Annotated in this window: 44 protein-coding genes and 1 tRNA gene; 18 read left to right on the forward strand and 27 right to left on the reverse strand. The window is 60.6% G+C overall.

Translation table 11 applies throughout. The features are described 5' to 3' along the window. Window positions 1–171: 171 nt before the first annotated feature. Window positions 172–711, forward strand: coding sequence for a gamma carbonic anhydrase family protein (locus AB5Z02_RS03515; RefSeq protein WP_236269677.1), 540 nt, complete (start codon window positions 172–174; stop codon window positions 709–711). Window positions 712–799: 88 nt separating this feature from the next. On the opposite strand, the gene polA is transcribed toward AB5Z02_RS03515, so the two are convergent. Continuing rightward, window positions 800–3,565 (reverse strand): DNA polymerase I, encoded by a 2,766-nt coding sequence (polA, locus tag AB5Z02_RS03520; RefSeq protein ID WP_368215286.1) that lies wholly within the window; start codon window positions 3,563–3,565, stop codon window positions 800–802. 400 nt (window positions 3,566–3,965) lie between these two features. Between polA and elbB the strand changes: the two genes are divergently transcribed. Further along, window positions 3,966–4,616 carry an isoprenoid biosynthesis glyoxalase ElbB gene (gene elbB / locus AB5Z02_RS03525; RefSeq protein WP_005339556.1) on the forward strand — a complete coding sequence of 217 codons (651 nt, stop codon included), beginning with the start codon at window positions 3,966–3,968 and terminating at the stop codon, window positions 4,614–4,616. A 72-nt stretch (window positions 4,617–4,688) separates the two neighbouring features. On the opposite strand, the gene AB5Z02_RS03530 is transcribed toward elbB, so the two are convergent. The 4 genes from AB5Z02_RS03530 to AB5Z02_RS03545 form a co-directional block, all read right to left on the reverse strand. Continuing rightward, window positions 4,689–4,898 carry a cell division protein ZapB gene (locus AB5Z02_RS03530; protein WP_005339554.1) on the reverse strand — a complete coding sequence of 70 codons (210 nt, stop codon included), beginning with the start codon at window positions 4,896–4,898 and terminating at the stop codon, window positions 4,689–4,691. Window positions 4,899–5,144: 246 nt separating this feature from the next. After that, a complete protein-coding gene (locus tag AB5Z02_RS03535; RefSeq protein WP_368215288.1) occupies window positions 5,145–6,425 on the reverse strand; it encodes a hypothetical protein in 1,281 nt (426 codons plus the stop codon). A gap of 20 nt (window positions 6,426–6,445) precedes the next feature. Then, window positions 6,446–7,225 (reverse strand): serine O-acetyltransferase, encoded by a 780-nt coding sequence (gene cysE / locus AB5Z02_RS03540; protein ID WP_005339552.1) that lies wholly within the window; start codon window positions 7,223–7,225, stop codon window positions 6,446–6,448. Between the two features lie 8 nt (window positions 7,226–7,233). Next, entirely contained in the window at window positions 7,234–8,145 is a 912-nt protein-coding gene (locus AB5Z02_RS03545) for a cation diffusion facilitator family transporter (RefSeq protein WP_042081837.1), read from the reverse strand. 85 nt (window positions 8,146–8,230) lie between these two features. Here AB5Z02_RS03545 and AB5Z02_RS03550 point away from each other — a divergent pair, with 85 nt between their 5' ends. The 3 genes from AB5Z02_RS03550 (at window position 8,231) to trmL (ending at window position 10,817) form a co-directional block, all read left to right on the forward strand. After that, on the forward strand, window positions 8,231–8,926 hold the full coding sequence (locus AB5Z02_RS03550; RefSeq protein ID WP_231721588.1) for a response regulator: 696 nt from the start codon (window positions 8,231–8,233) through the stop codon (window positions 8,924–8,926). Then, the gene (locus tag AB5Z02_RS03555; protein ID WP_005356054.1) at window positions 8,908–10,278 is read left to right on the forward strand and encodes an ATP-binding protein; all 1,371 of its coding nucleotides are present in this window, start codon (window positions 8,908–8,910) and stop codon (window positions 10,276–10,278) included. The genes AB5Z02_RS03550 and AB5Z02_RS03555 overlap by 19 nt, the downstream gene beginning before the upstream one ends. 74 nt (window positions 10,279–10,352) lie before the next feature. Then, window positions 10,353–10,817, forward strand: a complete 465-nt coding sequence (gene trmL, locus AB5Z02_RS03560) for a tRNA (uridine(34)/cytosine(34)/5-carboxymethylaminomethyluridine(34)-2'-O)-methyltransferase TrmL (RefSeq protein WP_005339545.1) — start codon at window positions 10,353–10,355, stop codon at window positions 10,815–10,817. Window positions 10,818–10,830: 13 nt separating this feature from the next. On the opposite strand, the gene dinF is transcribed toward trmL, so the two are convergent. The 4 genes from dinF to lexA all read right to left on the reverse strand — a co-directional run bounded on the left by dinF (window position 10,831) and on the right by lexA (window position 14,354). Continuing rightward, window positions 10,831–12,192: an MATE family efflux transporter DinF gene (dinF, locus tag AB5Z02_RS03565; protein WP_368215291.1), complete on the reverse strand. Its 1,362-nt coding sequence runs from the start codon at window positions 12,190–12,192 to the stop codon at window positions 10,831–10,833. Between the two features lie 2 nt (window positions 12,193–12,194). After that, entirely contained in the window at window positions 12,195–12,821 is a 627-nt protein-coding gene (locus AB5Z02_RS03570; RefSeq protein ID WP_005339543.1) for an SCO family protein, read from the reverse strand. A gap of 210 nt (window positions 12,822–13,031) precedes the next feature. Continuing rightward, on the reverse strand, window positions 13,032–13,247 hold the full coding sequence (locus AB5Z02_RS03575; protein ID WP_019446524.1) for a hypothetical protein: 216 nt from the start codon (window positions 13,245–13,247) through the stop codon (window positions 13,032–13,034). A gap of 483 nt (window positions 13,248–13,730) precedes the next feature. Next, window positions 13,731–14,354 (reverse strand): transcriptional repressor LexA, encoded by a 624-nt coding sequence (gene lexA, locus AB5Z02_RS03580; protein ID WP_005339540.1) that lies wholly within the window; start codon window positions 14,352–14,354, stop codon window positions 13,731–13,733. Between the two features lie 204 nt (window positions 14,355–14,558). Between lexA and plsB the strand changes: the two genes are divergently transcribed. Beyond that, complete coding sequence (gene plsB / locus AB5Z02_RS03585) at window positions 14,559–16,982, forward strand: glycerol-3-phosphate 1-O-acyltransferase PlsB (RefSeq protein ID WP_107683348.1); 2,424 nt, start codon at window positions 14,559–14,561, stop codon at window positions 16,980–16,982. A 69-nt stretch (window positions 16,983–17,051) separates the two neighbouring features. On the opposite strand, the gene ubiA is transcribed toward plsB, so the two are convergent. Together ubiA and AB5Z02_RS03595 are read right to left on the reverse strand one after the other, a co-directional pair. After that, complete coding sequence (ubiA, locus tag AB5Z02_RS03590; protein WP_005356031.1) at window positions 17,052–17,921, reverse strand: 4-hydroxybenzoate octaprenyltransferase; 870 nt, start codon at window positions 17,919–17,921, stop codon at window positions 17,052–17,054. Continuing rightward, entirely contained in the window at window positions 17,918–18,454 is a 537-nt protein-coding gene (locus AB5Z02_RS03595; protein ID WP_005339534.1) for a chorismate lyase, read from the reverse strand. Before AB5Z02_RS03595 ends, ubiA begins: the two co-directional genes overlap by 4 nt. Before the next feature lie 145 nt (window positions 18,455–18,599). Here AB5Z02_RS03595 and AB5Z02_RS03600 point away from each other — a divergent pair, with 145 nt between their 5' ends. After that, a complete protein-coding gene (locus tag AB5Z02_RS03600; RefSeq protein WP_005339527.1) occupies window positions 18,600–19,034 on the forward strand; it encodes a flagellar basal body-associated protein FliL in 435 nt (144 codons plus the stop codon). A 112-nt stretch (window positions 19,035–19,146) separates the two neighbouring features. Then, the gene (locus AB5Z02_RS03605; protein ID WP_005339525.1) at window positions 19,147–19,311 is read left to right on the forward strand and encodes a hypothetical protein; all 165 of its coding nucleotides are present in this window, start codon (window positions 19,147–19,149) and stop codon (window positions 19,309–19,311) included. A 35-nt stretch (window positions 19,312–19,346) separates the two neighbouring features. On the opposite strand, the gene AB5Z02_RS03610 is transcribed toward AB5Z02_RS03605, so the two are convergent. The 6 genes from AB5Z02_RS03610 to waaF form a co-directional block, all read right to left on the reverse strand. Next, window positions 19,347–19,685, reverse strand: a complete 339-nt coding sequence (locus AB5Z02_RS03610) for a hypothetical protein (RefSeq protein ID WP_231721585.1) — start codon at window positions 19,683–19,685, stop codon at window positions 19,347–19,349. Continuing rightward, complete coding sequence (locus AB5Z02_RS03615) at window positions 19,682–20,014, reverse strand: DUF2799 domain-containing protein (protein ID WP_064335097.1); 333 nt, start codon at window positions 20,012–20,014, stop codon at window positions 19,682–19,684. The genes AB5Z02_RS03610 and AB5Z02_RS03615 overlap by 4 nt, the downstream gene beginning before the upstream one ends. A 137-nt stretch (window positions 20,015–20,151) precedes the next feature. Next, complete coding sequence (locus tag AB5Z02_RS03620) at window positions 20,152–20,277, reverse strand: hypothetical protein (RefSeq protein WP_005339521.1); 126 nt, start codon at window positions 20,275–20,277, stop codon at window positions 20,152–20,154. A 74-nt stretch (window positions 20,278–20,351) separates the two neighbouring features. After that, window positions 20,352–21,332 (reverse strand): MDR family oxidoreductase, encoded by a 981-nt coding sequence (locus AB5Z02_RS03625; RefSeq protein WP_064335096.1) that lies wholly within the window; start codon window positions 21,330–21,332, stop codon window positions 20,352–20,354. A gap of 93 nt (window positions 21,333–21,425) precedes the next feature. Next, complete coding sequence (gene waaA / locus AB5Z02_RS03630; protein ID WP_368215294.1) at window positions 21,426–22,691, reverse strand: lipid IV(A) 3-deoxy-D-manno-octulosonic acid transferase; 1,266 nt, start codon at window positions 22,689–22,691, stop codon at window positions 21,426–21,428. Between the two features lies 1 nt (window position 22,692). Then, window positions 22,693–23,727 (reverse strand): lipopolysaccharide heptosyltransferase II, encoded by a 1,035-nt coding sequence (gene waaF, locus AB5Z02_RS03635; RefSeq protein WP_368215296.1) that lies wholly within the window; start codon window positions 23,725–23,727, stop codon window positions 22,693–22,695. Window positions 23,728–24,003: 276 nt separating this feature from the next. Here waaF and AB5Z02_RS03640 point away from each other — a divergent pair, with 276 nt between their 5' ends. After that, a complete protein-coding gene (locus AB5Z02_RS03640) occupies window positions 24,004–24,780 on the forward strand; it encodes a glycosyltransferase family 2 protein (protein ID WP_202006028.1) in 777 nt (258 codons plus the stop codon). A gap of 51 nt (window positions 24,781–24,831) precedes the next feature. Here AB5Z02_RS03640 and AB5Z02_RS03645 read toward each other — a convergent pair whose 3' ends face one another. Continuing rightward, window positions 24,832–25,869 carry a glycosyltransferase family 9 protein gene (locus AB5Z02_RS03645; protein ID WP_110304584.1) on the reverse strand — a complete coding sequence of 346 codons (1,038 nt, stop codon included), beginning with the start codon at window positions 25,867–25,869 and terminating at the stop codon, window positions 24,832–24,834. Between the two features lie 134 nt (window positions 25,870–26,003). On the opposite strand from AB5Z02_RS03645, the gene coaD reads away from it, so the two are divergent. After that, a complete protein-coding gene (gene coaD / locus AB5Z02_RS03650) occupies window positions 26,004–26,486 on the forward strand; it encodes a pantetheine-phosphate adenylyltransferase (protein ID WP_338455919.1) in 483 nt (160 codons plus the stop codon). A gap of 105 nt (window positions 26,487–26,591) precedes the next feature. Here coaD and AB5Z02_RS03655 read toward each other — a convergent pair whose 3' ends face one another. The 6 genes from AB5Z02_RS03655 to radC form a co-directional block, all read right to left on the reverse strand. Further along, window positions 26,592–27,527 (reverse strand): VirK/YbjX family protein, encoded by a 936-nt coding sequence (locus tag AB5Z02_RS03655; protein ID WP_080771402.1) that lies wholly within the window; start codon window positions 27,525–27,527, stop codon window positions 26,592–26,594. Between the two features lie 114 nt (window positions 27,528–27,641). After that, window positions 27,642–28,454, reverse strand: a complete 813-nt coding sequence (gene mutM / locus AB5Z02_RS03660; protein ID WP_181270106.1) for a bifunctional DNA-formamidopyrimidine glycosylase/DNA-(apurinic or apyrimidinic site) lyase — start codon at window positions 28,452–28,454, stop codon at window positions 27,642–27,644. Window positions 28,455–28,478: 24 nt separating this feature from the next. After that, window positions 28,479–28,934, reverse strand: a complete 456-nt coding sequence (locus AB5Z02_RS03665; protein WP_181270107.1) for a hypothetical protein — start codon at window positions 28,932–28,934, stop codon at window positions 28,479–28,481. 93 nt (window positions 28,935–29,027) lie between these two features. Next, on the reverse strand, window positions 29,028–29,195 hold the full coding sequence (rpmG, locus tag AB5Z02_RS03670; RefSeq protein WP_005307500.1) for a 50S ribosomal protein L33: 168 nt from the start codon (window positions 29,193–29,195) through the stop codon (window positions 29,028–29,030). 11 nt (window positions 29,196–29,206) lie between these two features. After that, window positions 29,207–29,443 carry a 50S ribosomal protein L28 gene (gene rpmB / locus AB5Z02_RS03675; RefSeq protein ID WP_005307492.1) on the reverse strand — a complete coding sequence of 79 codons (237 nt, stop codon included), beginning with the start codon at window positions 29,441–29,443 and terminating at the stop codon, window positions 29,207–29,209. A 136-nt stretch (window positions 29,444–29,579) separates the two neighbouring features. Beyond that, window positions 29,580–30,254, reverse strand: coding sequence for a DNA repair protein RadC (gene radC, locus AB5Z02_RS03680; protein WP_005339502.1), 675 nt, complete (start codon window positions 30,252–30,254; stop codon window positions 29,580–29,582). Between the two features lie 147 nt (window positions 30,255–30,401). Here radC and coaBC point away from each other — a divergent pair, with 147 nt between their 5' ends. From coaBC to pgi, 5 genes are all read left to right on the forward strand, one after another. Then, window positions 30,402–31,604: a bifunctional phosphopantothenoylcysteine decarboxylase/phosphopantothenate--cysteine ligase CoaBC gene (gene coaBC / locus AB5Z02_RS03685; protein ID WP_368215300.1), complete on the forward strand. Its 1,203-nt coding sequence runs from the start codon at window positions 30,402–30,404 to the stop codon at window positions 31,602–31,604. Window positions 31,605–31,684: 80 nt separating this feature from the next. Further along, on the forward strand, window positions 31,685–32,143 hold the full coding sequence (dut, locus tag AB5Z02_RS03690) for a dUTP diphosphatase (RefSeq protein WP_005339498.1): 459 nt from the start codon (window positions 31,685–31,687) through the stop codon (window positions 32,141–32,143). A 68-nt stretch (window positions 32,144–32,211) separates the two neighbouring features. Further along, on the forward strand, window positions 32,212–32,808 hold the full coding sequence (gene slmA / locus AB5Z02_RS03695) for a nucleoid occlusion factor SlmA (protein WP_005339495.1): 597 nt from the start codon (window positions 32,212–32,214) through the stop codon (window positions 32,806–32,808). Window positions 32,809–32,973: 165 nt separating this feature from the next. Continuing rightward, entirely contained in the window at window positions 32,974–33,810 is an 837-nt protein-coding gene (locus AB5Z02_RS03700; protein ID WP_005339493.1) for a mechanosensitive ion channel domain-containing protein, read from the forward strand. A gap of 347 nt (window positions 33,811–34,157) precedes the next feature. After that, on the forward strand, window positions 34,158–35,807 hold the full coding sequence (gene pgi / locus AB5Z02_RS03705; RefSeq protein WP_368215302.1) for a glucose-6-phosphate isomerase: 1,650 nt from the start codon (window positions 34,158–34,160) through the stop codon (window positions 35,805–35,807). Between the two features lie 156 nt (window positions 35,808–35,963). Here the strand turns inward: pgi and ilvC are convergent, their stop codons facing one another. Continuing rightward, on the reverse strand, window positions 35,964–37,445 hold the full coding sequence (gene ilvC, locus AB5Z02_RS03710; RefSeq protein WP_368215303.1) for a ketol-acid reductoisomerase: 1,482 nt from the start codon (window positions 37,443–37,445) through the stop codon (window positions 35,964–35,966). A gap of 221 nt (window positions 37,446–37,666) precedes the next feature. Between ilvC and ilvY the strand changes: the two genes are divergently transcribed. Further along, entirely contained in the window at window positions 37,667–38,560 is an 894-nt protein-coding gene (gene ilvY, locus AB5Z02_RS03715) for an HTH-type transcriptional activator IlvY (RefSeq protein ID WP_058057070.1), read from the forward strand. On the opposite strand, the gene AB5Z02_RS03720 is transcribed toward ilvY, so the two are convergent. After that, on the reverse strand, window positions 38,549–39,409 hold the full coding sequence (locus AB5Z02_RS03720) for a hypothetical protein (protein ID WP_368215305.1): 861 nt from the start codon (window positions 39,407–39,409) through the stop codon (window positions 38,549–38,551). The two genes, ilvY and AB5Z02_RS03720, sit on opposite strands and share 12 nt — an antisense overlap. Before the next feature lie 192 nt (window positions 39,410–39,601). Between AB5Z02_RS03720 and AB5Z02_RS03725 the strand changes: the two genes are divergently transcribed. Next, window positions 39,602–39,793, forward strand: coding sequence for a hypothetical protein (locus tag AB5Z02_RS03725; protein ID WP_005339486.1), 192 nt, complete (start codon window positions 39,602–39,604; stop codon window positions 39,791–39,793). Between the two features lie 73 nt (window positions 39,794–39,866). Beyond that, on the forward strand, window positions 39,867–42,449 hold the full coding sequence (locus AB5Z02_RS03730) for a GNAT family N-acetyltransferase (RefSeq protein WP_368215306.1): 2,583 nt from the start codon (window positions 39,867–39,869) through the stop codon (window positions 42,447–42,449). A gap of 265 nt (window positions 42,450–42,714) precedes the next feature. On the opposite strand, the gene AB5Z02_RS03735 is transcribed toward AB5Z02_RS03730, so the two are convergent. Next, a tRNA-Asp gene (locus AB5Z02_RS03735) sits at window positions 42,715–42,791 on the reverse strand. Between the last annotated feature and the right edge of the window lie 166 nt (window positions 42,792–42,957).

Consider the following 42,957-nt stretch of genomic DNA (forward strand, 5'->3'; position numbering starts at 1 on the left):
GATGGAGGCGCATTATAGGGAACAGATTCTTTCTGGCAACCCCTTATCTGCAATAAAATTGCAAAAAACAGCACTTTTTTAGTTATTCATATCCAGACACAGCTTTTATACAAACTTATCCACAGAAACCAGTGCGAGATTGCTAGAATGGCCGAAAACAAGGAGGCCAAGATGGACTTGCGACTGAGACCCTACAAGGGAAAACGCCCGCAACTGGGCAAAGGAGTATATGTAGATCCCTGCGCGACACTGGTGGGCGATATCGAGCTGGCCGATGATGCCAGCATCTGGCCCATGGTGGTGGCACGGGGGGATGTGAACCATATCCGCATCGGCGCCCGCAGCAATATTCAGGACGGCACCGTATTGCACCTGACCCGCAAGAGCGCCAGCAACCCAACCGGCTATCCGCTGCTGATCGGTGAAGATGTCACCGTGGGTCACAAGGCGATGCTTCACGGCTGCACCATCGGCAACCGGGTGCTGGTCGGCATGGGTGCCATTCTGCTTGATGGCGTCGTGGTTGAAGATGATGTGATGATCGGCGCAGGTTCGCTCGTGCCACCGGGCAAGCGACTCGAGTCGGGCTTTCTATATATAGGGAATCCCGTCAAACAGGCTCGTCCACTCAAACCCGCCGAGATCGCCTTCCTCAAGACCTCGGCCGACAACTATGTCCTGCTCAAGGATGAGTATCTGCAAGAGACCTGATAGGGCTGGCAGAAACAGGAAGCCCGGCATGATGCCGGGCTTCGCTTCTTATATAGCTATATAGCCGTGCAGAACGGCTGACCGGAAATCAGTGGGCCTGATCCCAGTTGTCACCGGTACCCGCTTCAACCAGCAGCGGCACATGCAGTTCGGCAGCAGCCGACATCTTCTCCTTGATGATGGCGATGTACTCCTCCAGCTTCTCTTCGCGGATCTCGAACACCAGTTCATCGTGTACCTGCATCAGCATGCGGATCGACTCATCCTCGATACCGCGAATCCAGCTGTCCACGTTGATCATGGCGCGCTTGATGATATCGGCGGCCGTCCCCTGCATGGGGGCGTTGATGGCGGCCCGCTCGGCGGCCTTGCGCAGACCGGCGTTGCGGGACTTGATATCCGGCAGATAGAGGCGACGACCAAACAGGGTCTCGACATACCCCTGGGCTTCCGCCTGCTGACGGGTGCGCTCCATATACTCCAACACGCCCGGGTAGCGTTCGAAGTAGAGATCCATGTACTTCTGCGCTTCGGCACGACCGATCCCCAACTGCTTGGCCAGACCGAAGGCGCTCATGCCGTAGATAAGGCCGAAGTTGATCGCCTTGGCGCTGCGGCGCATGTCGGTGGTGACCGCATCAAGCGCCACGCCGAACACCTCGGCGGCAGTCGCCTTGTGGATGTCCTTGCCCTCGGCAAAGGCGGTCAGCAGCCCCTTGTCACCGGAAAGGTGCGCCATGATGCGCAGCTCGATCTGGGAGTAGTCCGCCGCCACCAGCTTGTAACCGGCGCTCGGAATAAAGGCCTGACGGATCCGGCGCCCCTGCTCGTTGCGCACCGGGATGTTCTGCAGGTTGGGATCAGACGATGACAAACGACCGGTGGCCGCGACCGCCTGATGATAGGAGGTGTGTACCCGACCGGTCCGGGGCTTGATCATCAACGGCAGCTTGTCGGTGTAGGTGGACTTGAGCTTGGCCAGCCCACGGTGCTCCATCAGCAGTTGCGGCAGCTCGTAGGTCTCCGCCAGCTCGGCCAGCACCTCTTCTGCGGTGGACGGTGCCCCCTTCGGGGTCTTTTTGATGATCGGCAGCCCCAGCTTGGTGAAGAGGATCTCCCCAAGTTGCTTGGGCGAGGAGAGGTTGAACTCCTGCCCGGCCAGCTCATGGGCCTGCTTCTCCAGCTCCGCCAAGCGCAGCTCGATCTCCTGGCTCTGCTGGTGCAACAGCTTGGGATCGATGGTGGTGCCGAGCAACTCCATCCGCGCCAATACCGGCAGCAGGGGCAGTTCGATCTCGCTGAATACCTTGGCAAGGCCCGGCACGGCCTCCAGCTGACCCCACAGGATCTGGTGCAAGCGCAAAGTGATATCAGCATCTTCCGCCGCATAGGGAGCGGCCTGCTCCAGCTCGATCTGGTTGAAGGTGAGCTGTTTCACCCCTTTGCCCGCGATATCTTCAAAGGAGGTAGTCTCGACCCCGAGGTAACGCTTGGCCAACGAATCCATGTCGTGGCGGCTGGCGGTGGAGTTGAGCACGTAGGACTCGAGCATGGTGTCGTAGGCGATACCTTGCAGGTCGATGTCATGGTTGAGCAGCACGTTGCGGTCGTACTTGAGGTTCTGCCCCACCTTAAGACGGGTCGGATCTTCCAACAGCGGCTTGAGCTTGCCCAACACCACGGCCTCGCTCAGCTGTACCGGTGCCCCCAGATAGTCGTGGCCAAACGGCACATAAGCAGCCTTGCCCGGCTCAACCGCGAAGGAGACGCCGACGATCCGCGCTTCCATATAGTCGAGACTGGTGGTTTCGGTATCGAAGGCAAACAACGGTGCCGCTTTCAGCTGTTCCAGCCAGCCGTCAAACTCGGCTTCGTCCAGAATGCAGCGGTAGTCGGTTTCGATGGCGGCAACCGGAGCGGCGCTCTCATCGCCAGCCTCGTCTTGTCCGGCGCTCTCGCTCCCCTCTTCACCACCGGATTCCAGCTCCTTGATCAGGTTGCGCAGCTCGTATTCGCGATAGACCGCCAGCAGGGACTCCTTGTCGACCGGCTTGAGCAACAGCTCTTCCAGACTCTGTTCCAGCTCGACATCGGTCTTGATGGTCGCCAGTCGATAGGAGAGACGAACCTGCTCCTCCTGCTCGCGGAACTTGTCGGCGAAGGCCTTGGAGCCTCGGAAGCCGAGCGCAGCTACCTTGTCGAGGTTGGCGGCAATCTCGTCGATACTGCCAATCCCCTGCAGCAGGGCCAGTGCGGTCTTCTCGCCGACACCGGTCATGCCGGGAATATTGTCGACCTTGTCCCCCATCAGAGCCAGATAGTCGATGATGAGCTCAGGCGGTACGCCAAACTTCTCGATCACCCCTTCCCGATCGGTCTTCACATCTTTCATGGTGTCGATCAGGGTGACATGGTCGGAGACCAGCTGTGCCATATCCTTGTCACCGGTGCTGATCAGCACCGGCAGCTGCTTCTCGGTCGCCTGACGGGCCAGGGTGCCGATCACGTCGTCGGCCTCCACCCCTTCCACCATCAGGAAGGGGAAGCCCATCGCCTTGATCATCTGGTGGATCGGGGCGACCTGGCTGCGCAGATCGTCCGGCATGCTGGCGCGGGTCGCCTTGTACTCGGGATAGATGTCGTCGCGGAAGGTCTTGCCCTTGGCATCAAACACCACGGCCACATGACAGTCAGGATATTGCTTGCGCAGGCTGCGCATCATGTTGGCCATGACACGGACGGCGCCGCTCGGCAAACCGGTCGATGTGCGCAGATCAGCCTGCTGGGAGGCGAAGAAGGCGCGGTAAAGATAAGAGGAGCCGTCGACCAGAATAAGGGGGTTGCTAGGGGCCATGAAATCGTCCTGCCAGAGATAAACAGCCGCTAGGATGCCACAGGGCCCCCCTCACACCAAGGGGCGCAGCAACAGCACACAGCGCCTGATAAAGGGACTCAATCTGTGGATAACTCTGTGTTCAAAAATGGGGCGCATCAGAGCACACAGTGATAAAACTGTGCATAAGAATATAAAAATCCATTAAAAACAATGCGTTGAGATCGTAAAAACCGATCGTGAGACAGTTAGAATGATCTCGATCAATGTGGAAAAAGATTTAAGGGAGTAGGTACGGCAGGATCCAAAACGAAACAATCCTAGCACAGCAAGATGACTTGACCAGCGGAGGGCGAGCGATAACCATACAAAAGTACAACAATCCATCCTGGCTCACATTTTCAACAACGAGGAGTTTGCCATGAAAAAAGTGGCCGTGATTTTGAGTGGCTGCGGTGTCTTTGACGGGGCAGAAATCCACGAGGCCGTCATCAGCCTGCTGGCGTTGGCCCGTCAGGGAGCCGCCGTCCAGTGCTTCGCCCCGAACGTGGCGCAGCTCCATGTCATCAACCACCTGACCGGTGAAGTGAGCGAGGGGGAGAGCCGTAATGTGCTGGTCGAAGCGGCCCGTATCTGCCGTGGCCAGATAAAGGATGTGGCCGAGCTGGATGCGGCCGATTACGACGCGCTGCTGGTGCCCGGCGGCTTTGGCGCGGCCAAGAACCTGTGCGACTTCGCTATCAAAGGGGCCGAGTGCCAGATCCAGCCCGATGTGCTGAAAGCGTGCCAGAGCTTTGCCAAAGCCAACAAACCGGCCGCCTATATCTGCATCGCGCCCGCCATGATCCCGCTGATCTATGGTGCCGGGACGCTGGCGACCATCGGCCATGACGAAGGCACCGCCAACGCCATCGAGGCGATGGGCGGCAGCCATCTCAACTGCCCGGTCAACGAGTTCGTGGTGGATCAGGAGCGCAAGGTGATCTCCACCCCCGCCTACATGCTGGCCAACAATATTGTCGAGGCGGCAGACGGCATCGAGAAGACAGTCAAGCAACTGCTGGCGCTGTAATCTTCACCCTGCCAAAAACAGACGGGCCGCTCATGGAGCGGCCCGTTTTCAATTCTGCCTGAAGGCAATGAATTAGATGGTTTCGCCCATCTGATCCATTTTACCCAGCAGGGCACGCAGACGCTCCTGCCATGCAGTGTGCTCGTTGCGCAGCTGATGGTTCTCGTCTTGCAGCTTGCTGTTCTGCTCTTTCAGCTCGTCCAGCTCCATCTTCAGCAGGGAGATGTTGTCGACGGCGGATTGTACTTTGGATTCGAGTTGCTCAAGGACTTCTAGTGACATATGCATACCTGTTTGTTCAATTGCGATGCCCCACAGAGGGCGATTCAAGCGCGTGAAGCCAGCATACCCCGAGCGCATCGGCACAAACAAGCCAGTGCGCTGTAAAATGCGCCTTCCATAGATGTATTGTCTAAATATGCGTCTATTTTTCTCGCATCCTGCGCCCGAGCCGCGACAACACACTGAACCGTGTGTAAAAAGCCCCGCCACCCGCGCATTATTGGCACCCTCCTGACGGCGCCGCCGTTATCCATGTAAGGCGATATAAGCCCCCAGCAACAGACAGGCGACGACATACATCAGCAGGCCGTAGAGCAGGTTCCAGCGCAGGATCAGCCCAGCACTGAGGTTGTAGCGGGAGGCCAGCGCCAGATTGGAGCCGGAGAGCGGACTGGTGCCGGTGGCAAGCCCCCATCCCAGCAGGAAACACATGCCGAGCAGGCTGGGATCCGGCGCCAGCGGCCAGAGCAGTGGCGCCAGCCCGGAGATACTGATGAGCGGATGCACCCCGACGATGGCCACCAGCAGGATCAATAGCAGGGTGACGGATGCCTCAAGCCAGCCAAAGTGGTTGAACAGCGGCAGGCCGTGACCGGCACCGAAATCGATGACCGACAGCGCACTGTTGATGCCTGCCGCCAGCAAACCGGCCCCCAGAAACAGCACCAGCTGACCGCCGATGGCGGGGAAACGCTCCACCACCTGCCGCTTGAGGGCCGCCTTGCGCCCAACCCTCGGCATAAAGAGCAGCGCCAGCAGCGGGGCCACCAGCGCGATCACCGCCAGAATGCCGAGCTGGGGCCAAATCTGCTTGATGAGCAGCACCAGCAGCGCCAGCGTGACCGGCAACCCCAGAGTCTGCAGCCGCAGCGGATAACCGGCAAAGTCGGCCACCCCGATCCGCTCCACCTGCCAGGCAGTCAGCCCCATCGCCAGCAAGGCGGCGAGGATCCCGAACGGCAGAATATGGGAAAGCTGCAAGCCCGGCGCATAGGTGAGCGCCACCGCCATGGCGACAAAGAAGGGTGACCAGAAGGCGGCGGCACAGAAGATCCGGCTCAGCACCATCACCTGACGCCGCTCCAGGGTGCTATTGCGCTCCAGCCGATCGCCGATGATAAAGAGCACCGAGAGGTTGATGACCGCCCCCAGCAGATTGAGGCTGGCCATAGTGCTCCACAGCCCCTTTCGCCCGGTCCAGGAGGTGGTGCCGGTCAGCAAGCCGGAGGTGGCAAGGTTGAGGGTGCTCACCGCGGCAAACATGGTGAGCATATTGATGTTGGGCAGCAGCCAGTCACCGGCGGTGAGGGTCGCTCCCTGCCACCAGGAGAAGAAGAGTAGCAACAGCGCCGCGCCATACAGGGCCAGCGCCTGCCGCTTGGCGGCCCCCACCAGCCAGGGCCAGGTGAGCAGTGATGCCCCCCAGGCCGCCATGGCCGCTGGCCAGGGGGAGAGTCCCAGATAGAGATGCAGCAGGTTGAGCAGCCACATCCCCAAAATCAGATAACCCGACCAGCGTTTGGCCATCGACTACTCCGGCCGGGAGATCAGAGACACTGATCCATATCCAGTGAAGGCTTGTCGCACTCCGGACGGCCGACGATCTTGGCGGGTACGCCAGCGACCGTGGTATGAGGCGGCACCGGGTTGATCACCACGCTGCCCGCGCCAATTTTGGCACCCACACCCACTTCAATATTGCCGAGCACCTTGGCGCCCGCCCCTATCATCACCCCTTCGCGGATCTTGGGATGGCGATCGCCGCTCTCCTTGCCGGTACCGCCGAGGGTCACGCTCTGCAGGATGGAGACATCATCTTCAATCACCGCCGTCTCGCCCACCACTATGCCAGTGGCGTGGTCGAACATGATCCCCTTGCCGATACGGGCGGCCGGGTGCACATCCACCCCGAACACCACCGAGATCTGGTTTTGCAGATAGAGGGCCAGCGAGCGGCGCCCCTGACGCCACAGCCAGTTGGCGACCCGATAACCCTGCAGGGCATGGAACCCCTTGAGATAGAGCAGCGGGGTGGAGAAGAGATCGACCGCAGGATCCCGCTCCTGTACCGCGCAGATGTCGGCCGCCACTACCGTCAGCAGCTCGGGCTCGCTGCGCAGGGCCAGCTCGATCACCTCGCGCAGAGCGATGGCGGGCATGGTGGCGCTGTCGAGTTTGTTGGCCAGCTGGAAGCTGAGGGCCGAACGCAGATTCTTGTGATTTAGAATGGTGGAGTGGAAGAAGCTGGCCAGCATCGGCTCCTGGGCCGCCATGCACTCCGCTTCTTGCTGAATTTTGTGCCAGGTTTTGGCAACCAGTTCATCCATGTTGCAGCCTACTGTTGTTCTGGGTGAGGGCTCTGTTGTTCTTTTGTCAGCACCGAGATGGGGTCCATGTGGATGATGACATCCATCCGCTCGAATGCCTGGCGTACCGCCAGCTCGGCTTCATCGGCGATCTGATGGGCCTTGACCAGGGGGATCTGATCATCCAGTTCAAGATGCAACTGTACGAATCGGGTCGGCCCGGATTGACGGGTGCGCAGGTCATGTACGCCGTGTACACCTTCTACGGCACAGCAGAGCGCCATTATTCTCGCTTGTTCTTCCGCTGGCAACTGACGATCGAGCAGGGCCTGCACCGACTCGTAGCCGATGTGTCCCGCCCCCCACAACAGGAACAGCCCGATCAGGATGGCAAACAGGCCGTCGGCCCAGTACCACCCCTGCCCCGCCAGCACCAGCGCCAGCAAGACACCGGCATTGAGCAGCAGATCGGAACGGTAGTGCAGCATGTCGGCCTTGATGGCCACACTGTTGGTCTTGCGAATGACAACGCTCTGGAAGCTGACCAGCAGCAGGGTCAGCACGATGGATCCGCCGCTGACCCAGAGACCCGCTTCCAGCCGCAGGATAGGCGCCTGATTGAGCAGGGATGAAATTCCGTGCATCACCAGCAGCAGGGCGGAGCCGGAGATAAAGGCCGACTGGATGAGGCCCGCCAGCGACTCCGCCTTGCCGTGGCCGAAACGGTGTTCGTCATCGGCGGGGGCAAGCGCATAGCGAATGGCCAGCAGGTTGATGATGGAGGCACTCACATCCATGAAGGAGTCGGTGAGCGACGCCAGCAGGGTCGACGAGTCGGTCATCAGCCAGGCGATCAGTTTGCCGATGATCAGCAAGGTAGCGGTGGTGACCGCCGCTATGCTGGCAAAGGTCACCCAACGGGAATATTGTTGATGGCTCAAAACCGGCTTTCCTCTGGCGATGAAAAACTTATTATACCCTGACCCCGGCGTCAGTTTGGCGCGAAAATCTGCGGAATAACACCAGATGAACAGAATACTCCTGGTCGACGACGATCTTGAATTGACCCAACTGCTCACCGAAATTCTGACCCTGGAGGGATTTCAGGTCACGGTCGCCGAGGATGGTGAAGAGGGGCTGCAACGGCTGGCGGAGCAGAGCTTCGATCTGGTGCTGCTGGACGTGATGATGCCCAAGCTCAACGGCTTTGCCATGCTGACCAAGCTGCGCAAGACCCACGACACCCCGGTGCTGATGCTGACCGCCCGCGGTGACAGCCAGGATCGGGTCAACGGTCTGGAAGCGGGCGCCGACGACTATCTGGCCAAGCCATTCGATGACAGGGAGCTGCTCGCCCGCGTGCGCGCCATCCTGCGCCGTACCCAGAGCGCCCCGCCCCAGCGCGGCAACTCCTCCGACGAAGTGCACTTCATGGATATCGTGCTGCAACCCGGCCTGCAGCAGGCCCGCTGCGGCGAACAGCTGCTGGAGCTGACCGCCACCGAATTCGGGCTGCTGGAGTGCCTGCTGCGTAATCCCGGCCAGATCGTCAGCAAGAGCTACCTCTCCGAGCAGGTGCTGGGCAAGAAGCTGGAACCCTTCGATCGGGCCATCGACATGCACCTGAGCAACCTGCGCAAGAAGCTGCCGGACCGCACCGATGGCCAGCCACGCTTCAAAACCGTACGGGGGCGCGGGTACCTGTGGCTAGAGCAAGAATAGAGCGCATCAACTCCCTCAACGGGATCTCGACCCACATCTTCCTCTGGTTCTGGTTCATGCTGCTGGTGATGCTGGCCGCCGTGATCAGCCTGCCGACCCTGGATCCCCGTAACCAGATCCCGCTGCCGACCCACGAAGTCGCGCGGATGCAGAACAACGTGCAGGCCCTGCTCAACGCCGCCGAGCCGGATCAGGATTTCGATCTGGCCAAGGCGATGGACAAGATCGCCATGCTGCCGGTGGACAACGTCTACCTGCGCGACGAGAAGGGGCAGATCCAGTCCACCACCCATCCGCGCAAGTTCGTGGTGCGCTTTATGGTGGATGCCGATGACCCGGCCAATCCCATGCTGGGAAACGAGGATCGCAAGGCGATCGCTGGCCCCTTCCTGATGGAGCACCACGGCCATCGCTATCACGTCTATTTCGGCCTCAATGCCGAGAATCCCTACCTGTTCCTGTTCATTCAGGTGCTGGATCACCCGATCCGCATTCTGGGCATCTCGATGCTGGTCAGCACCCCGCTCTGTCTGCTGCTCGCCTGGCGGCTGACCCGCCCCATCCTGCAGTTGCAGAAATCGGTCTCCCAACTGGCGGCTGGCAATCTGGAGGTACAGATCCCCAACCTGGGACGGGGCGACGAGATTGGCCAGCTGGCGGACAACGTCAGCCGCATGGTAGAGACGCTCAAGAGCATGATCCAGAAGCAGAAACAGCTGCTTTCCGATATCTCCCACGAGCTGCGCAGCCCCCTCACCCGGATGCAACTGGCGCAGGCGCTGATCCGCCGCAAGCAGGGTGACAGCGCCGAGTTGGCGCGGATCGAATCGGAGATTGGGCGGCTGGACAAGCTGATCGGCGATCTGCTGGATCTGTCGCGGGTACAGCAGCATGTGGAGGCGCCGGTGGTGCACCCGCTGGCCGACCTGCTGGAGCCCATCCTCGAAGATGCCATGTTCGAGGCAAACCAGAGCGGCAAACAGCTCAGACTGCCGCCGCTACCTGCCGAGTCGATCCAGATGTGGCCCGAGCTGCTGGCCCGGGCGGTGGAGAACCCCCTGCGCAACGCCCTCAAGTATGCCCGCGAGTTCATCAAGGTGGACTGGTATCGGGAGGGACTGGAGTGGGTGATGACCATTCGGGATGACGGCCCCGGCGTGCCTGACGAGCAACAGGCGCTGCTGTTCCAGCCCTTCTTCCGGGTCGATGATGCCCGCAACGCCAAGACCGGCGGCACCGGGCTGGGGCTGGCCATCGCCTCGGAGGCGATCCAGCGCCACGGCGGCACCATTGCGGCCAGCAACAATCACCCCACCGGGCTGACCATCACCATCCGCTTGCCCATCGCCTGATCCTTTTCATCCGGACGGGCGCTGGGTATGCTGGCGCCCCTTCTTGGCTTTACATCTCTTTGCAGGAGCTCGTCATGCTCGATATCGTCCTCTACCAGCCGGAAATTCCGCCCAACACCGGCAATATCATCCGGCTTTGCGCCAATACCGGTTACCGGCTCCATCTGATCGAGCCGCTGGGATTTGAGTGGGATGACAAGCGGGTAAAACGGGCGGGACTCGACTATCACGAGTTTGCCGAGGTGAAGCGCTGGCCGAGCTATGAGGCTTTTCTGGCTGCCGTGGCACCCAAGCGGGTGTTTGCCTGCACCACCAAGGGGCGCACCGCGCACTCGGCAGCACAATATGCCCTTGGCGATGCCCTGCTGTTTGGCCCGGAGAGTCGCGGCCTGCCCATCGAGATCATCGAGAGTCTGCCATTCGAGCAGCGGCTACGCATCCCTATGGTGCCCCAGAGCCGCAGCATGAACCTCTCCAACGCGGTGTCTGTCTTTGTCTACGAAAGCTGGCGCCAGCTCGGCTACGACGGTGCCATGTAAGCGCCACCGATGATCAGTGGCGGGCGTCGAGCAGATGCCCGCTGCGCTCCAGCCGCCAGCAAGTGACCCCCAGCGACAGACCGCGCCCAACCATCAGCGCTGCCATCGCCGCCCATAACGCGGCCACGCCCCACGACTGACAAAGCCACCAGATCGGGAAGAAGCCGCCAAACGCGGCCAGCAACATGCTGTTGCGCATCTCCCGCGCCCGGGTCGCCCCGATGAATACGCCATCCAGCAGGAAGCACCAGACCGCCAGCAAGGGCATGGCGATCAGCCAGGGAAGCTGACGATGTGCCTCCGCTACCACGGCCGGAATGTCGGTGATATAGCCGATAAGGTGGGCACCAAAGAGGGCAAACAGCAGGGTAAAACCACTGGCAATGAGGGCGGCCCAGCCCAGATTGAGCACGATGGCCTCCCGCAGTTTCTGCCGATCCCGCTGACCGATGGCTCGTCCTACCATGGCCTCCACCGCATAGGCAAAACCATCGAGTCCGTAGGAGATGAGCATCAGGAAGTTGAGCAGCACCGCATTGGCGGCCACCGCCACATCCCCCAGCCGCGCCCCTTGCAGAGTCATGAAGGCGAAGCAGAGCTGCAAACAGAGGGAGCGCAGGAAGATATCGCGGTTGAGGCCGAGCAGCCGCACCATGGGCGCGAGCTGCCGCCAGCGCTGCCAGCCATCCTGCCACACCGTCGGCGCCAGTTGCCGCAGCTGACGGCGTACCAGCCAGATACCGACTGCCAGCGCGCAGTAGTCCGCCATGACCGAGGCCGCCGCCACACCCCGCACCTGCCAGCCGAGCCCCAGCACAAACAGGGCATCGAGCGCCATATTGACCAGATTGGTGAGGATCAGCATCACCATGGGGCTGCGGGCATCCTGCATCCCCAACAGCCAGCCCATGATCACCAGATTGCAGAGCGCCGCCGGGGCGCTCCAGATCCGCACCGCCACATATTGGCCCGCATAAAGCTGCACCTCGGGCGAGCCGCCACTCAGGGCGATCAGTCGTGGCAACAGGGGGAAGAGCAACAACAGCAGCGCCAGACCAAGAGCAATGGCCAGCCCCAGCGCCCGCAGCAGGGTATCGAGCTGGGCACGACCGTCGGCGGCGCCGTGCGCCTGCGCCGTCAGCCCGGTGGTCGACATCCGCAAAAAGCCGAGCAGCCAGAAGATGAGGTTGATCAGGGTCGCACCGACCGAAACGCCCCCCAGAAACCAGGCCTGACCGAGATGACCGATCACCCAGGTGTCCACCAGCCCCAGCAAGGGGGTGGTGATATTGGAGAAAACCATGGGCAGGGCGAGCGCAAAGACGGCGCGGTGGCGAGAGGGATCTCGCCACCAGGGAGCAACAGATGAGGTCACGCTCAGTGGCCGGCCAGCTTCAGAATGCGGGCGAAGTCAGAGAGCATGGTGGCCATCTGCACCCGTGGCACCTGACCCGGCGCCACCTGCGGGCGGAACACCGCCTGCAGCTTGCCCTTGGGATTGATGAGCACGATGGAGGCGGAGTGATCGATCAGGTAATCCTTCTCCCCCTGATTGGCGATGGAGTAGATCAGCCCCAGATTGCGCACGAACGGGAACAGCTTGTCGTGGGGGGCAGTGGCCGCCTTGAACTCGGGATTGAAGAAGGCGGTATAGGTCTTGAGGCGTGGAATATCGTCACGCTGGGGATCCGCCGAGATAAACACCACCTGACTGTCGGGCGCCATTTTCTTCAGCTGGTCATAGACGGAGCGCATATCTGCCAGGGTGGTGGGGCAGATATCGGGGCAGAAGGTGTAGCCGACAAACAGGAAGGTCCAGTGCCCCTTCAGGTTGGCAGGAGTGAACGGCTGGTTGTCCGCATCGGTAAAGGCGAAATCATTGATGTCCCGCCCCGCCGGATAGTAGTCAGCCTGTTCCGGCTGCTCTGGCTGCGTGGCGTAGAACACCAGGATCAGGCAGGCTGTCAGCAGCAGAAAGAGCAGGGGATAGCGGAGCTTCATCATAACAAGAGACCCTTTCATTTCGAGGCAGATGGCCAGCAGTGACCGGACAAGAGGGGGGCATTGTACCCCAGCGAGCCGCCAAGGTGGTTCAACCTTGTGCAACGCCCTGTCAGGAGTCGACCATTTGGCATAATTAATCGCCAGTTGCGGCCATAAAAAAACCGGCCCCCTCGGGTGCCGGTTATGGGTAGATTTGTTTGTCTCTTCTGCTCAGGGGCGAGCGTTACGCCCCTGCTGCAACATCTTGCCGATGGCCCGCACGCCGATGGGAATCACGGGGGCCAGCCAGCCCTCTTCCCCCTGGCGATCACCGTGACCCCGTTTGAACAGCAGCACCAGACGCACCACCTTCTCTTTCGGGCATCCCAGCCAGAGCGTCCAGTGCGAACCACGATGGTGCAGCCAGAGACCGTAAAACCAGGTCATCCGGCTACCTTTGACAAAACGGGTGATTGACGATTCCGCTGGCGCAGCCCCAGCCTCTGAATCCCATGGCGATCTTGATGCCATACCAGTCCTCCTTGACCGACAGGTCATGTTGCTTCGTCGGCCTGAACTGGGAACAGGCCCGTCACGACTATCTGCAACCATTACGAGTGGTCCCCTTTGCCCGACAAGGCTCGGGATCTCCCCACTCCCCCTTCATATCCCGTGAAGGTGTACTGCCCGATTCTCGTTGTTACCGGCCCTCCCGTCCTGCGCATTGCGATGGTCAGAGGGAGGCGCCAAGCCCAGTCTCGGCGACAGGGCACTGATCTGAGCATATATCTGAAATGGATGATTGGTAGCCGGTCGCGCAGGACAAAAATGCCGCCGCTGATGATCTGTTTGATATGACAGGGAAAGTGCACCAGAAACAGCACGGCCTCCCGAAGGAGGCCGTGTGGCAAACGCAGTTGGCGGGGAGGATTACATCCAGTCGGCGTTGCGGATCACCCCGACCGCCAGCCCCTCGATGGTGAGCTGCTGGCAAGAGAGGTCCACCTCGATGGGGGAGAGCTCTTCATTTTCCGGCAGCAGCCATACCTGACTGCCCTTGCGCTGGAAGCGCTTGACGGTGACATCCTCATCGAGACGGGCAACCACCACCTGACCGTTGCGCACCTCCTGGGTCTTGTGCACAGCCAGCAGATCGCCATCCAGAATGCCGATGTTCTTCATGCTCATCCCCTGTACCCGCAGCAGAAAATCTGCGCGCGGATGGAACAGGGCGGGATCAACCTGATAGTGGCTCTCGATATGCTCCTGAGCCAGGATGGGTTCACCGGCAGCGACCTTGCCGATGAGCGGCAGGCCGCTCTCTTCCAGCACCTCTTCCTCTTCGAGCAACAGGCGAATGCCGCGGGATGTGCCCGGCATGATCTCGATGACCCCTTTTTTGGCCAGGGCCTTCAGATGTTCTTCGGCCGCATTGGCCGACTTGAAACCAAGCTTCTGGGCAATCTCGGCACGAGTCGGCGGCATACCGGTCTCGCTCATGTTCACCTTGATCAGCTCCAGCACTTCGGCCTGGCGGGGGGTAAGGGGTTTCATAGAATTGGCACCTGTCTTTTTATACAGCACACTGGCAGTATATACAGTGCAGTGGCCAAGGCAAGGCGCAGCTGACATTTGTCGCAACCAACCCCTCATTTACTGCTGTTTTGATCCTGCGCAGCCGACTCATCGTACCTCTCGGCGACAAGGGGCTGTCGATTTGCTATGCTCACGCCGCATTTTTTTGGAGAGCAGACGCACATGTCCCTAGGACAGAAGATTTCCAGAGCCATCTTGCAATGGCCGGTCAGCGGCTTGGTCAATCACAAGAGCCTGCCGGAAAATCCCATCACAGAACTCAATCTGGATCCGGCCAGACCCATCGTCTATGCCCTGAAAACCAGTTCGATCACCGACCTGATGACCCTGCAGCAGTGCTGCGAGGATCTCGGTCTGCCCGGCCCCTTCACGCCGCTGGAACTGAACGGCCAGCTGCTGCCGCGCTATGTCTGTCTGGATCGTCCGCCTCCCCTGTTTGGCAAACGCAGCAAACCGCTCCCCTTCCTGCAGGAGTTCCACCAGCTGCTGGATTTGCACAAGCAGGATCCCGAGCTGGATATCCAGGTGGTGCCCGTCACCCTGTTCTGGGGCCGCGCTCCGGGTCGGGAAGGGGAAGAAGCCTCCGGCCTCAACATCATCAGCAGCCTGGCGCCGAACCGGCTGAAGAAGGCGCTTATCGTGATCCTCAAGGGTCGCGAGAATCTGGTGCGCTTCTCGCCGCCGCTCTCCCTGCGCTACATGGCGGACAAACACGGCACCGACGAGGCCATCGCCCACAAGCTGGCACGAGTGGCCCGTACCCACTTCAGCCGTCAGCAGCTGGCTGCCACCGGCCCGAAACTGCCGAACCGCAACCTGCTGTTCAAGCAGCTGCTCGACTCCGCGGTGATCCAGCAGGCGATTGAAGAGGAGGCCCAGCGCGAGGGGATCAGCCTCGAGAAGGCGCAAAAGCGTGCCCATGGCTACATGGACGAGATCGCCTCCAACTTCTCCTACCGGCTGATCCGCCTGGGCGAGAGCTTCCTCGGATGGCTGTGGAACAAGCTCTACCGCGGTTTGTCGGTCAATGGCGCCGAGAAGGTACGCCAGCTGGCGCAGGAAGGGCACGAGATCGTCTACGTCCCCTGCCACCGCAGCCACATGGACTACCTGCTGCTCTCCTACGTCATCTACCACCAGGGGATGGTGCCGCCCCATATCGCGGCAGGCATCAACCTCAACTTCTGGCCGGCGGGCCCGATTTTCCGCCACGGCGGCGCCTTCTTCATTCGCCGCACCTTCAAGGGCAACCCGCTCTACAGCACGGTATTCCGGGAATACCTCAACCTGCTGTTTGCCAAGGGTTACTCGGTAGAGTTCTTCACCGAAGGTGGTCGCTCCCGTACCGGCCGTCTGCTGCCGCCCAAGACCGGCATGCTGGCAATGACCCTGCAGGCAATGATGCGCGGGCTGGACAGGCCGGTCACTCTGGTGCCGGTCTATCTGGGCTACGAGCACGTGATGGAGGTGAACACCTACCACAACGAGCTCAAGGGCAGCCGCAAGGAGAAAGAGAGCTTCCTGCAGGTGCTCGGCATCCTGCGCAAGCTGCGCAACTACGGCCGTGGTTTCGTCAACTTCGGCGAGCCGCTGACTCTCAACAGCTACCTGAGCGAACATATCCCCGACTGGAAAAAGCACATCGGGGAAGAGGAGCGTCCGGAGTGGATGGCGGGCACCGTCAACAATCTGGCCGAACTGCTGATGACCCGCATCAACGGCGCTGCCGCGGTCAACGGCCTGACCCTGAGTGCGCTGGCGCTGCTGGCCGCCGAGCGCCACGCCCTGACCCGCGACGAATTGCAGGCCCAGCTCAACACCTATCTGGATCTGCTCAAAGCGGTGCCTTACAGCCCGCAGAGCACCATTCCGGATGAGGATGCCAAGACCCTGCTGGATCAGGCGATGGAGCTCAACAAGTTCGAGGTGAGCGAGGACAAACTGGGGCAGATCATCAGTCTCGACCGCTATCAGGCGATCCTGCTGACCTACTACCGCAACAACATCCTCCACCTGTTTGCCATGCCCTCTCTGGTGGCGGCACTGATCGAACGGTGCGAAGGGATCTCCCGCAGCGAGATCATGGCCCGTTGCATCGACATCTATCCGCTGCTCAAGACCGAGCTGTTCCTGCGTTATGAAGAGGATGAGCTGCCGGCGCTGGTTGACAGCCTGCTCGACGCCCTGCAGACCCAGCAACTGATCGAGACCCGCGATGACGGCTACTGGGTCAATCCGGCCAACCAGATGCGCCTGCTGCTGCTGGCGGAGAGCATTCAGGAGACCCTGCAACGCTACGCCATCGTGCTGACCCGGGTACTGGCCCAACCCCATATCGAGGCGGAGCAGCTGGAGGCGGACGGCCTGATGATGGCAGAGCGCCTCGGCACCCTGCACGGCATCAACGCCCCCGAGTTCTTCGACCAGAAGCTGTTCAGCACCCTGATCCACACGCTGCGCAAAGAGGGCTACCTCTCCCCAGAGTGCAAACCGGATCTCGGCCGCTTCCAGGCGCTGGCCGACAACATAGTGCCGCTGCTGAGCAACAAGATCCGCCGCACCATTCAGGCGGGCAATCAGCTCTAATCAGCAACGTAAACAAAGAAGGCCGCATGATGCGGCCTTCTTTTTTATCGGAGTCTGCGCGGGAACATGTCACGCCAGCAGGTAATCGAGCACCAGACCGGCAAACACCAGCGCCCCCACATAGTTGTTGTTGAGAAACGCCTGGAAGCAGGCTTCCCGCTGCCGCTCGCGAATGAGCCGCTGCTGATAGACAAACAGCACCGCCGCCCCCAGCAATCCCCAGTAATACCAGCCCCCCAGCGTCATCAGCTGCCCGACCGCCAGCAACAGCAGCAGCGTCGAGAGTTGCAGTACGCCGATGATCCGTTTGTCGTAACGACCAAACAGGATGGCGCTGGATTTGAGGCCGATCTTGAGGTCGTCATCCCGATCCACCATGGCGTACTGGGTGTCGTAAGCCACGGTCCAGAGCAGGTTGGCGAAGAAGAGCAGCCAGGCCACCAGCGGCAGGGCATCCGCCTGGGCCGCATAGGCCATCGGGATAGACCAGGAGAAGGCCATCCCGAGCACCAGCTGGGGGTTGGAGATAAAGCGCTTCATGAAGGGGTAGCTCACCGCCAGCAGCAGGGCGACAAACGACAGGCCGATGGTGAGCGGATTCATGGTCAGCACCAGACCAAACGAGATAAGCGCCAGCACGAAGAAGAGCGCCAGCACCTCCCACGGCTTGACTCTACCCGTAGGCAAGGGGCGACCAGCGGTGCGTTTGACGTGGCCATCGAAGTTGCGATCCGCATAGTCGTTGATGACGCACCCTGCCGAGCGCATCAGAAAGACGCCGACCACAAACACGGTCAGCACCCAGAGATTGGGCAGGCCACCAGCGGCCAGCCAGAGCGCCCACAGGGTTGGCCACAGCAGCAGCAGAGTGCCTATGGGTTTGTCGACGCGGGCCAACTGCATGTAGGCAAGTCCCCGCTCCTTGGTTAACAGATTCACTCCAGCTCCTTGTCACAGACGAGAGAGGGCAGAAACAGCTCGTGCACCAGCAGTGGCCACTGCCCCAGAAACAGACGGGAACGACGCCCCCAGACAGTGGCGGCCGGGCAACGGGGATTAGCGGCAATATCGAAACGGGCCAGTTGCAGATGATCGCGGCGGGCAGGCTCATGGCCAAATACCCGCTCACCCAGCGGCTGCTCGCCAAGCTCGGCAATGCCGCTCCCTTGCAGTGCGTCATCGGCAAACAGGGTCCAGCCCAGCACGGCGGGCCCACGATCCCCATGCAGGATCACCTCGCGGCAGGTACCGGCCGGCGAGGCCGAATCCACCAGCCACTGCTCATCGGCAGTAAGGGCGACCGGGTGATTGCCCAGCCACTCCACCGAAAAGTGGCGATTGTGCTGACGCAGCCGCCGGGTCATGGAGCCGGGCTCCAGCAGCCAGGGGCGCAAGCTGGCGGGCAATTCGCAACATTCGGGGGCCAGCCACCCGCTTAACGGCGTGAGAGGAACAGTCAACTCGGACTTCACAGCTTCACCATCCAGAGATTTCCGTGTTCAGGTTAAAATCCGGTTTATTATCCGTAAATCAATAGCGAAATGTAAGAACATCCGTGCTTGACGGCCCCGATGGCAACATCAAAAATGGGTTATCTCTTGCTGATGAGCCATCTATATGAAGATCTTCAAAATTCTGCTGGTGTTGTTACTGAGCTGTGGCGCCCTGCAGCAGCAAGCTCTGGCTGAAGATGAGCCGCCCGCCGAGGGCGCAGAGGGGGCTGCCAAGCCCGGTTTCTCCTACCACGCGCTCGATCCCGACATCATCACCAACTACCTGAGTGATAGCAAAACCCTCGGTTATATCCGGGTCACGGTGGAGCTGATGGCGGAAAACGAAGCCGACCTCAAACTGCTGGAGCAGCATGACCCGCTGATCCGCGATGCCATCATCCGTCTGATTGGCAGCAAAAATGCCGATCAAGTGAAGTCCCTGACCAACCGAGAAGAGCTGCGCAAGGAGTGCGAGACAACCGTCAACGAACTGCTGGTGAAAGAGACCGGCAAGAAAGCGGTGCGCGAGCTCATCTTCACCAAGTTCCTCTACCAGTAATCCCTCCCGAAACAATCGCTTATTGGCATATCGGCCAATAAGCGAGCTTTGTCGGTTTATTCGAAATGAAAATCGATTACAATACGGCCGTCAAGTCGTAGAGGTAGTCGTTATGGGCAGCAAAACCCTGTGTGAATGGCGCCGTCACGAGATCCCCACCGATCTCAAGGCGTTGCGCAAGATAGTCCGCAAACCCAAGTTTGTCTGCAGCAAGTGCGCCCGCAGTGCCAATGACAAGGGTTACCTCTGCCAACCGCTGCGTTTGAAAGAGGAGTAATTTTCCACTCTAACCGCCGTTCAAAGAGGACCTTGCTAGATTTCATCCTTTACAAATCTGGCGTAGTACTGCTCAAGCTCTGTATTCACCTGACGTAGCTTTGAGTCTAAGTCTGCATGTCTTGCTCTGACCGCTTCCATCCCACTGGGACTTTGGCGGAGCACTTCGGCCATTTGTACTTGATTCTGCATCAGTTCGAGATAGTGAGCTCGAAAAGACAACAAAGCATTCAGGCGTCCCATATTATTGGCTCGCTCTGCCTCTTTAGCTGATTTCCGCGCATACCATACCGCCACAACAGCGATGAATCCCGCAACCAATGAGAGCACGTCACTGATAGAGATAGCGATAATCTCCCCAATCTCAAATATCATTGATCGGTCCACCCCTGACGCCCCTGTTCGAACAATCTGCGTGCCTGGGTATCATTCGGGCAAACGCCGCGATACTCCTCGCCTGAGCGGCCAGCCAGATAGAGATGCTCGGGGCGGCAATACCATGCCAATCCCTTCTGATGTCCCTGCTTCCACAGTTCGGCATCCACCTTCTTGCCACACTGGCCCTGATGGAACTCGATCCGCTCGGTGGTGAAGCCCAGCTTGCCATCCGCCTCCCCAACCTCACTCCATACCTTCTCGCAGGGATCATCGTTGGAGACACAGCCACCCAGCAGGGCAGCCAACAATATGATGAAGAGTCGCATAGTCATCCTTGAGCGTCATTTGGGCAGTTCATTCTACCCAGCGGCCCGCCCCTGACCAAGGACGAACGCTCAGCCATGTGAGCGCGGCAAAAAAATCAGGCGGGCCCAAAGCCCGCCTGTTCGTTCAATGCCGTGGTTCACTGGTCATCGAAAGTGTCATCATCCTGCCAGCTTTCATCTTCCCACTGATCCAGCTCTTCTTCCCAGGAATCCGGCTCCCAGTCATCATCAGAGGAGTCGTAATCCGGCTTGTGTCCACCCATCTTCACTCTCCTTGGATAGTTCACCCGCACTCCAATTTTATCCGGAATTGTCGGGCTCGCCAGTCAGAGGGAGTTCAAAGTTTGACCAGAGTGCGACCGGCGATCTGGCCTTGCGTGATGGCCTCGGCGGCCTCCACTACCTGCTCCAGCCCAATCTCGGTAACCGCCTGTTCAAAGAAGCTGGCGGGCAGATCCCGTGCCAGTCGCTGCCACGCCAGTTGACGACGTTCAAACGGGCACATCACCGAATCGACCCCCTGCAACCGCACATTGCGCAGGATAAAGGGCATCACACTGGTCGGCAGATCGAAACCGCCCGCCAACCCGCAGGCCGCCACAGCGCCGCCATAGTTCATCTGGGCCAGCAGCTTGGCCAGCACCTGACTGCCGACGGTATCGATGGCAGCGGCCCACAGCTGCTTCTCCAGCGGTTTGGCAGGCACCAGCAGCTCGCTGCGCGGCACGATGCGGCTGGCACCCAACGCAGTGAGCATGGCGCCCTGCTCTTCCGGACGACCGGTCAGCGCAGCCACCTGATAGCCAAGGGCTGCCAGCAGGGCAACCGAGGTGGCCCCCACGCCGCCTGCCGCACCGGTGACCAGCACCTCGCCGCTATCTGGAGTAATACCCGCCTCTTCCAGTGCCAGCACGCAGAGCATGGCGGTGAGACCGGCGGTACCGATGCACATGGCCTGGCGCTCATCCAGCCCGGCGGGCAACGGCACCAGCCAGTCCCCCTTGACCCGCGCCTGTTCGGCCATGCCGCCCCAGTGCCCTTCGCCGACGCCCCAACCGGTCAGCACCACCTTGTCGCCGGTCTGATAGCGGCTGTCGGCAGACTCAAGCACGGTACCGGCAAAGTCGATGCCGGGCACCAGCGGCCACTGGCGCACTATCTTGCCCTTGCCGGTGATGGCCAACCCGTCCTTGTAGTTGATGGAGCTGTAAGCGACCGCTACCCGCACTTCACCTTCCGGCAACTGGCTCTCGGCCAGCCGGGTCAGAGTCGGAACAGTCTTGCCGTCTTGGTTTTCCAGTAACAGAGCCTTGAACATGGTTGCCTCTTTGATGACATGTGAAACGGGGATCAGCTGCTTTGACGCTTTTGCAGTTGAAAATCGAGAGCCAGAGCAGTGCCCATCATGGGTTCAGTCGTTCTCCAGCGCAGTGAGGCAGTGCGAGAGAGTGCGTGCCAGCGCGCCCTGATTGCGCAGCACCACGGCGCGGGCCTGCTCCCCCATCTCGCGGCGGGCACTTGCATCAGCAAACAACTGGCTCACCTGCTCGCCCAGCTCGGCGGCATCGGCCACGATGGCGGCGCCCCCCTGAGCCACCAGCTGGCGGGTGATATCGCTGAAGTTGAAGTAGGCGGGGCCGGTCAGGCAAGGCTTGCCGAGGGCCGCCGGTTCCAGCAGGTTGTGACCGCCGATCTTCACCAGACTGCCGCCGACGAAGGCCACATCGGCCGCCGCCAACATCAGCGGCAGCTCACCCATGGTATCGCCGAAATAGACCTTATCCTGTGCTCCAACCGCAGCATGACTGGTGCGCCGCACGCAGCCGTAAGGGGCACACTGCTCGGCCACCCGGTCGAACCGCTCGGGGTGGCGCGGCACCAGAATGAGCAGCGCGTCGGGATGGCGTTTGAGCAGCAGATCGAAGGCGGCCAGCACCTGCTCGTCCTCACCCAGATGGGTACTGGCGGCGATCCAGACCGGCCGCTCGGCGCCCAGCTGCTGGCGCAGGGCACGCCCCTTGGCCTGCACCTCGTCACCAAACTGGATGTCGAACTTGATGGAGCCGGTCACCGACAGCCGCGAACGCTCGATACCGAGGCGGGCGAAGCGGTCGGCGTCATCCTGATGCTGACAGAGCAGATGGGTCAACGGCCGGCTCAGGGCATCGAAGGCGCCGTGGAAGCGGGCATAACGCTGGCAGGATCGCTCGGAGAGGCGGGCGTTGATGATGGTCACCGGCAGGTGGCGCGCCTCGCAGGCGGCCAGCCAGTTCGGCCACAGCTCGGTCTCCATCACCCAGAGCGCGCGCGGCTTGAAGGTGTCGAGAAAGGCGGCAATGGCCCAGGGGTAGTCGAGCGGCGCGTAGCGATGGATCACCAGGTCCCCCAGCCTGGCAGCCTGATCGGCGCCGGTACGGGTGGTGGTGGTGAGCAGGATCGGCAGATCGGGCCGCTCCGCCTTGAGGGCGCGAATGAGCGGCGTGATGGCCAGCGTCTCTCCCACGCTCACCGCATGGATCCAGAGCGGCGCCTCCTGTCCGGTGGCGGGCAGCCGCCCGAGATGCTCGGCCCAGCGCTTGCCAAAGCCTGGCTTGCCTTTCTTCGGCTTGTAGAGGGCCAGCAGCGCCAGCGGCAATCCCAGATGGATCAGCAGGTTGTAGAGCAGACGGTAGGGCATCTTACTGACTCTGCTCCAGCTTCTTGCAGGCATCGACCACCTGCTCCGGCGCCAGGTCGATCAGGCACTTGAGATGGCCGAACTTGCAGGTGCGCTTGAAGCAGGGGCGGCACTCGATGTCGGTGTGGACGATCTCGACCCGATCCGCCAGCGGCGGGGTGTAGAGCGGTGAGGTGGAGCCATAGACACCCACCAGCGGCCGGTTGAGGGCGGCGGCGATGTGCATCAGGCCGGAGTCGTTGGAGATGACCCGGCTGGCCAGCGCCATCAGATCGATCGCCTCGTGCAGGCTGGTCTTGCCCGCCAGCACGTGGCAGTTGGGGCGAGTCAGCAGGTTGACCCGATCCCGGATGGTGTTGGCGACCGGCACATCCTTGTTGGAGCCGAAGATCCACACCTGCCACCCCTCGTCCAGATGCTGTTGGGCCACCACGGCGTAGTGCCCCTCCGGCCAGCGCTTGGCCGGGCCAAACTCGGCACCGGGGCAGAGCACCAGCACCGGGCGGGCGCGATCCAGCCCCAGTCGCTCCAGCGCCTTGCTCTGGTTGACCAGATCGACGTGCAGAGAGGGGTGGGGAATGGTCGGAATATCGGCCCGGCTCTTCATCTGCGCCTTGGGATAAGCGAGCGCCAGATAGCCCTCCACCATCAGCGGGAAGGCGGACTTGTTGCTGCGCAGGTCGTTGAGCAGGCCATAGCGGCTCTCCCCCTTCCAGCCGGTACGCACCGGAATGCGGGCAAACCAGGGGATCAGCGCCGACTTCATGGAGTTGGGCTGGATGATGGCCTGATCGTACTTCTCGGCGGCCAGCTGCTTGCCGAGGCGGCGGCGCGCCACCAGTTTGAAGTCACCGTGGCCGAGGGGCATGGTGATCGCCTTGTCCACCTCCGGCATCCGCTCCAGCAGGGCGCAGCACCAGGCGGGTGCCATCACGTGCAGTTCGCATTCCGGATGGTTGGCCTTGATCGCCTTGTAGAGACTCTGGGACATCACCATATCGCCGACCCAGGAGGGGCCGATCACCAATATTTTCATTACGCGTCTTCTCTCGGGTCTGGCCCGGCGGTTAATCATCACTGGGCGAGATTATGCCCCAAGAATGACTGGATAAATAACAGAAGATCCTTGCCAAACGCTGCTGCCACCCCATTTTTCCAGCAGTGCCCCGCTTCCAACCGGACGAGACGAGACAGGCAGACAGCTGGCAGAAACGGGCAATGGCGGCTCTCTCTTTGACCCGTTTTTCCGTTAGAATGGCCCATCAATACGCATTCGACCCGCCAGCCGGGCAATAACCGTGAGCCCCATTTCGTGAAAAAACCGACTCTGGCTGCCGTTCTGATCGTCAAGAATGAAGCCGACAACCTGCGTAAGTGCCTCGCCTCCCTCGACGGACTGGTGGACGAGATCGTCATTCTGGACTCCGGCAGTCAGGACGAGACCCCGGCAATTGCCGCCGAGTTTGGCGCACGCTTCTTCGTCAACGCCAAGTGGCCGGGCTTTGGCAAACAGCGCCGACTGGCCCAGTCCCACGTGCAGTCCGACTGGGTGCTGTGGCTGGATGCCGACGAGCGGCTCACCCCCGAGCTGAAAACCGCCATCGCCAACGTGATGGCCAATCCGGCCAGCGATACCATCTACTCGATCCCGCGCCTCTCCTGGGTATTTGGCCGCTTTATCCGCCACAGTGGCTGGTATCCGGATCGGGTGCTGCGCCTCTATCCCAAGGCGCTCACCAGCTACAACGAGGCGCTGGTGCACGAAAAGGTGGAAGTGCGGGCCAACATGAAGATCGTCAATATTCATGGCGACCTGCTCCACTTCACCTATCGGGATCTGGAGCACTATCTGGTGAAATCCGCCGGTTATGCCCGCGCCTGGGCCGATCAGCGCACCGCTCGCGGCAAGAAGGGCTCCCTCAGTCAGGGGCTGATCCACGCGGTCGGCTGCTTCCTCAAGATGTACCTGCTCAAAGCGGGCTTCCTCGATGGCAAGCAGGGGCTGCTGCTGGCGATCCTCTCCGCCCACTCCACCTTCGTCAAATACGCCGACCTCTGGGTGCGCCAGCAGCCGCAGCAGCCGAAATAACCGTCATACGAAACAGGGCCCCGCGGGGCCCTGTTTGCATTGCTGCATATGTTACTTGCGCCAGAAAGGCGCCGCCCAGCGGGCCATCACCGGCACCATGGTCTTGGGATCGAGCTGGCTCATATCCTCAGGATGGTCGCTATCCTCCGGCGGGCTGAAGGCGAGGTGACGCCCTTCGCTGTTGAGGGGCTTCCAGCGCAGCGGAGTAGCGGAGCGGCGCATCGGGAAGAAGCCGATGGTCGGCACATCGAGCGCGCCGGCAATATGGAGCGGGCCGGTGCTGCCTGCAACGAACAGGGCGGCGTTGGCCAACACCTGACAGAACATCGGCAGACCATCGCTGGAGCGGTAGATCCAGCCGTTGCCGCCGTGGGCGAGCAGCTCGGCCGCCAGCTGTTCGGCCATCTTCTCCTCGCCAGGGCCTGCGGTCAGCACACACTGCAGCTCGGGGCAGGCCTGATTGAGCTTGATGATGATGCGGGCGTACTGCTCGATGGAGAGGTTGTTGGCCGAACCGCCGCTACCGGCATGCACCATCAACCAGGGGCGGCTAGCATCGAGCTTGAGCTTGAGTGCCAGCTGCTCGCGCACCTGTAGCAGGGTCTCGTCATCGAACTGCAGGAAGGGGGTCTTGGGCTCCACCACGGCCACCTGCTGATCGGCCAGGAAGCGGCGGATCAGCTCCAGGTTGTACTCGGACTCCGGCTTCTGGGAACGGGAGCGGCGCTGCACCAGTCGCTGGTTGTAGAGCACCTGCGCCAGCTTGGTCGCCGGCGCCAGCCGGTAAGGGATATGTGCCTTCCACACCAGCATGGCGTTGCGGGAGTTGGAGAAGAGGCAGATGGACGCGTCGAACGCCGCCGCCTTGATCCGCGCCAGCAGCGCTCGCTGTTGCTCCTTGTCGGCCCGCACGCCCGGATCGATGATCACCTCGTCAATCCAGGGGCAGAGCCGGGCCAGCGGCGCCGTGTAGGCCGGAACCAGGGCAGTCACATGACACTCCATGGAGCCTTTGAGCATGGCGAAGCTAGGCCACGCCAGCATGAAGTCACCAATCTTGTCATTGCGAACGACCAGAATACGTTTCATAAAAAATCCCTTTGCTCCCTGTCACCAATGCAAGGAGGCTTGATGCGCGATGGCGTATTCTTGCCTGATGCACTGCTATTCTCAAGCGACGACCTTATAATGCGACCAAATTTCCAGGTTGCAGGACCGCAAAGATGACTACCAGGGTAATTTATCCCGGGACTTTTGATCCCGTTACCAATGGCCACGCCGATCTCATCGGCCGCGCCGCCAAGCTGTTTGACGAGGTGGTGGTCGGGGTCGCCAACAGCCCGAGCAAGCGCCCGCTGTTCGATCTGGCAGAACGTGTCCAGCTTGTCCAGCAAGTGACCAGCAGGCTTCCCAACGTCAAGGTGGTGGGCTTCTCCGGCCTGCTGGTCGATTTCGCCAAAGAGCATCAGGCCAACGTGCTGATCCGCGGCCTGCGCGCCGTCTCCGACTTCGAGTACGAGTTCCAGCTGGCCAACATGAACCGCCGCCTGATGCCTGAGCTGGAAAGCGTCTTCCTCACCCCGGCCGAGGAGAACTCCTTTATCTCCTCCACTCTGGTGAAAGAGGTGGCGCTGCACGGTGGCGACATTCGTCAGTTTGTCGATCCCGTGGTGGCCCAGGCCATCGCAGCCAAACAGAAAGGGTGATCCCCTTCCACACTGGCCATTCCCGACGGCAACTACGAACAAGGGCTACCCGTGGGTAGCCCTTGTTGTATCTCTCTCGCATGGAGAGGTCAGCCTGCTTGCTGGTTACTGACGGGCAAACCGCTCATTCATCTCCTGCACCAGCTGATCGAGCCACTCGTAGCGGCGCCGATACATGGCCCGCTTCTTGGAGGCGATCTCCTCCAGCGGCTTGCGCGGCTGGGCTTGCAGAGCGACGAAGTTGGCATCCACATCCCGGGCGTCGAACTCCTGCCACAGCTCGTCATAATCGGCCTGCAAATTGGCTTTCTGCTTGCTGCTGTAGCGCTTGGCCTGAAACACGTGGGCCCGCTTGCGCACCGCCAGCACCTCCGCCGCCCCCATGGCCTGCGCCAGTTGCAGCACCAGCTGCACAAGCAGGGATTTGGGCCGCAGGCCGTGCCCCTCTTTGGTCAGCTCGCGCACCCGATCCTGAGCATTGTCGACCGCAGGCTCCGGCCCCTGCATGGAGCCGATCATCAGAATCAAACGATCCACGCTACCCGCCAGCGAAAAGGCGCAGCTATAGAGGCGCTGTCCCTCGCCATTGACGATGGAGAGCGCCAGCTCGGCCTCGCGGCGGAAGGTGCCATCGTGACGCAGCAGAATGCGGCAGCCGCTCTGTGGATAGTGCCCCAGCGCGATCCCCTCGCCCAGATAGAGCGGGTCGATCAGCTGCGGGTAGCACTCCAGCAGCAACTGATAGTGATTTTCCAGCATCTCGGCCCGCTCACGGGCGCTGGCACAGGCGAAGCGATAGGGTCGCATCGGCTTGTCGAGCAGCTCGGGATAGACCGCCGGCAGCGCCTTGAGCGAGTCGCACTGAAACAGGCTGAAAACCCGACTCAGCGACTTGCGATAGAGCAGGCTGCGCAGCACGAACTTGCCGCGATTGAAGGTTTTCCGGTCACATCCCTCGGGGTAGAGGAAGCGGGCCATGGATTTTGCGCAATAGCGCTCCTGCCGGGATAAATATTCCCAGTCTATTGATTTAACTGTCATTTTTATATTCTCAAACCGCCTGAACGGTCGGGATACTAGTGACAGCTGTGCAAATCTTCAACAGAGTGGAAATACGCTGTTACAACTTCCCCCGTATCGGGGCAAAAAGTGCGCTCAGCGCTGGCAATGACTGCAAAAAACCGTGGTGCGCTGGCCCATTCTTGTCTCGGTCAGCAGGGTGTGGCAGTGGAAACAGGGCTGACCGCCACGGCCATAAACCTGCAACTGCTGCACGAAATAGCCCGGTTTGCCATCGGCACTGGTGAAATCCTTGAGGGTAGTGCCGCCCTGGCGAATCGCCTCGGCCAACACGCGCTTGATCTCGGCCACCAGGGTTCCCAGCCGCTCGCCACTGATATTGCCCGCCGCCCGTTTGGGGTGAATGCCGGCAGCATAGAGCGCCTCGTTGGCGTAGATGTTGCCCACCCCGACCACCACCTGATTGTCCATCAGGAACTGTTTGATGGCGGTGCTGCGCCCCTTGGCGCGCCCCTGCAGGTAATCAGCACTGAAGGCATCGGTGAGCGGCTCTGGCCCCAGCTTGGCGAGCAGCGCGTGGGCTTCGGCCGGTTCGCGAGTCCAGAGCAGGGCGCCGAAGCGGCGCGGATCGTTGAGCCGCAGCAGCTTGCCATTCTCCAGCTCGATATCCACGTGGTCGTGCTTCTCGGCCGGGGTGCCGATATCCAGTACACGCAGGCTGCCGGACATCCCCAGATGAAGGATGGCGGTGCCGAAATCGGTCTCCAGCAGCAGGTATTTGGCACGGCGACGCACACGATGGATGGTGAGGTCCACCAGCTCCTGAATCTCACCGGGGATCGGCCAGCGCAGGCGGCCATCCCGCACCACCACGCGTGTCACCTTGATACCGGTGAGCCAGGGGGAGATCCCCTGACGACTGACTTCAACTTCTGGCAATTCGGGCATGGGCACCTCGCAAGGAAAAAAAACTCAGGGAGCAGGACGCAGCAGATCGCGATACTGCTCGGCAGTGAGGGCGAGCCAGAGACCAGAGGGCAGCTGAGCGCCATATTGGCCGCTGTTCTGATAGAGGCCGATCTCGACCGGATCGTTCTGGCCGGCAATCCACACCTTGATGGTCACCGGGGTACCGCGCACCACCTCGCCGGGGGGCAGCAACCAGTTCTGCCAGCGCGCCAGACGGGCATCCAGCTGAGCAGTGTCGAGCCCCAAATCCGGCACGCTGCGCCAGCCCTGACCGATCCGCTCAATCTGCCAGCTCGGCCCCTGCCAGGTGAGCACTACGGACGCATCCGGCAACAATGGGCGAGCCCGTTTGGCGCTGTTCTCCTGCTGGGCAGTCTCCATACGATGCAACAGGGTGATCACGATCAGCACCACCACAATGATCACGTTATTCCAGCCTTTGCGGCTCAATTTGAACATGGCAAGCCTCCCTTTGAACCGGCAGTGTACTGAATTCGGCGCATAAAAAAACCCGGCACGAAGCCGGGTTTTTGGGAATGCAGCATCAAGTAATTACTTGATTTTGCCTTCCTTGTAGATCACATGCTGACGAACAACGGGATCAAACTTTTTGATCTCCATTTTTTCGGGCATGGTGCGCTTGTTTTTGGTAGTGGTATAGAAGTGACCAGTACCGGCGCTGGAGTTCAGGCGAATTTTCTCGCGAATACCTTTAGCCATGATCTAATTCCTTATACCTTAACACCGCTGGCGCGCAGTTCAGCCAGAACCACTTCAACGCCACGCTTGTCGATGATACGCATGCCTTTTGCGGATACGCGCAGGCTTACGAAGCGTTTTTCACTCTCAACCCAGAAACGGTGAGTGTGCAGGTTCGGCAGGAAACGACGCTTGGTGGCGTTGTTAGCGTGCGAACGGTTGTTACCAACTGCCGGGCGCTTGCCGGTTACTTGGCATACTCTAGACATGTCAGTCTCTCCAAATCTTACTTCATTGCTCGAGCAAATATCTGCCCCGCTGGCCTTCGATTGCGGGGCAAACAGAAGGCGGCATTTTATACAGCATCCGTGATCAAAGATCAACTAATACGGTGCCAGAGCACAGTTATAGCCAACCGCGCTCGGCAAAAGAAACCGTGATGCCATCACCGATCACCAAGTGATCCAGCACTCTGATATCGATCAGGGCCAAAGCGGCCGTGATCCGATCCGTGATCTGGCGGTCGGCCCTACTGGGCTCGGCGACGCCGGACGGGTGATTATGCGCCAGAATCACCGCGGCTGCATTATGTTTGAGCGCGATCTGCACGATTTCTCTTGGCCAGACGCTCGCCGAGTCGATGGTGCCGAAAAAAAGCTCAACAAATTGAATGACTCTGTGCTGATTGTCGAGCAACAGCAGGGCAAACACCTCGCGGGGCCGATCCCGCAGCTGGGCCTGCAGATAGTCCCGGGTCAGCTGGGGCGAGGTGAGGGCATCGCCCCGTTGCAACTGCTCGGCCAGATGGCGTCTGGCCATCTCCAGCACCGCCTGCAACTGGGCATATTTGGCCGGGCCAAGGCCGTGCGCCTCGCAGAATGCCCGTTGATCCGCCCCCAGCAAGCTGCGCAAAGAGCCGAATTGATTCAATAGATTACGTGAAAGATCCACTGCACTAAGGCCATTGACACCGGTGCGCAGAAAGATGGCGAGCAGCTCGGCATCGGAGAGCGCCGCAGGCCCCTGACGCAGTAGCTTCTCTCTGGGGCGTTCATCTTCCGGCCACTCTTTGATGCTCATTTGTCTCTCCCTCATCCCTGTTGAGAAAAAACATAGCAAAAAATTGCGCGCGCCCGACCACACCCCTTGATGCCAACCCCTGTCGTCATCCATTGCCTGTGGTATCTTAGCCGACCAGTCAGAATGAGCCGGATAGAGAAACAGCAGATGAGATTGGCCGATAAACGCATCCTGTTGGGTGTCAGCGGCGGGATCGCCGCCTACAAGAGTGCCGAGCTGGTACGCCGCCTGAAAGATCAGGGCGCCGAAGTGCGGGTGGTGATGACCCGCTCCGCCAAGGAGTTCATCACGCCGCTGACCCTGCAGGCGGTCTCCGGTCATCCGGTGGCCTACAGCCTGCTGGATCCCTCCGCCGAAGCGGGCATGGGCCATATCGAGCTGGCCAAGTGGGCCGATCTGGTGCTGATCGCCCCCGCCAGCGCCAACCTGATGGCGCGGATGGCAGCAGGCATGGCCGACGAACTGCTGACCACCCTCTGTCTGGCCACGCCGGCGCCCATCGCGCTGGCGCCCGCCATGAACCAGCAGATGTACCTCAACACCGCGACCCAGGCCAACCTCAAGACCCTGGCCAGCCGCGGCATTCTGCTGTGGGGGCCGGATGCTGGCAGCCAGGCCTGTGGCGATGTGGGCCCGGGGCGGATGCTGGATCCCCTCGAACTGGTGGATCGCTGCTGCCAGCAACTGGCCGCCGAGCCCTTGCTGGCGGGCGTCAAGCTACTGCTCACCGCAGGACCAACCCGAGAGGCACTGGATCCGGTGCGCTACATCAGCAACCACAGCTCCGGCAAGATGGGCTACGCCATCGCTCGCGCCGCCCGTGAGGCGGGTGCCGAAGTGACGCTGGTGAGCGGCCCGGTGACGCTGGCTACGCCTGCTGGCGTGACCCGTGTCGATGTGGAGAGCGCCGAGCAGATGCATCAGGCGGTGATGAGCCGGGTGGGCGAGTGCGACCTCTTCATCGGCTGCGCGGCGGTGGCCGACTATCGCCCCGAGCAGGTGGCCAGTCAGAAGATCAAGAAGACCGGCGATAACGACCAGATGGTGGTGAAGCTGGTGAAGAATCCCGACATCATCGCGGCCGTTGGTGCCCTTTCAGACAAACCCTTCACCGTCGGATTTGCCGCCGAAACCGTGGATGTGGAACAATACGCCCTCGACAAGTTGCAGCGTAAGCGGCTGGACATGATCGCCGCCAACGATGTGTCCCGCGAGGGGCAAGGCTTCAACGCCGATGACAACGCCCTGACTGTGTTCTGGCAAGGGGGCCAGGCCCCGCTGCCGCTGGCCGACAAGCTGACGCTGGCCCGTCACCTGATCGCCCTGATTGCACGCCACTACCGGCACTGAGCGTCCCGAAAGAACAAGACTCACGGCGCCCCGCCTGCCAAGAGGGACGCCAATACAAGATCCAACTGAAAAAGCGATTCATGACTACACAAATTGAACTGAAGATTCTGGATGCCCGTATCGGTACCGAGTACCCACTGCCCGCCTACGCCACACCGGGCTCTGCCGGCATGGATCTGCGCGCACTGCTGGATGCGCCGCTGACTCTGGCTCCGGGTGATACCACCCTGGTGCCGACCGGTCTGGCCATCCACATCCAGGATCCGGGTCTGTGTGCCACCATTCTGCCCCGCTCCGGCCTCGGCCATAAGCACGGCATCGTGCTGGGCAACCTGGTCGGTCTGATCGATTCCGATTACCAGGGTCAGCTGATGGTCTCGGTCTGGAACCGCGGCAAGGATGAGTTCACCATGCAACCCGGCGAGCGCATCGCCCAGCTGGTGATCATGCCGGTAGTTCAGGCCAGCTTCCAACTGGTCGATGAGTTCAATCAGAGCGAACGGGGTGAAGGCGGTTTTGGTTCTTCTGGTCGCCAATAACAGACCACACCAGCCCGACGGGCGGTGCTTAATAACAGAATCAAGCCATTGTTTTTTTAGGGGAATCCATGGCAAGCAGTAATCAGAAACAGAGTCGGCGCGATCAGATCCTGCAGGCGCTAGCCCATATGCTGGAAACCAGTCCGGGTCAGCGCATCACCACGGCCCGTCTGGCGGCCGAGGTCGGCGTCTCTGAAGCAGCCCTCTATCGACATTTTCCCAGCAAGGCGCGGATGTTCGAGGGGCTGATCGACTTTATCGAGGATTCCCTGCTGTCACGGGTCAATCTGATCATGGCGGAAGAGAAGGACACCATGGCGCGCTGCCACCACATCCTGCAGCTGCTGCTGGTGTTCGCCGAGCGCAATCCCGGCATCACCCGCATCCTCAACGGCGATGCCCTGCTGGGCGAGCACGACCGGCTGCGGGATCGCATCAGCATCCTGTTTGACAAGCTGGAGACCCAGATCAAGCAGGTGCTGCGCGAGAAGCGGCTGCGCGAGGGTCAGGGCTTCCAGCTCGACGAGACCATGCTGGCCAATCTGCTGCTGGCCTACACCGAAGGTCGCATCAGCCAGTTCGTGCGCTCCGAGTTCAAGCTCAAGCCGACCGCCGGTTTCGAAGATCAGTGGCAATTTATCCGCAGCCAACTGCTGCAGAGCTGATGGTGTTTTCGCGTCATTCAGCAAAAAGAAGGGAGGCTTTGGCCTCCCTTCTTTTTTGTGTCAGGTTTTTATGGCAGAAAAGAAGTACCAGATGCGACCCGTACTGTCGCGCTGCGGTGTTAGATTTATCCACCATAAACCTTTTAGAACCTGACAGGACATCCTATGGAACCCGAAATCATTACCGAAGCGCAGACCTGGCTGGTCAATAATCAGGGACTGCTGATCGAATACGGCGTCAATATCGCCGCTGCCCTGCTGACCCTGCTGGTCGGCTATATCGCCGCCAACCTCATCAGCGGTGGCGTGGTCAAGGTGATGCAGGCCCGCAAGCTGGACACCACAGTCACCCACTTCGTCGGCAGCATCCTCAAATACGCCATTCTGGTGTTCGTGGTGATCGCCGCGCTGGGCCGTGTCGGCGTGCAGACAGCCTCCTTCGTCGCCATTATCGGTGCCGCCGGTCTGGCCATCGGTCTGGCGTTGCAAGGCTCGCTCTCCAACTTCGCTGCCGGCTTCCTGCTGATCATCTTCCGCCCCATCAAGGCGGGCGAGTTTATCGAAGTGGCAGGCACTGCGGGTGTGGTGCAGTCCGTTCAGCTCTTTACCACTACCCTCACCTCCGGTGACAACAAGATGGTGGTAGTACCGAACTCCGCCATCCTCAACGGCACCATCGTCAACTACTCGCGTATGGATACCCGCCGCGTCGATATGACCTTTGGCATCGGCTACGGCTCTGACCTGCGCAAGGCCAAACAGATCCTCGAGCGTCTGGTAAGCGAAGAGCCGCGCATCCTGAAAGATCCGGCAGCCACCATCGCCGTTGCCGCACTGGCCGACTCCTCGGTCAATATCGTGGTGCGCCCCTGGGTGAAAACCGCTGACTACTGGGGTGTCTGGTTCGACTTCCACGAGAAGGTGAAACTGACCTTTGATGCCGAAGGCATCGAGATCCCCTTCCCGCAGATGGTGATGCACATGCAAAAACCGCAGGCGTGATCGCGGTTCTGCTGCAACAGACAATGCCAGCCTTCGGGCTGGCATTGTCGTTTCTGGCCCCAGCCCATGGCAATGTCGATGCATAACCACGCCAACCGGATGAAAACAATTTCAGGCTATCGGGGTGGCCCCAATCATGAGCAAGCGCAAGATCCGCCTTGCTTTCGTGACACATAATCCCAATGTTCTGGTTGTATGCTCCCGACAGTGACCCATTGCGGTAAAAGACAATCGGTAAAAATCTGTTACACGGGCCGCCCTATCGGCTCGCTATAATGCTCGGATAATAAGGTTTGGCGGGACCTTGCCTGCAAGGTTCAAACACAACTTGGCATTTCAGGAATCCTATGAAAAATATCAATCCAACCCAAACCCAGGCCTGGCAGGCACTGGAAGCCCACTTTGCAGCAAACAAAGAGACCCGACTCAAGGATCTGTTCGCGCAGGACCCGAAGCGCTTTGACAAGTTTTCCCTCACCTTCGGCGGCGACATCCTGGTTGATTACTCGAAGAACCTGATCACCGAAGAAACCCTCACGTTGCTGGTTGATCTGGCCAAAGAGACCGATCTTCGCAGCGCGATCGATGCCATGTTCAATGGCGACAAGATCAACATGACCGAAGGGCGCTCCGTACTGCACGTGGCCCTGCGCAACCGCTCCGACCGCCCCATCGAGTGCGACGGCAAGGACGTGATGCCGGAAGTGAACGCCGTGCTGGCCAAGATGAAGGGCTTCTGCGAGAAGATCATCTCCGGCGAGTGGAAAGGCTACACCGGCAAGGCGATCCAGCACGTGGTCAACATCGGTATCGGTGGCTCTGATCTGGGCCCGGTAATGATCACCGAGGCACTGCGTCCCTACAAAAACCACCTGCAGATGCACTTCGTCTCCAACGTCGATGGCACCCACATCGCCGAAACCCTGAAGAAGATCGATCCGGAAACCACCTTGTTCCTGGTGGCCTCCAAGACCTTCACCACCCAGGAGACCATGACCAACGCCCTGACCGCCCGCGACTGGTTCATCAACATCGCCGGTGACAAGGCCCACGTTGCCAAGCACTTCGCAGCCCTCTCCACCAACGGCAAGGCCGTGGCCGAGTTCGGTATCGACACCAACAACATGTTCGAGTTCTGGGACTGGGTTGGCGGCCGCTACTCCTCCTGGTCTGCCATCGGTATGCCCATCGGCCTGTCCGTCGGTTTCGAGAACTTCGAAGCCCTGCTGCAAGGCGCCTTCGAGATGGACATGCACTTCGCCACTGCCTCCTATGAGCAGAACGTGCCGGTGCTGCTGGCCCTGATTGGCCTGTGGTACAACAACTTCTACGGTGCCGAGTCCGAAGCCATCCTGCCGTACGACCAGTACATGCACCGCTTCCCTGCCTACTTCCAGCAGGGCAACATGGAATCCAACGGCAAATACGTGGATCGCAACGGCAAGCCGGTTGACTACCAGACCGGCCCCATCATCTGGGGTGAGCCGGGCACCAACGGCCAGCACGCCTTCTACCAGCTGATCCATCAGGGCACCAAGCTGATCCCCTGTGACTTCCTGGCGCCAGCCATCAGCCACAACCCGATCGGTGACCACCATCCGAAACTGCTGGCCAACTTCTTCGCCCAGACCGAGGCGCTGGCCTTCGGCAAGAGCAAGGAAGAGGTCGAAGCCGAGTTCCTGGCGGCAGGCAAAACCCTGGAGCAGGTCAAGGATCTGGTGCCGTTCAAGGTGTTCGAAGGCAACCGCCCGACCAACTCCATCCTGTTCAAGAGCCTGACCCCGAAAACGCTGGGTGCCCTGATCGCCATGTACGAGCACAAGATCTTCGTACAGGGCGCAATCTGGAACATCTTCTCCTTCGACCAGTGGGGCGTGGAGCTGGGCAAACAGCTGGCCAACAAGATCCTGCCGGAGCTGGGCAATAACGAGGCTGTCACCAGCCACGACTGCTCCACCAACGGTCTGATCAACACCTGGAAAGCGTGGAAAGCCTGATTTATTCAGCCTTTCTGAATGCAAAAGCCCCGCTCGATAAGCGGGGCTTTTTTATGACTGTCAGGCTGATTTTTCTGGCGGGCCGGTCGGGTGTCCAGTCCGACCGGCGACGGGGATCGTCATCCCCGCCCCTTCATCATCCTGCCCGATGCTAACTTAACCGCCGACGGCGATGCGTTTCATGTCTTTCATATAACCACGCAGTACCTGGCCGATTTTTTCGATCGGGTGGTTGCGGGTCGCTTCGTTGGCCGCCAGCAGCGCCAGGTTATCGACATTCTGCCCTTCCGCCTTGCTGGCACCCAGATCGCCTGCTTTCAGGGTCGGCATGAAGTGCTCGCGCAGCAAGGGCACGGCGGCGTTGGCGAACAGGTAGTTACCGTACTCGGCGGTATCGGAGATGACCACGTTCATCTCGTACAGGCGCTTGCGGGCAACGGTGTTGGCGATCAGCGGCAACTCGTGCAGGGATTCGTAGTAGGCTGACTCCTCGTAGATACCGGAAGCCACCATGGTCTCGAACGCCAGCTCGACACCCGCCTTGACCATGGCCACCATCACCACGCCATTGTCGAAGTACTCCTGCTCGGCAATCTTGCCTGCAAACGCCGGCGCATTTTCGAAGGCAGATTTGCCGGTCTCTTCGCGCCAGTCGAACAGCTTGGCATCGTCTTCGGCCCAGTCGGCCATCATGCCGCGGGAGAACTCACCGGCGATGATGTCGTCCATGTGCTTCTCGAACAGCGGGCGCATCAGGGTCTTGAGCTGCTCGGAGAGCTCGAAGGCGCGCAGCTTGGCCGGGTTGGAGAGGCGATCCATCATCAGGCTGATACCACCCTGTTTCAGGGCTTCGGTGATGGTCTCCCAACCGAACTGGATCAGCTTGCCGGCGTAGGCCGGGTCTGTGCCCTCGGCAACCAGCTTGTCGTAGCAGAGCAGGGAACCGGCCTGCAGCATGCCGCAGAGGATGGTCTGCTCGCCCATCAGGTCGGATTTCACTTCCGCCACGAAGGAGGACTCCAGCACGCCGGCACGGTCGCCGCCAGTGGCAGAGGCCCACGCCTTGGCGATGGCCATGCCTTCGCCCTTGGGATCGTTCTCCGGGTGAACGGCGATCAGGGTCGGTACGCCGAAACCGCGCTTGTACTCCTCACGCACTTCGGTGCCCGGGCACTTGGGCGCAACCATCACGACCGTGATGTCGGAGCGGATCTGCTGACCCTCTTCCACCACGTTGAAGCCGTGGGAGTAGCCCAGCGCGGCGCCCTGCTTCATCAGCGGCATCACGGTTTTCACCACGTCGGAGTGCTGCTTGTCCGGAGTCAGGTTCAGCACCAGATCGGCGCTCGGGATCAGCTCTTCATAGGTACCGACCGCGAAGCCGTTGTCGGTGGCTTTCTGCCAGGAGGCGCGCTTCTCGGTGATGGCGGCCTTGCGCAGGGCGTAGGAGATATCCAGCCCGGAGTCACGCATGTTCAGACCCTGGTTCAGACCCTGGGCACCACAGCCCACAATCACCACCTTCTTGCCCTTCAGCACGTTGCAGCCGTCCGCGAACTCTTCGCGCTGCATGAAACGACACTTGCCCAGTTGGGCCAACTGCTGACGCAGGTTCAAGGTGTTGAAATAGTTAGCCATGGTGATTGCTCCGTTCGATTGATTCCATGCCGGATAGCGGCGTTGTCTGAACCACTATAGCGCGGGACACTTATTGCCTGAACTGATATATTCGAAACAGTACGTTGCAATAACTGAAACGTTAGCCCTTCATCATTGCCTGCTGAATGTACCGCGAGATGGCAGAAACAAGCCGCCAACCGCTGGATATCGGGCACACAAGCCGCGCCAGGAGCTGAAAGATGGACCTTCGCAATCTCGAGCTGTTTCTCCACCTCGCCGACTCCCTCCACTTCGGCAAGAGCGCCGATGCCATGGCGGTCAGCCCCTCCACCCTGAGTCGCGCGATCCAGCGGCTGGAGCAGGAGACCGGCTGCGTGCTGTTCGAGCGGGACAACCGCTCGGTGCGGCTTACCCCTGCCGGCGAGAAGTTGCGGGAGTTTGGCGGCGGCCTGTTGCAGGAGTGGCGTCAGCTCAAGCAGGAGCTCAAACGCAGCGATGAACCGCTACAGGGGCGGCTGCGGGTCTTCTGTTCGGTCACCGCCAGTTACTTTCTGCTGCCCGAAGTACTGGAGCGCTTTCGCCGCCGCTACCCCCAGCTGGAGATCAAGCTGGAGACCGGTGACCCGGCGCTGGCGGTGGACAAGATCCTGGCCGATGAAGCCGATCTCGCCATCGCCGCCCGCCCCGATGCCCTGCCCGCCAAGTTGGAGTTCGCCAGCCTTCAGCTGGTGCCGCTGGTCTTTATCGCGCCGCGCAACGCCCCGCAACTGAACCAGTGGTTCCGTCAGGGAGAACCTGATTGGGAGCAGTTGCCAGTCATCCTCTCCGAGCAGGGGCTGGCCCGCAAACGCAGCGATCAGTGGTTTCGCAACAAGGGGATAGCGCCCAACATCTACGCCGAAGTGGCGGGTAACGAGGGAATCGTCGCCATGGTGGCGCTCGGCTGTGGCGTGGGGCTGGTGCCGGCAGCGGTGATCGACCATAGCCCGCTCGGCGACAAGGTGCGGATCATCGACCTCAAACCCGCCTTCAAACCATTTGATGTGGGGATCGGGGTACTCAAGAAGCGGCTGGAGGAACCGCTGATCCGCGCCTTCTGGGATACCGCGCAGAATCAGGGCTCACTGCGCTGACACCGGATTATAGATAAGGGCCGGATCGACCATCATCATACGGCTGGGCAGCGGCAAGTCGGGGTTGTGCAGCTCGAGGCGCACCCGCTCATCCAGTTTCAGCCGCCGAATGGTACTGCCGAATCCCTCTTCAAAGACCCGGTCAAAAGCACCAGACTGCCGCGCCCGCAGCAGGCCAAGCTCGATGCGCTGGGCCAGCTCCGGATATTTTGGTGAGACAAAGAAGAGCAGCGCCAACGGATAGCGAAACACCAGACGGGGCTCGATGGCGAGATCGGGATGCTGCCTGAGCTCATCCTCGATCTCGATGACCGAGCGCAGGAAGCAGTCAAAGCGCTTCTTGCGCAGCATGTTGAAGAGCGCCTCATAAAGATTGCCCACCGTCACCTTGAGGCCGTTAGCCCGCAGCAACTGGGTGTCTGGCCAGGATCTGTGCTGACCTATGGAGAGCCCGACGCGATGCCAGTCTGCCAACGACCCGATCGCGGCAAAACGTCCCTCATCCCCCTGCCGAACCAGACACACCCGCCATCCCAGCAGCCCCTTGGCCAGCGGAATGTGGATTGCCAGCAACTCCCTCTCTCGCGCACCATCGGGGGCAAAGACACCGACCTGAACCAGCTCGCCGCTACGCAGCTCCTTCACCGCCCGCCCCTGCTCCATTTGCGGGCTGGAAACCAGCTGGTAGGGGCCATATTCGGGCACGGTGAGATCGAGGGAGAGACGCAACAACTGGACGACGGCGGGGTTGGGGTGATCCAGCAGCAGATTCCAGGCGCGGATAGGCTGCTCGGTTGCCGTTGCGCCAACCGTCCACAGTGCCATGCACCACCACCAGACTCTGATCATCCTGCGCACCATCCGTGCCTCGTGCTCCTCGCCATACTATAACTCCAGCCAGCGCCTCAACGGCGCCCTCTCTGAAAGATGTGTGAGCGCTCTCGTGCCAAATCTCATGTCAAAAGTGACAATAGGCAAACCCGGCAGGTCACCGCAGACTGGGCGTTCATCAACACACGCCAAGGCGCAGGGAGGAGAGCCATGAAACAGCATCTGGTAGAGATCAAGGGTTCAACCCTGTTTGACGAGTATCTGCAAAGCATGGGCGTGCCCAGCACGGCGCTCGATCGGGAGCAGGATATCTATCTGCAGGAACGCCATCTGGGTGCCATTCGCCGGGTGCAAGGCGAACTGCGCTTTTATCTGCGTGCCAATGCCCTGAACAAACGGTGATCAGGATCCGGTCACAGAACCCGCAGCAAAGGCGTATTAGACTGGTATCTTCCCCCTTTTGTCGGGAGTGCCCATGAAAGCAAGCGGTCTGGATCGGCTATTCAAACCCCACTCAATCGCCGTGATCGGCGCCTCGACCGATCCGCTCAAGGCGGGTCATGTGATCGTGCGTCACCTGCTGGCGGGCCACTTCAAAGGGCCCATCCTCCCCGTAACCCCGCGCAACAAGGCCATCGCCGGCGTGCTGGCCTATCCCGATATCGCCAGCCTGCCGCTGACCCCGGATCTCGCCATCATCTGCACTAGGCGGGAGCGGGTCTTGCCGTTGTTGGAAGCGCTCGGCCAGAAGGGTGCGGGGGCGGCCATCATACTGGCCGCCGACTTTTCCCCCGAGGAGCGGCTGGAGCTGAAGCGGGTCTGCCAAGAATATGGCATTCGCCTGCTCGGCCCCAACAGCATGGGGATGCTGCTGCCCGGCCAGGGGATTAACGCCAGCTTTTCACCCATTGCTGCCAAGCCGGGGCAGGTCGCCTTTCTGTCGCAATCCGCCGCCGTCAGCACCACCATTCTGGATTGGGCCAAGCAGCATGAGCTGGGCTTCTCCGCCTTCATCTCCCTTGGTGATCACTGCGATATCGACTTCGGCCAGCTGCTGGATCAGCTCTCCCGCGACAGCGTCACCCGCGCCATCTTGATCTACATGGACAAGTTGCACGACGCCCGCCACTTTCTCTCGGCGGCGCGAGCAGCCTCGCGCAACAAGCCGATCCTGGTGCTGAAAAGCGGGCGCCACGATCCGGCCCACGGCCTCGACAACGTCTATGATGCCGCCATCCGTCGCGCCGGCATGTTGCGGGTACGGGATACCCACGAACTGTTTGCCGCGGTAGAAACCCTCAGCCACTCCATGACCCTCAAGGGGGAGCGGCTTGCCATCATCTCCAACGGTCGCGGGCTGGCTAATATGGCAGTGGATGTACTGCTGGAGCGGGGCGGCAAGCTGGCTCGTCCGCCGCTCGATATCGGCAGCGATGCCACCATCACCACCTATCAGGAGGCGCTGGACAACGTGTTGCAGGAAGATGGCATCGACGCCATCCTGATCATCCACGCCCCCTCGCTCACGGCACCGAGCGCGCCGCTGGCCAGCCATCTTATCGCCCATCTGAAGCAGCATCCCAGAGCGCGCCGTTTCAATATCCTCACCAACTGGGCGGGCGAATACTCGGCGCAGGAGGGGCGCAAACTCTTTACCGAGGCGGGCTTCCCGACCTACCGCACGCCGGAAAGCGCCATGGCCGCCTTCATGCACATGGTGGAATACCGCCGCAACCAGAAGCAGTTGATGGAAACCCCAGCATCCCTGCATGGCAACCAGTTCAATGTCGAGCTGTGCCAGCAGCTGATCCGCCAAGCGCAGGAGCGCAAACAGCTAAGATTGGATACCCATCTGGTGCACCCGATTTTACAAGCCGCCGGTCTCTCGACCCTGCCAACCTGGATCGTCACCGACGCCATCGAGGCGACCCTCACCGCCGAGCAGATCGGCTATCCAGTGGCGGTAAAACTGCGCTCGCCCGATATCCTGCACAAGTCTGCCGTACACGGGGTGGTGCTCAATCTGCGCACCTCGACCGAAGTGGCGCAAGCTGCAGATGCCATTCTGGACAGGGTCAAACAGCATGATCCGAGCGCCCGTATCGAAGGGCTGCTGGTACAGCGCATGGCTCGCCGTAGCGGCGGCCTAGAACTGCGGGTACGTATCCAGCAAGACGCCATCTTTGGCCCCGTCATTCTGCTGGGTGAATCTGGTGCGGAACCGCAGGATATGGTGGCAGCGTTACCGCCGCTCAATCAGGCGCTGGCCCGTTACCAGATCATCGGTGCACTCAAGAGCCGTAAAATCCGCGAACAGGCGACGCCGGAACGACTGGATATCGATGCCTTGGGCCAAGTGCTTTGCCAGCTCTCCGAGCTATTGCTCGCCTTTCCTGAGATTCAGGAACTGGACCTGCACCCGCTACAAGCGTGCGGCGCCGAAATGGTGGTACTGGATGCCAGCCTCACGCTGGCTGACCCCGCCAGCCCGGCCAGCAACCGACTGGCGATCCGCCCCTATCCTACCGAACTGGAGGAGGGTGCCTGGCTTAAAGATCAGCGCCATATCCTGCTGCGCCCGATCCGGCCGGAAGATGAACCGGCTCACAAGCAGTTCGTGCTGCAGGTCTCCGATGAAGACAGGTACAAACGCTTCTTCGCCGATGTAGGCGAACTGGGCCATGAAGAGCTGGCTCGCATGACACAGATCGATTACGACCGAGAGATGGCCTTCGTGGCAGTGGGGCAAGATGGCGAGCTGCAGGATCAGATCCTCGGCGTGGTACGCGCTATCTCGACTCCGGACCTGAGCGATGCCGAGTTTGCCATTCTGGTGCGATCGGACTTGAAAGGGGTGGGGCTCGGCAAATTGATGATGGATAAAATCATCCGTTACGCCAAAGAGCAGGGAATTGGCCAGTTATCTGGCATGACCATGCCCAGCAATCGCGGCATGGTCAACCTCGCCAAACGGCTTGGCTTCAAGATCGACGTGCAAATGGAAGAGGGGGTGGTCAATATGGAGCTGCCCTGTAGTCAGCAGGCAGCAGAAGGCTGATTTGACCGCCTGCAGAGTCGTTCAAATTGCTTTGAATGAAACTGATAGGGCTCGGATATAGCCAGAAAATGGTGGAAATAACCGGCTATCTGGCACTCTCTCGGCAGGTAAAAACCAAACGTTGGCTGTTTAACACGCTAAAAACACCAAAGCCCAGTCTCACGACCGGGCTTTGGTGTTCGCCGAGTGTACAAATCTGGGGGGCTCTGGGCAAAAATCGCCCATAGCAAAAAGGCCTTCCCATTCGGGAAGGCCTTCAAATTAGTGGCGGAGCGGACGGGACTCGAACCCGCGACCCCCGGCGTGACAGGCCGGTATTCTAACCGACTGAACTACCGCTCCGCATTCGGTTAGCTTTCGCTAAATCTTCTGCTGCTTCTTCTGAGGTGTCATCCTCGCAGCCGGCTATGTGTTTTCACATCACCGTTTAATTGGGTGCCTGGCAGTGTCCTACTCTCGCATGGCGAATGCCACACTACCATCGGCGCTACCGCGTTTCACTTCTGAG

Source organism: Aeromonas sp. R2-3, assembly GCF_040908375.1.
GTDB classification, from domain to species: Bacteria; Pseudomonadota; Gammaproteobacteria; order Enterobacterales; family Aeromonadaceae; genus Aeromonas; species Aeromonas veronii.

Bases quoted from the DNA above. Each gene is read 5' to 3' on its own strand.
- waaF (WP_368215296.1), bottom strand. From the start codon at position 23,727: ATGAAAATATTGGTGATCGGCCCCTCCTGGGTCGGCGATATGGTGATG.
- ilvC (WP_368215303.1), bottom strand. From the start codon at position 37,445: ATGGCTAACTATTTCAACACCTTGAACCTGCGTCAGCAGTTGGCCCAA.
- ilvY (WP_058057070.1), top strand. From the start codon at position 37,667: ATGGACCTTCGCAATCTCGAGCTGTTTCTCCACCTCGCCGACTCCCTC.
- AB5Z02_RS03615 (WP_064335097.1), bottom strand. From the start codon at position 20,014: ATGCGACTCTTCATCATATTGTTGGCTGCCCTGCTGGGTGGCTGTGTC.
- elbB (WP_005339556.1), top strand. From the start codon at position 3,966: ATGAAAAAAGTGGCCGTGATTTTGAGTGGCTGCGGTGTCTTTGACGGG.
- AB5Z02_RS03570 (WP_005339543.1), bottom strand. From the start codon at position 12,821: ATGATGAAGCTCCGCTATCCCCTGCTCTTTCTGCTGCTGACAGCCTGC.
- plsB (WP_107683348.1), top strand. From the start codon at position 14,559: ATGTCCCTAGGACAGAAGATTTCCAGAGCCATCTTGCAATGGCCGGTC.
- AB5Z02_RS03610 (WP_231721585.1), bottom strand. From the start codon at position 19,685: ATGATATTTGAGATTGGGGAGATTATCGCTATCTCTATCAGTGACGTG.
- coaBC (WP_368215300.1), top strand. From the start codon at position 30,402: ATGAGATTGGCCGATAAACGCATCCTGTTGGGTGTCAGCGGCGGGATC.
- AB5Z02_RS03720 (WP_368215305.1), bottom strand. From the start codon at position 39,409: ATGATCAGAGTCTGGTGGTGGTGCATGGCACTGTGGACGGTTGGCGCA.
- mutM (WP_181270106.1), bottom strand. From the start codon at position 28,454: ATGCCCGAATTGCCAGAAGTTGAAGTCAGTCGTCAGGGGATCTCCCCC.
- AB5Z02_RS03725 (WP_005339486.1), top strand. From the start codon at position 39,602: ATGAAACAGCATCTGGTAGAGATCAAGGGTTCAACCCTGTTTGACGAG.
- AB5Z02_RS03600 (WP_005339527.1), top strand. From the start codon at position 18,600: ATGAAGATCTTCAAAATTCTGCTGGTGTTGTTACTGAGCTGTGGCGCC.
- AB5Z02_RS03535 (WP_368215288.1), bottom strand. From the start codon at position 6,425: ATGGCCAAACGCTGGTCGGGTTATCTGATTTTGGGGATGTGGCTGCTC.
- coaD (WP_338455919.1), top strand. From the start codon at position 26,004: ATGACTACCAGGGTAATTTATCCCGGGACTTTTGATCCCGTTACCAAT.
- pgi (WP_368215302.1), top strand. From the start codon at position 34,158: ATGAAAAATATCAATCCAACCCAAACCCAGGCCTGGCAGGCACTGGAA.
- AB5Z02_RS03665 (WP_181270107.1), bottom strand. From the start codon at position 28,934: ATGTTCAAATTGAGCCGCAAAGGCTGGAATAACGTGATCATTGTGGTG.
- AB5Z02_RS03700 (WP_005339493.1), top strand. From the start codon at position 32,974: ATGGAACCCGAAATCATTACCGAAGCGCAGACCTGGCTGGTCAATAAT.
- AB5Z02_RS03655 (WP_080771402.1), bottom strand. From the start codon at position 27,527: ATGACAGTTAAATCAATAGACTGGGAATATTTATCCCGGCAGGAGCGC.
- AB5Z02_RS03550 (WP_231721588.1), top strand. From the start codon at position 8,231: ATGAACAGAATACTCCTGGTCGACGACGATCTTGAATTGACCCAACTG.
- dut (WP_005339498.1), top strand. From the start codon at position 31,685: ATGACTACACAAATTGAACTGAAGATTCTGGATGCCCGTATCGGTACC.
- slmA (WP_005339495.1), top strand. From the start codon at position 32,212: ATGGCAAGCAGTAATCAGAAACAGAGTCGGCGCGATCAGATCCTGCAG.
- trmL (WP_005339545.1), top strand. From the start codon at position 10,353: ATGCTCGATATCGTCCTCTACCAGCCGGAAATTCCGCCCAACACCGGC.
- AB5Z02_RS03605 (WP_005339525.1), top strand. From the start codon at position 19,147: ATGGGCAGCAAAACCCTGTGTGAATGGCGCCGTCACGAGATCCCCACC.
- AB5Z02_RS03575 (WP_019446524.1), bottom strand. From the start codon at position 13,247: ATGACCTGGTTTTACGGTCTCTGGCTGCACCATCGTGGTTCGCACTGG.
- rpmG (WP_005307500.1), bottom strand. From the start codon at position 29,195: ATGGCTAAAGGTATTCGCGAGAAAATTCGCCTGAACTCCAGCGCCGGT.
- waaA (WP_368215294.1), bottom strand. From the start codon at position 22,691: ATGCCCTACCGTCTGCTCTACAACCTGCTGATCCATCTGGGATTGCCG.
- AB5Z02_RS03730 (WP_368215306.1), top strand. From the start codon at position 39,867: ATGAAAGCAAGCGGTCTGGATCGGCTATTCAAACCCCACTCAATCGCC.
- AB5Z02_RS03515 (WP_236269677.1), top strand. From the start codon at position 172: ATGGACTTGCGACTGAGACCCTACAAGGGAAAACGCCCGCAACTGGGC.
- radC (WP_005339502.1), bottom strand. From the start codon at position 30,254: ATGAGCATCAAAGAGTGGCCGGAAGATGAACGCCCCAGAGAGAAGCTA.
- AB5Z02_RS03530 (WP_005339554.1), bottom strand. From the start codon at position 4,898: ATGTCACTAGAAGTCCTTGAGCAACTCGAATCCAAAGTACAATCCGCC.
- polA (WP_368215286.1), bottom strand. From the start codon at position 3,565: ATGGCCCCTAGCAACCCCCTTATTCTGGTCGACGGCTCCTCTTATCTT.
- AB5Z02_RS03625 (WP_064335096.1), bottom strand. From the start codon at position 21,332: ATGTTCAAGGCTCTGTTACTGGAAAACCAAGACGGCAAGACTGTTCCG.
- AB5Z02_RS03620 (WP_005339521.1), bottom strand. From the start codon at position 20,277: ATGGGTGGACACAAGCCGGATTACGACTCCTCTGATGATGACTGGGAG.
- cysE (WP_005339552.1), bottom strand. From the start codon at position 7,225: ATGGATGAACTGGTTGCCAAAACCTGGCACAAAATTCAGCAAGAAGCG.
- lexA (WP_005339540.1), bottom strand. From the start codon at position 14,354: ATGAAACCCCTTACCCCCCGCCAGGCCGAAGTGCTGGAGCTGATCAAG.
- rpmB (WP_005307492.1), bottom strand. From the start codon at position 29,443: ATGTCTAGAGTATGCCAAGTAACCGGCAAGCGCCCGGCAGTTGGTAAC.
- AB5Z02_RS03645 (WP_110304584.1), bottom strand. From the start codon at position 25,869: ATGAAACGTATTCTGGTCGTTCGCAATGACAAGATTGGTGACTTCATG.